The organism is Micromonospora sp. NPDC051227, from assembly GCF_044455385.1.
In the GTDB taxonomy this organism is placed as follows: Bacteria; Actinomycetota; Actinomycetes; order Mycobacteriales; family Micromonosporaceae; genus Micromonospora.
Window position 1 is genome coordinate 1 of record NZ_JBITET010000019.1, and the last position, 56,569, is coordinate 56,569.

Here is a 56,569-nt window from a genome sequence, read left to right on the forward strand (position 1 = left end):
AGCGAGTCATGATCGTTGGCGTCGCCGAGGTGACCCAGGTTCTCCAGCTTCGACTCCTGCAGGCTCGTCGCGATCGAGATCACCGCGGCCCGCTCCGGCAGGCCGGCCTTCTTCGTGGCGGCGATGATCGCCTTCACGTTGGCCGTCTGCTCGTCGTTGAGGCTGATGTGGGACTGCTCGCCCTGGGTGCCGTGCGGGATCAGCTTGCTGGTGTCGGGCTTGTCGGCCTGCACCGCTACCGCGACCGGCTTGGTGTCGACCGGGTTGGCCACGTGGGCGATCGGGCCGGCGAAGACACCACCGGCGAACGCGAGCCCAGCAACAGACAGGACACTCTTACGCATGATCGTGTTCATGGGGGTAGCTCCTTCGGGGGTAGGACACCCGACCGCCAATGGGGGCGGCGGCAGGGTGTGAGCACCTCGTCCGGCGCTGCACAAACAAGGGGATAAGTTCGGGGGGGTGACGCCCGTGTCGGGCGTCGGGTCGGCGACCTGGCGAGCGGGGGGCTCGTGGCGCCGGGTCCCTGTGTAACGACCGGGGGGCCGGGGTCATTCCGGGGTGGCTCAACCCGCCGGCACCCTCGTGGCGGTGCCCGTCGGTCGGTCGTGGGGACTGTAACGACCGGGTGGAGGCTGGCATTCCAACCTGCGCGACCAGCCCTCAGGGGTCGGCGGCGGGTCGGTGGTACTGCGATCGTCAGGGTATGTAACGACCCCGGCCCGGCCATGATTCCGGCCCACCGGTGCGTCCGGTCACCACGCAAAACGACCACCACCGGGCAATCCACCCAAACAGCCTCGGGCTCACAGCGCCGAACCGGCCCTCACCCGGGATGATCCACTCGGGTTTCACGGAAGTCGGGGCATCCCGGACGGCTGGACACCGCGACATCATGAAACCCGAGTCGATCACGACTGAAGCGACAGCCGCACAACACCCAATGCCGGCAAAAGTTCAGCACCGGTCGGCCTGGCGACCGGCGGGAAGGATGGACGGCGGCGACCGGACGGTAGGGGCGTTATTGGACTGTCAGGCGGGAGCGCACCTTTGCGGCGCACGCGTCCAGAGCTGTCTGCGCGTCCAGCCCGAGGCTTTCGATGGCCACCAACGCGGTGAAGGCGACGTCGGCCAACTCCGCCGCGACGTCCTCGCGGGTGTGGGTGACACCCTTGCGCGGATTCTGCCCGAGCAGACCGATCCAGGCAGCCGAGGCCTCCCCCGCCTCCTCGGTGAGCTTGAGGATGCGGCAGGTCAGCTCGGTCTGCCCGGTGCCGTTCGCCGCGTCCAGCCAGCCACGCGACGCTCGGGCCGCCTCCCAGATCGACTCGTCCACGACGACCAGTCAACCCGATCGACCCACCGGCCCGAACGACCGGGTACGGCCGGTCAATCGTGTTGACCGGCGGATCAGCGAACCCATTGACACTGGTCGACGGCGGTTCTAGGTTCAGGACGCTACCGGCCGGTAGGCAACCGTCCCGCTGGTCGCCCCTCGGGCGACAACCGTCCGATGGGGAGCATCGATGCTGTCCACACCCGTTCGTACCCTCCGCCGCCTGCTCGCCGCGGCTGCGACGCTGACCCTCGCGGTCGGGCTGGCCGGTGCCGCGCCGGCCAGCGCCACCGGTCGCGACGCGAGGGGCGGCGAGCCGCTGCCCGGCTACACCATCGAGAATCCGCCGTTGGCGCCGCTGGTAGTGGGCGGCAAGCCGACGACGGTACGCCAGGGCGTGCACCGCCACGCCGGGTACATCATCGAGGTCCCCGCCCGGTGGAACGGTGACCTGGTGTTGTGGGCGCACGGCTACCGCGGCCAGGGCACGGTGCTCTCACCGGAACCGCCGGCGTTCGGGTTGCGCCAGCGCCTGCTGGAGCAGGGATACGCGTGGGCGTCGTCCTCGTACGACCGGAACGGCTTCGACATCCGCTCCGGGGTGCTGGGGACGAAGGATCTCGCCGACCACTTCGGGCGGACGGTCCGCCGGCCGCAGCACACCTACGTCGCCGGGGTGTCGATGGGTGGGTACGTCATTGGTCGTTCACTTGAGCAGTACCCCGGCTTCTACGACGGCGCGTTGCCGATGTGCGGTGTGCTCGGTGATCAGACGCTGCTCGACTTCTACCTGGACTACAACCTGGTCGCGCAGGCGCTCGCCGGAGTACCGGCCTATCCCACGCCGGCTGACTATCTGACCAACGCGGTGCCCCGCATCCAGGTGGCGCTCGGCCTGGCCGGGCTGACCCCCACCGGGCCGGACACCACCACCGAGCGGGGCAAGCAGCTGCGGGCGATCACGGTGAACCGTTCGGGCGGGCCGCGTCCGGGAGCCGACGCCGCGTTCGCGGTCTGGAAGGACTTCCTCTTCTCGATCAGCGTGCCCACCGGGAGCGGCAACTCCCCTGCCCAGCGGCCCGGTCAGCTGTCCACCAACCTGCTCACCCGCTACACCCCGAACAGCCCGGTGACCGTCAACGCGACAGTGCAGCGGGTCGCCCCGGAGAACCTGCGGCAGCGGCTCCTGCCGACGCTGACCGAGGTGCCGCGGATCGCCGGCCGCCCGACCGCGCCGGTGCTCAGCCTGCACGGTCTCGGCGACCTGTTCGTACCGTTCAGCATGGAGCAGGCGTACGCCACCGACGTGGCGCGGCACGGCCGCAGCAGGCTGGTGGTTCAGCGGGCGATCCGGGCCACGCAGCACTGCGAGTTCACCCCGACGGAGGCCGGCGCCGCCTGGGACGACCTGGTGTCCTGGGTACGCACCGGCAAGCGCCCGGCCGGTGACACCGTGACCGATCCGGCGGTGGTGGCCCGTCCCGACTACGGCTGCCGGTTCAGCGACCGGGACGCGTACGCGGCCGGGGTCGGTACCCGTCGCCTCTACCCGGCCTGCTGAGGAGGCACGCGGACACGAAGAACCGGCCGGCTCCCGTCGAAGGGAGCCGGCCGGTCTCGTGTGCGGGTGTCAGTGTCACCAGAGCTGCTGGACGATGTCCGCCGCCTGCTCCTCCCACTGCGCGTACGCGTACGGGAAGGCGGAGACCTGCACGGTCTGCGCGGCGGTGGTCAGCGGGAGGTCCTGCCAGCCGCCGACGTTCTTGAGTGCGGTGAAGAACGCCGTGGCGGCGTACTCCGGGTCGGTGATCTGGTCGGGCGTGCCCCAACCGGACGACGGACGCTGCTGGAACAGGCCCTGCGAGTCGTGGTCGTTGTACGCGCCGAGGTGGCCGAGGTTGTACAGCTTCGACTCCTGCAGCGAGGTGGCGATGCCGATCACCGCGCCCCGGTCACCGACGCCGGTCTTCTTGGCGGCGTCGACGATGGTCCGGGCGTTGGCCAGCTGCGCGTCGTCGAGCGGTACGCGCGACTGCGCGCCCTCGATGCCGTGCGGGATCAGCTGGGCGCGGCTCGGCTTGCCCGCCGGCGGCTTGCCGGTGGCGGAGCCGGTGGTCAGACCCGACTCGACGGGCTGCTCATCCTGGCGTGCGGAGGTGGCGGCCTTGCCGGTGGCGAGGTCGATGGCGGCGACGGCGCCCTGGTGCGGTCCGGAGGTGACCGGGGCGGCGGCTGCGGTCGGCGCGAGCGCCAAACCGCCGAGGGCGGCAACACCCGCCACGCTCAGCGCGGTCTTGCGGTACGAGTCCTTAGCGATGGCGGGGAGCCATCGAGTGAAGTCGGCCTTCACGATGGTTGCCCTTTCGATCGTGCGAAGCGCTCCGGGGTGAACGCTCCTCGGGAGATGACCGCGGAAAGGGTTTGGGCTCCGGCGGTACAGGGGACACAACCGGGTTCACCTGTCGGGCATTCCGGAATTGCCCGATGCTCGGCCCGGTGCGGTCCCGGTCACGCGCAGAGTCGGACATGGCGGCCCTGCGGACATCAGGCCAGACAGCCGTGACGGATGGTGTTTTCGGAGCCCGGGGGCAATGTGCGAACGCCAGCCTTTGCTCTGCTTACCAATACGCACCGGCCACGTTTCGTGACCACGGTGAGAGACCTCCGTGGCTGGCGGAAAAGGCATATTCGCAGCTCACGGACGTGGTGCATATAGGTAAGCAGAGCAAAGGGGCAATGCAAGGCGATGGGGCGGCAGGCAGCTAGCGGTTTGTCGCTACCGTGAGTGGGCCTCTAGGCCAGCACGGTGGGTGGCGTTGCCGTGCGGCTCGCCCTAGCGGGCGAGAACGTGCCAGGGCCTGTTTGAGGTGCCGGAGCGTCTCGACGACCGGGCCCCGGTCCGCCCACCGCCGACTCAGTTGTCGCCGTCACCTCTGGGCTCCGCATCCCGCGTTCCGACACCCTCGTCCGTAGTGAGGAGTTCCTGGAAGATGGTGATCTGGAGCCCGGCGGGGGCGTCCAGGCGGGAGTTGAGTGACTGCCACGGCGTACGCGTCGGCGGCGCGATCTCGCTCGCACCGGCGGCCACCAGCCGGGCGGTCGTCGCCTCCGTGTCGTCCACCTCGAAGGCCACCCGGATCCGCGGCGCGACCTGCCGACCCACCTCGACCTCGTCGATCAGGCGTTTCTGTGCGGGGTTGGCGATCTCCAGGGTGGCGCGGCCGGCTTCCAGGATCACCACCCGCGCATCGCCCTCGCCGCTGAACGCCGCCTCCTCCGGCAGGCCCAGCGCGTCGCGGAAGAACGCGACGGCGGCCTCGTGGTCGGTGGCCTCCACCACAAGGCGCAGTTGACGGACAGTGGGGGCGGGGGCGGGGGCGGGCGAGTCGGCAGGGGCGGGCGAGTCGGCGGCCATGAGCGGGATCCTAGCGTCGTGGCAGGGCTGGGCAGGGCTAGGTTGGAACCGTCCAGGAGGGAGCGACGATGGTCGAGGCAGTGAGTGACGACTCGTACCTGCTGCGCCCGGTCGGCCGGGTCGCCTCGTGCTGGGCGCGGCCGACGAACGCTGAGCCCGTCGACCGCACCAAACGCCAGCAGATTGTCGACCAACGCGCGCGCGTCAGCAGACCGACTCGTCAGCCCGACCTGAGACGCCCGCAGGGGTCAGTGGCCGCGGTCCAGCCACTCCTGCAGGTGTGGAGCCTCCGCGCCGATCGTCGTGTCGTCGCCGTGGCCGGTGTGCACGACCGTCTCCGCGGGAAGGGTCAGCAGGCGGGTGCGGATCGACCGGACGATGGTGTCGAAGTCGCTGTACGAGCGGCCCGTCGCGCCCGGGCCACCGGCGAAGAGCGTGTCGCCGGTGAACACCGCGCCCAGCTCCGGCGCGTGGAAGCTGCACGCCCCGGGGCTGTGCCCGGGGGTGTGCAGCACCTGCAGCGTGGTGCCGCCCACATCGATGCTCTGCCCGTCGTGCAGCTCGCCGTTGGGCGGCAGGTGCGGGTGGACCATGTCCCAGAGGACCCGGTCGGCCGCGTGCAGCAGCACCGGCGCGCCGGTGGCCTCGGCCAGTTCGGGCGCCACCCGGACATGATCGTCGTGGGCGTGGGTGGCCAGGATCGCCCGGACCTGCCGGTCGCCCACCAGGGCGAGGATCGCCGCCACGTCGTGCGGCGCGTCCAGCACGACGCACTCGCTGTCGTCACCGATCACCCAGACGTTGTTGTCCACGTCGAAGGTCTGCCCGTCCAGGGAGAACGTGCCCGAGGTGACCGCGTGGTCGACGCGGGCGGTCACGGGAACACCACCACCGAGCGGAGCACGTCGCCGTGGTGCATCCGGTCGAAGGCGTTCTCGACCTGGTCGAGCGCGATCTCCTCGGTGACGAACGCGTCCAGGTCGAGCCGGCCCTGCAGGTACAGCTCGGTGAGCATCGGGAAGTCCCGGCTGGGCAGGCAGTCGCCGTACCAACTGGACTTGAGGGCGCCGCCACGTCCGAAGACGTCCAGCAGCGGCAGCTCGATCTGCATCTGCGGGGTCGGTACGCCGACCAGCACCACCGTGCCGGCCAGGTCGCGAGCGTAGAACGCCTGCTTCCACGTCTCCGGTCGGCCCACCGCGTCGATCACCACGTCGGCGCCGAAGCCGCCGGTGGCGGCACGGATCGCCTCGACCGGGTCGGTCTCGGAGGCGTTCACTGTGTGCGTGGCGCCGAACTTGCGGGCCCAGTCGAGCTTGCGGCTGTCGGTGTCCACCGCGACGATCGTGGTGGCGCCGGCGAGGACCGCACCGGCGACCGCCGCGTCCCCGACGCCGCCGCAGCCGATCACCGCAACCGAGTCGCCCCGGGTGACGTTTCCGGTGTTCATCGCCGCACCCAGCCCGGCCATCACCCCGCAGCCCAGCAGACCCACGGCGGCGGGTCGGGCCGCCGGGTCGACCTTGGTGCACTGCCCGGCGTGCACCAGGGTCTTCTCCGCGAACGCGCCGATGCCCAGCGCCGGGGCGAGTTCGGTGCCGTCGGTGAGGGTCATCCGCTGGGTGGCGTTGTGGGTGTTGAAGCAGTACCAGGGCCGACCCCGACGGCAGGCGCGGCAGACCCCGCAGACCGCCCGCCAGTTGAGCACCACGAAGTCGCCCGGGGCGACGTCGGTGACGCCCTCGCCGACCTGCTCCACGATGCCCGCCGCCTCGTGACCCAGCAGGAACGGGTAGTCGTCGTTGATGCCACCCTCGCGGTAGTGCAGGTCGGTATGGCAGACACCGCACGACTGAATCCGGACGATCGCCTCACCGGGCCCGGGATCGGGCACCACGATGGTGGTGACCTCGACCGGCGCGCCCTTGCTGCGGGAGATGACTCCCCGGACTTCCTGGCTCACTTCGCCTCCTGCTGGTGGTCTGCGGCGGGGCCGGGTGCCGGGGTGGGCGGGTGTGCCGCGGGCTCGGCGGTGGGCCCCCGGCGAACCTACCGCGACCACCACGGCCAGCCCACCCGGCCCGGCGGGTTATCGCGGGCGGTGCGGGGTACGCGGGCCGCATTCGACAACGGCCGACGGGAGTGACAATGAAATCCGCGCACCTGCCACTACGGGTCAGTATCGGCGCGTACTTTCTCAACTCGGGTCTGGGTAAGCGCACCCTGGAGGGCACCGCCGCGGAGGGCTTGCACGGGATGGCGGTCGCCGCCATGCCCCAGCTCGGTCAGTTGGAGCCGGCGCGCTTCGCCAAGCTGCTGTCGTACTCGGAGATCGCCCTGGGGGCCGCGCTGATCGCGCCGTTCGTCCCGGCGCCCCTGGTCGGGCTCGGCCTGACCGCGTTCGGCGCGGGCCTGATGCAGCTGTACCTGAAGACGCCGGGGATGCGCGAACCCGGCAGCATCCGCCCGACCCAGCAGGGCGCGGGGTTGGCCAAGGACGTCTGGCTGGTCGGCGCGGGGCTGACCCTGGTGCTGGAGGGGCTGACCCACGGCCGTCGGCTCGGTTGACCGGCGGCGGCCTGAGGAGGTGCGGTGAGCCAGCCTCGGTCGGTGCGGCCGTTCTACCGGCCGATGCGGCCACGTCGTCGCGACGAGCCGCACCGCTCGGCCACGCCGCTGGAACTCTTCTTCGACCTGTGCTTCGTGGTGGCCGTGTCGCAGGCCGCCACCAACCTGCACCACGCCGTCTCCGAGAATCAGCTTGGCCACGCGTTGAGCAGGTACCTGCTGGTCTTCTTCGCGATCTGGTGGTCGTGGATGAACTTCACCTGGTTCGCCTCGGCCTACGACACCGACGACGACCTCTACCGGATCGCGACGCTGGTCCAGATCGCCGGGGCGTTGATCATCGCCGCCGGAGTGCCCCGGGCGTTCACCGACGGCGATTTCACCGTCATCACGTACGGCTACGTGGTGATGCGGATCGCGCTCGTGGTGCAGTGGTGCCGGGCCGCCGCCGGGGACCCGGCGCACCGCCGGGCGGCCCGGCGGTACGCGGTAGGCGTAACCGTCGTCCAGCTCGGTTGGTTGCTCCGGCTGGCCCTACCGCAGGGCTGGAGTACCGCGGTGTTGCTGCTGCTGGTCGTGGCCGACCTGCTGGTGCCGGCGGTGGCCGAGCGGCCGGGGATGACTCCCTGGCATCCGCGACACATCACCGAACGGTACGGGCTGTTCACCCTGATCGTGCTCGGTGACGTGGTGCTGGCCACGTCGGTGGCCATCCAGACCGGAGTGGACGCCGGCGACCGTCGCCTCTGGTCGCTGGCGGCGGCGGCCACCGTGATCGTGTTCGCCCTGTGGTGGCTCTACTTCGACCGGCCGATCGAGGCGCCCGACCGGCTGCCGTACTCCCTGGTCTGGGGCTATGGCCACTACCTGATCTTCGCGGCGGTCGCCGCGGTCGGGGCGGGCCTGAACGTGTCGGTGGACCACGAACGGCACCTCGCCCACACCTCGGGCAGGGTCGCCGGGTACGCGGTGGCCGTCCCGATCGCCGTCTTCCTGCTCACCGTCTGGGTGCTGCACGTACGCCGGCAGCAGCACGGCGCGGTCGTTGTCGCCTTCCCGGTCGTAGCGCTGCTGGCGCTGCTCGCGCCGCTCGGCCCGGCCCCGGTGTACGCGCTCGCGGCGCTGCTGGTCGCTCTGGTGGCGTTGACCGTGCTGTTGCGCCGCCGCGACGTGGGCCCGAACGCGACGGTGGCCTGACTGCGGTCGCGCCGGCGAAGTCGAACCTCTGCACGATCCTGCTCCTCTGCTGGTGGTTACCGACGCTCGGACGCGACGGAAAGTCGGGTGCGGTCGGGCACGGTCACCTCGCCGGCCCGCGAGAACCGCACACCCTCGTCGGTGAGCCGGCCGTGCCGCATCAGCAACACGTCGCGGGCGTAGTTCTGGTGCAGCCGCCACGGCGTGGTCGCACCCTGCTTGGGCAGCGTGTCGACGGCGCGCAGCACGTAGCCCGAGCGCAGGTCGATCAGTGGCACCCGTTCGACGTCGGGCGGTGGGAGCGGGGTGACGACCTGCTGGCCGGTGCGGTCCAGGTGCCGCAGCAGTCGGCAGACGTAGCCGGCGACCAGGTCGGCCTTGAGCGTCCACGACGCGTTGGTGTAGCCGAGGGTCAGCGCGAAGTTCGGCACGCCGGAGAGCATCATGCCCTTGTAGGCCACGGTGTTGGGCAGGTCGACGTCGACGCCGTCCACCCGCAGCGCCAGGCCACCGAGGGCGAGCAGGTTGAGCCCGGTCGCGGTGACCACGATGTCGGCGGGCACCTCCGCGCCGGAGGCCAGCCGGACACCGTTCGCGGTGAAGGTGTCGATGGTGTCGGTGACCACCGACGCGGTGCCGTCGCGCACCGCCGTGAACAGGTCACCGTCGGGCGCCACGCAGAGCCGCTGGTCCCAGGGGTCGTAGCGGGGCGAGAAGTGCCTGTCGACGTCGTACCCCACCGGGAGCAGGCCCCGCGCGGCCCGGCGCAGCACCCGCTTCACCAGGCCGGGCGCACGCCGGCTGAGCTGGAAGTTGACGGTGGACAGCAGCACGTTCTTCCAGCGCACCACCGGATACGCGGCCTTCGCCGGCAGCCAACGCCGCAACGCGTCGGCCAGGCGGTCGCGGGCGGGCAGCGCCAGAATGTACGTCGGTGAGCGCTGGAGCATGGTCACGTGAGCGGCCCGCTGCGCCATCGCCGGCACCAGGGTGACCGCTGTGGCCCCGCTACCGATCACCACCACCCGCTTGCCGGTGTGGTCGAGGTCGTCGGGCCAGTGCTGCGGGTGCACCAGCCGCCCGGCGTACGCGTCGACACCTGGCAGGGGCGGAGTGTAACCCTCGTCGTAGCGGTAGTAGCCGGTGCAGGCAAAGAGGAACGAGCAGGTCAGCACCACGGTTTCGGCGGTGTCGGTGCGCTGGGCGTGCACCGTCCAGCGGGCGGTGCCGCTGTCCCACTCGGCGCGGAGCACCCGGTGACGGAAGCGGATGTGCCGCGACACGTCGTACTCCCGGGCGGTTTCCCGCACGTACTCCCGGATGGTCGTGCCGTCGGCGATGGCCTTCGGCGCGGTCCACGGCTTGAACGAGTAGCCGAGGGTGAACATGTCCGAGTCGGAGCGGATGCCCGGGTAGCGGAACAGGTCCCAGGTGCCGCCTATGGCGTCGCGCGCCTCCAGCACCGCGTACGTCTTGTCGGGGCAGTCACGACGAAGGTGGCAGGCGGCGCCGATGCCGGACAGGCCAGCGCCGATGATCAGCACGTCGACGTGGTAGGAGGCCATCGCGTTCCTCCATCCGGGGCGGTGATCGGACCCTAACACCGCACCCGAACGGCGGAAAGTTGTCGCGAGAGCCCTAGGACGCTCGGGTGAAGGTCATGATCCAGTTGGTCTCCCAGGTCTGCTCGCCGTCGACCGAGAACGCCTGCTCCCAGCGGGAGGTGGTCGCGCTGATGTCGGACCAGATGAACCGGCACCGGACCGGGCGCCCCTCGTGCTGGTCGTCGGCGTAGAAGCGGCCGACCCCGTCGACGAAGCGGCCCACCATCGGCGGCTGCCCCAGCACCCCGACGTCGCTGCTCATCCAGTAGATCGACCACTCCTGCCGGGCCGGGTCGAAGATCCGGATCGTGGCGCCAGCGGAGCCCTTGGTCGGGAACGTGATCTCGTCGAAGTGACCGCCGCCGGCGAAGAAGCCGTGCGCCACCGACACCCCGGGGAACTCCTCCCACTCGTCGGACCCGACCAGCCGCTTGCGCAGCCGGCGGTTGACGACGTTCCAGGTGCCCACAAAGAAGTCGAAGTCGCCCATCAGCGGCCCACCGGCCCTTCCGCTCGCGTGTCACGCAGATAACTGATCAGATTCGGACTCTCCGGCAGGAGCATGTGCCGGACCCAGGCGGCCCGCTCGTGTTCCAGAACCGCCAACTCCCAGACGCAGCCCACCGCCGGGCGACGTAGGTGGACGAAGTGTGCCGGGTCGTCGTCGGGACAGTCCAGCGCCGGCTGCCCGGCCGCGGCGACGCGGACCTCCACCGCGTTGTCCCACACCCAGGTGTACGCCAGCAGATAGGCGCCGGTGTCCGCGCCCCGGTGCAGCACCACCCACCCGGCGGCCGGGGTGCCGTCGTCGACGACGTCGGCCAGCAGGTCGGGCAGCAGGTCGTACGCGGCCTTCTCCACCTCGGGTTCGATCGGTCGCTCCGGCTGGTCTATGTGGTAGCGCTTGAGTTGCCGGCCGTCGATCAGCACTGGTCCGGGCGTTCGTAATTCCTTGTCGCGAAATGCCATGCCGGGACGGTAGGACGGGTCCCCTGACAACTAGTGTCAGTGAAGTGCGGGCTTCTCGACTTCTCTCCGTCCTGCTGCTGCTCCAGTCGCACGGGCGGTTGACCGCCGCGCAGCTCGCCGAGCGGCTGGCCGTCTCCCCCCGCACCATCTACCGGGACGTCGAGTCGCTGCACGCCGCTGGCATCCCGCTCTACGGCGAGGCCGGGCACGCCGGCGGCTACCAACTGGTCGACGGCTGGCGGACCCGACTGACCGGGCTGACCGCCGAGGAGGCCGACCGGCTGTTCCTCGCCGGGCTGCCCGGCCCCGCCGACGAGTTGGGCTACGGCGACGTGGTGGCGGCGCTGCAACTCAAGCTGCACGCCGCGCTCCCCGCGCCGCTGCGCGACCGGGCGGCCCGACTGCAACAACGCTTCCACCTGGACACTCCCGGGTGGTACGCCGACGGCGACGCTTCCCCCGAGCTGGCCCGCACGGCCGAGGCGGTCTGGCGGCAGCACCGCGTCGAGGTGCGCTACCGCGGCTGGAACGGCGAGGTGACCCGGGTCCTGGAGCCGTACGGCCTGGTGCTCAAGGGCGGCCGTTGGTATGTGGTGGCCGACCAGCCCGGCCGGGGCGCGCCGGCGACCTACCGGGTCAACCAGATCCTCGCATTGACCCCACTGGCGCAGGAGTTCGCCCGTCCCGCCGACTTCGACCTGCCGTCCTGGTGGCGGGCGCATGTCGTGCAGTTCCGGGCCCGGCTGCACCGCGACGAGGCCCACGTCCGGCTCTCCCCCGCCGGGCGGGAGCGGTTGCGCGAGGTCGGCAGCGACCCGGTGGTGACAGCGATGGACAGCAGCGCCGGGCCACCGGACGCGCGGGGCTGGGTGACCGCGGTGCTGCCCATCGAGTCGCTCACCCACGCCCACGGTGAGCTGCTGCGCCTCGGTGCCGACGTCGAGGTGCTGACCCCGGTGGCGCTGCGCGAACGGCTGGCCGCCACCGCCGCCGGGCTCGCCGCGCTCTACTCCCCCACCTGAACAGCCCCGACCGTCTCCACAGTGGAAGGGTCGGAGGCGTCGATTGTCGTCACGGTGTGCCACCCTGGGACGGTCATCAATGGTCACCGGAGGTGAGGGTCACGTTACGGCTACGCGCACTTGTCGCCGTCCCCGGCACCGGGCCGGTGACCCTGGACGTTCCCGCCGGCACGCTCGCCGCCCTGGTGGCGCCGCCCCGGTTCGGCACGGCGGTCGCCCGGGTGCTGGCCGGGCTGGCCCCGCCGGTGACCGGTCGCGTCCTCGTCGGCGACCGGGACGTCACCAGCCTGCCGCCGCCCCGCCGGCAGATCGGCTACGTGCCCGCCGGTGGCGCGCTGCTGCCGCAGCTCACCGTGCGGCGCAACATCGAGTACGGCCAGCGCAAACGCGAACGGGTGCACGAGGTGGCGAACGACTGGACGGCCACAGTGGTCGACCGGCTGGAGTTGGCGCTCTCCCTCGCTCTGCTGCCGCACCAGATCTCCGACGCCCAGCGCTTCCGGGTGGCGCTCGCCCGAGCGGCGGCCTGCCTGCCCGAGGTGCTGGTGGTCGACCTGCCGGCCGGTTCGGCGGGCGACAGCCGCCTCGGTGATCTGATGCCTCGTCTCTCGCCGCCGGACGCCCCGGGGGTGGCGGTGCTGGTCTGCACCGCCGACCCGGCGACCCTGGCCGAGATACCGGTGCGGCACGAGCTGGTCACCGAGCCGAGCGAGGCGACACGATGAGGCCGGCCGCCCGGGTGAGTCGCCGTACGCTGCTGCGCGCCGCCGCCGCGGGCACCACCGCCCTGGCCGCCGGCTGCTCCGGCGGAACCCGGTCGGTGCAGGTCGCGGTGGTCTGGAGCACCAGCGAGCTGGACCGGTTCCGCGAGGTCGTCGCCGGCTACCCCGCCCAGGTGCAGGTGATCAGCGCCGGCAACGACATCGACGCGTTCCTGCGTGCCCGACACCTCGCCGGCACCAGCCCGGACGTGGCGATCCTGCCGCGCCCCGGTCTGGTCACCGAGTACGCCCAGCGCGGCTGGCTGAGCCCGGTGCGCGCGTCCACCGAATACGCCGTACCGGCCGGGTTGGGCGAGCTGCTGACGGCCGAGGGCCGGCGCTACGGCGTCTGGGTCAAGGCGGCGCACAAGTCGCTGGTCTGGCACCTGCCCTCGATGCTGCCGGTGCAGCCGGCCAACTGGGACGCGCTGGTCCGGCAGACTCAGGAGCTCGGCGCGCTCGCCCGGCGCGGCGGCGGGCCGGCGCCCCTGGCCATCGGCGCCGCGGACGGCTGGGTGCTCACCGACTGGTTCGAGAACGTGCTGGCCGACGTGGCACCCGAGAGCTACAACGCCCTGGCCCGGCCGGACGCCGACTGGCAGGGCAGACCGGTGCGTGACGCCCTGGACCGGCTCGCCGGGCTCTGGAGCATCAACGGGGCGTTCGTCGGCGGCGGCCGTCGTGCCCTGCTCACCCAGTACGAGGAGTCGGTGATCCAGGTGGTGCACACGAAGCGGGCGGTGATGCTCGTCGGAGCCGACTTCACCGCCGACGTCGCCGACCCGTTCCAGCGTGGCCCGGAGGCGCCTGTCACGTTCCGGTTCCCGGGCGCCCGGCCGGGCGGCGGCCCCCTGATCGTCGGCGGGGACGCGGCCGTGGCGTTCGCCGACGCCCGGGGTGGAGTCGAGCTTGTCGAGTGGCTCACCAGGGCCGACTCGTTCCAGCCGTGGCTGCGCGACGGAGGCTACCTCTCGCCCAACACCAACGTCGCGATCGGCAGCTACCGGGACCGCGTCAGCCAGGGTCTCGCCGAGGAGATGCGGGCACCCGGCACCCTGCGTTTCGACCTCTCCGACCAGTTGCCCGGCGCGTTCACCGGCTCGGACGGTGTCGGCATCTGGCGGATCATGCAGGGCTTCTTCGCCGACGTCACCGACGGGGTCCGCGCCAGCGAGGCGATCCGCCGGACCACCGGCCTGCTCGCCGCAGCGGCCCGCAGCGCGGGGGGCGGCCGATGAGCCAGGTGCGGGTCCTCGGCGAGCTGGCGGTCCTCGACGACGTCGGTCCAGCCCGGCGGGGTCGGGCCTATCCGGCGGCGGGGGCCACGTCGGCCCTGCTGCTGCCGGCCGCGGTGCTGCTCGGCGGGCTGGTGCTGTGGCCGGTGCTGCGGACCATGCACGCCAGCGTCACCACCGACGGTCGCTGGGTCGGCGCGGCGCACTTCCGGACCGCGCTCGCCGCCCCGGGCACCGGCGCGGTGGTCGGCCGGACGGTGCTCTGGGCCCTGCTGGTGCCGGCGGTGGTGACGGCACTGGGCTATCTGCTCGCCGCCGCTTCCCGCCGCTCCCAGGAGGGCGGCCTGGTCCGGTTGATCCTCCTGGTGCCGGTGGCGTTGCCGCTGGTCGTCACCGGTGTCACCTTCCGGCTGATGTACGACCCGGACCCGAGCCGCGGGCTGGCCACCCTGGTCGCGACCCGCCTGACCGGCCGCTCGGTCGAGGACGCGCCGCAGCTGCTCGGGCCGGGAATGGTCACCGTCGCGTTGATGTCGGCGTTCGTCTGGGCCTGGGTCGGGTTGGCGGTGCTGGTCTTCCGATCCGCGCTGGACGCGGTGCCGCCGAGTCTCGCCGACGCGGTCCGCGCCTACGGCGGTACGCGTCGCCACGTCCTGTGGGACGCGCAGTGGCGACCACTGCTGCTGCGGACCACAGCGGTGGTCTTCGCGCTGGTGGCGGTCGGCACCAGCCGCACCTTCGACCTGATCCTGGTGATGACCCCCGGTTCGGTGCGCGACGAGGCCTCGGTGCTCGCCCTGCGGATCTGGCAGACCTCCGGGGGCACCACCACCGGCGACGGCGCGGCGCTCGGCGTGGTGTGGCTGGTGGCGGTCATCGGCGGGATCATGGTGGCCGCGCTCTTCGTCCGACAGGCCTGGCCCCCGCCGCGCGTCGAGGCGGCACCGGAGCCCGCACCGGTCGCCCCGCCCCGGCGGGTGATTCGGCTGCTCGCGGCGGGTGCCGCGATCGCCTGGCTGGTGCCGCTGGCGGTGCTGGTCGCCACGTCGGCGCATGGCAGGGTGGACGCTGCCGCACGCGGCTGGTGGTCCGCCCCGCCGAATGGTGAGTCCTACCGCAACCTGGTCACCGGCACGGAGCTGTGGCGCACGCTGGGCTTCACCCTGCTGCTGGCCACCGCGGTGACCGCCACGGTGCTGGTGGTCGCGCTGCTGGCCGCGTACCCGTTGGCCTGGTTGACCGGGCCGGCCGCGCAGGCCACCGGGCTGCTGCTGCTGGCGGCCAGCGTCGTGCCGATCCAGGTCATCGCCGGGCCGGTCAACGAGGTGCTGGGCCTGGTGCTCTCCTCCGGCACGGCCCAGGGCCTGGCCCTGGTGCACATCGCGCTGGGCGTGCCGTTCGCGGTGCTGGTGCTGCGCAACGCGTTCGCCGACCTTCCCGTGGAGCAGGTCCGCGACGCCCGGTTGGGTGGGCGTCGGTGGTGGCACACCCTGCGCCGGTTGGCCCGGCACAACCTGTCGGCGGTGGTGGCGGTCTCCGTGCTGGAGTTCGTCCAGGTCTGGAACGACCTGGTGGTGGGGCGGCTGTTCGGCGGGCCGGGGTCGTCGCCGCTCGGGCCGTTCCTGGCCGAGCAGACCCGCAGCTTCGTGAGCAACAGTGGGGCGTTGGCTGCCAGCTCGGTGCTCGCCTCGGTGCTGCCGGTGGTGCTGGTGGTCCTCTCGCGGCGGCACCTGGTCGCCGGGCTCGTCTCCGGGGGTGTGCGGTGACCGGGCCGGGTGGTTCGCGTGGCGGCTCGCGCTGGCCGGCGCTGATCGCGATCGGCGGCGTGGTCGGCAGCGTCCTCGCCAACGTGGCCAGCAACCTGGCCGGCAATGTCCTCTCTGAGCTGGCCGCCAGCGTGCTCGGGCCGGTGACCATCGTCCTGGCCTCCGGCGGCGTCGTCGGCTACGTGGTATACGAGGTGCGCCGCCGCCGGGCTGGCCGGGAGGTCGACCCCGAGCCGACGGAGGTGCTCACCATCCCCGCCGCCGGGGCGCCCAACCTGCCCTACACGGCCGAGTTCACCGGTCGTGAGGAGCACGTCGACGCGCTGGTCGGTCTGCTCACCCGGGAGCACGCGGTGGCGGTTCTGGGCCGACGCGCGGTGGGCACCTCCGCGTGCGCGGTACAGGCCGCGAACGAGTGTCGGGAGGATTTCCCCGACGGGCAGTACTACCTGGACCTGCGGCGGCGCGGCCGTCCCCGCTCGGCCCGGCAGGTGCTCACCGCGCTGGCCCGGATCCTGGGCACCGCCCCACCGACCTCAGGCCGGCCGGACGCGCTCGCCGCCGCCGCCGACGCGCTGCGCGGTCAGCTCGACGGTCGCAAGATCGTGCTGGTGCTGGACAACGTGGACCGTCCCGAACAGGTTCGGCCACTGTTGCCGCCCACCGCGCGTACCTGCCGTTTACTACTCGCCGGTGGTCCGGCGCTGGTCGGTCTCGAGGGTGTGGTCGCGCACTGGATCGCCGAACCGGGCACGTCCGAGGCGGTGGAGCTGTTCGCGACGGCGGGTGGGGCCGCGCCGGCCGCCCGGGTCCGTCGCGCCGACCCGCGCACAGATCCGGCGGTACGCGAGATCGTCGACCTGTGCGGGCGGCAACCGCGTACCGTCCGCGCGCTCGGTTACCGGACCGCTCAGCACGGCTGGCGGCACTCCGACGTGCTGGACGCGCTGCGCCGCGCGGTGCAGACGCCACCGCACCAGCGGCTCGCCGTCTCACCGGCGGCCCGCCTGGTCACCGAACGGGACATCGCGTACCGGGTGTTGCCCCGCCAGGCCCGACGGTTGTACCGGCTGATGTCGCTGGTCCCCGCCCCGGTGGACCGGCCCACCATCGCCGCGCTGGCCGGACGACACCCCGAGCTGGTGACCGCACTGCTCGACCGGTTGGCGGCGGCGGCGTTCGTGGTCGGCGCGCCCGGCGACCGGTACGAGATCCGCCCCCTGCTGGCCGGCAGCGCCCGACTGCACCTGCGGGACGCGGATCCGGTCCGGGCCCGGGTCGCCGCGCAGGCCCGACTGACCCGGCACCTGGCCCGGCGGGCCGAACGGCACGCGGCCAACCTGGCGGTGCTCGGCTCCCCCGGGGACCGGGAGTGGTCGCTGCCGCTGGACGACGACCCGTACGGCTGGTTCGACCTGCACCAGGAGCTGCTGCTGGCGGTGGTGCGGGTGCCGGCCGGCGCGAAGGAGACACTGCCCCGCCGGGTCCGTCGGTGGTGGTTCCGGTTGGCCGTGGCGCTGTGTGGGTGGCTGGCGTACGCGGACCGGCTCGACGAGTGGGAGCAGGTCTGCCGCACCGTGCTGGCCACCCCGACCGCCGACGACCGTCCGGAGATCGCCGGGTGGGCGCACAACGAGCTGGGGGTGCTGCGTCGACGTCGGCACGACCCGCAGGGGGCGGCGGCCGCGCTCACCCTCGCGGTCAACGAGCGGGGGCGGCGGGGCAACGCCCAGGCGCGGATGAACCTCGGCCTGGCCCTGCTCGACCTGGGGCAGCTCGACGACGCGGTGGAACACCTGGAGATGTCCCGCCGACACCGCTCCGGCGCCGACCGGGCCGGGCACGCCCTCACCGACCTGGGCCTGGGCGCGGCCCAACTGGCCCGGGGCGAACCGGACACCGCGCACCACCACCTGGTGCGGGCGGCCAACACGTTCCGGTCGGTGGGCGACGCGCGCGGGTACGCGGCGGCGCTGACGAACCTGGTGCTGGTGCACGCGGCGCTCGGCGAGCACCTTGACGCCGCCCAGGCGTGGCGGGCCGCACTGCGCGAGTACGAGTCTGTCAACGACCCGACCAGCCGGGCGACGGCGCTGCTCAACGCCGGGGCGACGCTGCTGAGCAGCACCCCGGGGCAGGCGCGGACGGCGTACGAGCTGCTGGCCGAGAGCCGCCGGCTGCGCGAGGAGACCCGGCCGACCGCCGGGCTGGCGCGTACCCTGCTCTACCTGGGTGACGCCTGCGCCGCGCTGGGCGACCGGGCCGACGCGCGGCGGCACTGGGCGGACGCGGCGGCGGTGGCCGAGGAGGTCGCCGACGCCCAGGGGTTGGCCGCCGCCGACGCCCGACTAGGGCAGGCCCTGAAGGACGACGCCGACAGCCGGGTGACGTAGGTCGCTCGGGTTGGTCGGTGGCGTGGCTCTGGGAGACTCTGTGATCGTGGACGCGCTCTCGGTACGGGGACTCAGTCGCAACTTCGGCAACCTGGTCGTGCTCGACGAGGTGACCTTCACGCTCCCGGCGGGCCGGATCGCTGTGGTGCTGGGCCCGAATGGCAGCGGCAAGACGACTCTGCTGCGCTGTGTCGTCGGCGCTGACCGGCCCGACGCGGGTGAGGTGCTGGTGCAGGGCCGCCGGGCCGACGAGACCGATCCTCAGGTGCGTGCGCTGGTGGCGGCCGCCCTGGACGACATCGATTTCTTCCCCGACCTGTCGGTGGTCGAGCACCTGGAGTTGGTCGCGTACGCCCACGGGGGTGACGCCGAGCCGGTCGAGGAGGTCCTCGCCGAGTTGGGTCTGGAGCCGGCCCGCGACCAACTGCCGGTGACGCTGTCCAGCGGGCAGCGCCGTCGCCTGGCGCTGGCGTCCTGTTTCGTCCGGCCCCGCCGGGTGCTGATCCTGGACGAGCCCGAGCAGCGGCTGGACGTCCGCGGGCGACAGTGGCTCGCCGACCGACTCCTCCGGGAACGGGCGGCGGGCACGGCCGTGCTGTTGGCCTCGCACGACCCGGAGCTGATCGACGCGGTGGTCGACGAGCGCATCGAGATCGGCAAGTGACCGCGGCACCGGCCACGATCGCCGACACGCCGGTCGGGGTGCCGACCGCCCGGCAGGTGCGAACGCACCTGCGCAAGGCCCGCAGCCGGCACCACGACCATTCCCTCGGTGACGTGCTCGGCGACGCGTACGTCATGGTCCTGTTCGTGGGCATGTACGGCTGGTTCGCGATCAGCGCCAGCCGCGACCTGCTGGACTCCCCCACTGTGGGGCAGGCCGAGCCGGGCGTGCGGTGGTGGCTGGCGGTCGCCGCGCTGCTGGCCGGCGCGGGGCTCGCCTGGCGTGGTCTGCGCGCGCTCGGCCCGCTGCTGGTCACCCCTGCGACGCAGAGTTGGGCGACCAGCGCGCCCATCGACCGGCGGGCCTGGCTGGTGCCGCGTTTCGTCCTGTTACTGCTGGGCGCGGCGGCCGGCACCGCAGCGCTCGCAGTGGCCGTGGCGGCGCTCGGTGGGGTCAGCGAACCGTCCGCCCTGGGCTGGGCGGCGGCGGCCGGCGCGGGGTGGGGGGCGGCTGCGCTGGCGCTCAGCGTCGTCGCTCAGGGCAGCCGGTCGGGGCGACGCTGGTCGACAGTGGTCGGGGCGGCGCCGATGGTGGCGGCCGCCGTGATCACCGTCCTTGTGGTGCTCGTCGGTCGCCTCGGCGACGGGCTGCCCCGGCCGGCGACGACACCGACCGTCGCGTTGTTCGCCGTCGCGGTGCCCCTCGCGGGCGTGGGCATGATCCTCGCGGTACGCGCATTGCCCCGGGTCGACCGGGCCACCCTGACCACCGGCGCGCAGTTCGCCAACGCCGCCGCCACGGCCACGATCCTGCTGGATCCGAGCCTGCTCGCCGGCCTGGTGGAGAGCCGCCGCTGGCGCCGGATCGGCCGGGTTCGCAGCCGCCGGTTCCGACCCGGCCCCGGCTGGTGGGCGCTGCTCCAGGCCGACGTACGCCGGTTGCGCCGTCATCCGAGCGCCGTGCTGATCTGGGCGGCGCTGATCGGGGTGCAGTACGCTGCCGCGCTCGCCCTGCCCGGGTTGGCCGGGGCCGCGCAGGTGGTGTTCGCGTACCTCGCCGCCAACCGGCTGACCGGCGGTCTGCGGTCGGTCAGCCGCTCACCCGGGCTGCGCCGGGCGCTCGGCGGCAGTGACAACCTGTTGCGCGGGATCCACGTGGTGGTGCCGGCTGTCGGCGCGGGCGTGTGGTGGTTGCTGACCCTGCCGACCGTCGACCCGGGGCCGGCCTGGCTGGCGCCGACGCTGGCGCTGGGGGTGGTGGCCGCCGCGTTCCGGGCCGGCACCCGCCCGCCGATCGACTACGGCGGCGCGACGGTCAACACACCGTTCGGGATGATCCCGGTCGATCTGATGCGTCAGGGGTCACGGGGGCCGGCGCTGCTCGCCATACTGGTCCTCGTCCAGCTGTTCCTGGGCTGAGCCGGCTCATCCGCCCGGTCGGCCCGGGGGCCTGATCACGGCACCAGACCCGGCGGTGTGTTCGGAGCGCTGTCGTTTCCGTCCAAGACAGCGCCGCGACCGCGATCTAGCGTGGACCCGGCAGCCCGCTCCGAACATGAGGAGACACACAATGCGCGACCTGGTCTATACCGGTTTCATGTCGCTTGACGGCGTCGTGGACTCGCCCGGCGGCGGGCCGGGTGAGGAGCACCGCAGCGGCGGTTGGGTGTTCAAGGACCTCGAGTTCGTCCCGGAGGCCTGGTCGCTGAAGGGCGAGGAACTCGCTGACACGACGGCGTTGATGTTCGGCCGTCGCAGCTACGAGGCGTTCGCGCCGGTCTGGCCCGGTTCGGAGGACCACGCCGACTACAAGGAGCTGCCCAAGTACGTGGTGTCGAGCACGCTGTCCGACGACGCGCTCGTCGACGGTGGGGGCCGACGACGATCCTGCGCTCGACCGGGGACGTCGCCGCGCTCAAGCAGGGCGAGGGCGGGGCGATCTTCATCCACGGGAGCGCGGAGCTGGCCCGGCGGCTGTCCGATGAGGGGCTGATCGACCAGTACAACCTGCTCGTCTTCCCCGTGCTGCTCGGTGCCGGCAAGAGCCTGTTCGGCCGGGCCGACCGCGACAAGCACATGCTGACGCTGCGGGAGTCGGAGAGCTACAAGAACGGGATCCTCAAGGTGGTCTACGACGTCAAGCGCTGATCCAGGGCGAGTGCGATGGCGCCGCCGGTGCCCTCGCGTAGCTGCCGGACGGTGCGTCCGAGGTAGCAGCGCAGTGCCCGGGCCAGGTGCGGCTCGTCGAAGTAGTCGAGCTTGGCGACCACGTCGGCGGCCGCGTCGCCGGTGGCCAGCAGCTCCGCCGCCGCGCGGGCCCGCTCGATCTGCCGGACCGCGCCGCGCGTCAGCCCGGTCGCGGCGCGGAACCGGCGTTCGACCGTACGCGCCGAGACGGCCGGACGGTGGCCCCGCAGCAGCTCGGCGACGAGCAGGTCACGGACCACGGTCCCGGCCCGGACGAGGCTGTCGACCAGGGCCTCGGCGTCGTCGGGGCCGGGCGTCTCCCAGCGCGTGCCGTCCAGCCGGAACGTCCGGCGCGTGGTGTCGGGAAGCTCGATGCCACCGTCGACCAGCGTCGCCGTGGCCACGGCCCGCAGCGAGGTGCCCACGGCGAACTCGATGCCGGTGAAAGTCGCGCCCTCCGGCACCGGCGCCGCGCCGGTCCGGGTCTCGGGACCGGTGATGCTCGCGTACGTCCGGCCAGCCTGCTCCCAGAACACCAGGCCCCAACGCACCCCTGCCACGGACGTCATCGTGGTGACCTGCTCGCTCGTGCAGGTCCACACGGTGTCGACCCATGGCGATTCGGACCCGCGCGTCTCGAACCGCAGTCCCACGGGCGAAGGATACGCCGGCGAGCACGGTGGACCGGAACAAGCTCTAGCCGGAGCCGAGTGCGGCGGCGACAGCGGCGACGCCGTCCTCGATCTCGGTGGGCGTACGGGCCGCGTAGCCGAGCACGAGGCCGGGCCGGTACGGCCGCTGGCAGTGCCAGGACAGCGGTTGCACCTTCACCCCGCGCGCCAGCGTCGCCGCCGCCAGCTCGGTGTCGACCACTGTGTCGTCCAGCGTGATCATCAGATGCAGGCCGGCGGCGGCGCCGTGCACCGTCGCCGACGGCAACGCGCGGGCCAGCGCGGTGATCATGGCGTCCCGCCGGCGGATGTGTCGCCGGCGCAGCAGCCGCAGATGCCGCTCGAAGGCACCGGAGGTCATCAACTCCGCCAGCACCAGTTGCGGTAGCACGGCGTTGCCCAGGTCGGCGTTGCGCTTGGCGGCCACCACGGCCTCGCGCAGCCGCGCCGGCACGAGCAGCCAGCCGACCCGCAGCGCGGGGGCGAGCAGTTTGGAGACGCTGCCGGCGTAGCAGACCTGCTCGGGCAGCAGACCACGCAGCGCCGGCACCGGAGAGCGGTCGTAGCGGTGCTCGGCGTCGTAGTCGTCCTCGATGATCAGACCGCCGGCCCGCGCCCAGGCGACGAGTTGGCGCCGGCGGTCACCGTCGAGCACCACGCCGGTCGGGAACTGGTGCGCGGGGGTGAGCATCACGGCCGGTACGCCGCTGGCGGTCAGCTCGTCGATTCGCAGCCCGGCGTCGTCGACGCTGATCGGCGGGGTGTCCATCCGCCAGTTGTTCAGGTGCTGGCGCACCCCGAGCGAGCCCGGGTCCTCGACGGCCACCCGGTCGACGCCGGCAGCGGTGAGCGCCTGGGCGAGCAGCCCGAGCGCCTGGGAGACGCCGGCCACGATGACCACCTCGGCGGGGTCGACGCTGATGCCACGGTTACGGGCCAGCCAGGCGGCGACGGCCTGTCGCAGCTCGGGCGTGCCACAGGGGTCGCCGTAGCCGAGGTCGGCCGCGGCGAGGCGGCGCAGCACGCTCCGTTCGGCGCGCAGCCAGTCCGTGCGGGGAAAGGCGGCCAAATCGGGTACGCCGGGCGTCAGGTCGATGGTCGCGTGCGCCGCGCGTACCGCGTCGAAGATGTCGGTGCCCGGTGCCGGCGGGAAGGTCGTGACCGGTGCCGGCGCGGCGGCCGGGGTGGGCGTGGACGCGGCCGGCGCGGCGACGACGACCGTGCCGGCCCGGCCCCGACCGGCGATGTGCCCCTCCTCGGTCAGGCGCTGGTACGCCTCGGTGACCACGCCCCGGGAGACACCGAGGTCGGCGGCGAGCACCCGGGTCGGGGGCAGCCGGTCACCGACCGGTACCAGTCCTTCGGCGATGGCCTGCCGCAGCCGGTCGGTCAGCCAGGCGGCGCGCCCGCCCGGCGGCGCGTCGGTGATGGTCAGGTGCAGGAAGTCGGACCCGGCCGATATGGACCTCTCGGATGCAGTCACTTTGGCTCTGCCCACCGGACCATTGTGGCAGCAGAGTGAGCAGGAGCCAGACCTGCCAACTCCGTCGGAGGACGATAGTGACCATCCCGTTCCTGATCACCACGCTGATCGTGGTGGTCACCCCCGGCACCGGGGTGATCTTCACGCTCTCCGCCGGCCTGTCGCGGGGTGCGCGGGCCGGGGTGCTGGCCGCATTCGCCTGCACGCTGGGGACGTTGCCGCATCTGCTCGCCGCGATGACCGGGCTGGCCGCGCTGATGCAGACCAGCGCCGTGGCGTTCGAGACCGTCCGCTACCTCGGCGTCGGCTATCTGCTCTACCTGGCCTGGTCCATGGCGCGGGACCGCGAGGCCTTCGCGGTGACCACCGACGCCCCACCCCGCTCGGCGATCCGGGTGATCGTCTCCGGGGTGCTGGTCAACCTGCTCAACCCGAAGCCGACGATGTTCTTCGTCGCGTTCCTGCCGCAGTTCGTGGACACCACGGCACCGGGCTCGACCCGGGCGATGCTCGGCTGCGGCGCGGTGTTCATGCTGCTCACCTTCGTGGTGTTCAGCGGCTACGGCATCTTCGCGGCCCGGGTACGCGACCGGGTGCTGACCCGACCCCGGGTCACCGACTGGCTGCGCCGATCCGCCGCCGGCACGTTCGTCGCGCTCGGCGTGACCCTCGCCCTCACCGAACGATAGGACCACAGTGCAGTTCGAACATTCTCCGCGGCTTCGCGACGCGTACCCAGACCTGGTCGCCGGTGTGGTGCAGGCCGCCGGGATCACCGCCACCGCCGATGTGGCGGCACGCACGGCCGCTCATCTCGCCGAGGCGCGGCGGCGGTTGGCCGGCGGGGCCGAGAGCGGGTTCCCGGAGATCCAGGCGTGGCGGCGGGCATACGCGGCGATGGGGCTGCGGCCCACCAGGTACCGGTGCGCCGCCGAGGCGCTGCTGCGTCGGCTGCGCCTGGACGGCGAACTGCCCCGGGTGCACCCGCTCGTCGACCTCTGCAACGCCATCTCGGCCGCGTACGCCATCCCGGTCGCGGCGCTCGACCTGGACCGGGTCGACGGCGACCTGGTGGTCCGGCCCGCACACGGCGACGAGGCGTACCTGAGTTTCGCGGGCGACACCGAGCATCCCGAGCCGGACGAGGTGACCTTCGTCGACTCCGCCGGGCGGGCACACGCCCGACGGTGGACGAACCGGCAGAGCGGCTGGTCGGCCGTGCGGGCGGACACCTCGTCGGTGCTGATCGTCGCCGAGGCGCTGCACCCGGGTGGCGGGCCGGCCGTGACCCGACTGGTCGCCGACCTCGTGACGGACCTGACCGAGGGGTGGTCCGCTCCGACGGCCGCCGCGGTGCTCACCGCCGCCGCGCCCCGTTTCCGCACCCCGACGACGGATGACGACCGGAGTCAGGCGGTGTCGCCGGGCAGCAGCTGACGGTAGCCGGGGATCGTCTCGGCGAACCAACCCGCGACACTGGCCAGACCGCGGTCGTTGAGCTGCGCGTCGTGGATCGGGTACGCCGCCGCCGCGCCCACGACGCCGGCGAACCGGATCGCCTCGTCGAGGCGCAGCCAGGACCCCTGGGCCGGGACGAGCAGGGTGCGCACCGGCTCGTCCGGCACGTACAGGGCGTCGCCCGGGTGGTAGAGCTCGCCGCCGATCAGGTAGCCGAGGTTCGGGCAGTCGGGCTGCCCCTCGTGGATCGCGGCGTGCCGGCCACCGTGCGCGCTGACGGGGATGCCGGCCGCCGTGAACCGCTCGCCCGCACGCACCCGGGTCACCGTCAGCGGGGCGAGATCCGGCAGGCGGGCACCCTCCGGCGCGTACACGGGGACACCGAGACCGGCGAGCCGCAACACGTCTATGTGGTCGGTGTGCTCGTGGGTGACCAGGACGGCGTCCGCGCCGACCAGCGCCCGCGGCTCACTCCACGTCCCCGGGTCGACGACCAGCACCCCACCGTCGTGCTCGACGCGGACACAGGCGTGCGTGAATCGGGTGATCCGCATCAGGCGACGGTACGCCGGCGGCAGATGGGTCGTGGTCCTCGTGGCGGTTGGGCCGGCCCTGCCGGGGTAGTGCGGCAACATGCCACAGCGATACGAGAACTACCCCAGGATCGCCGTCGTCACCGGTGCGGACTCCGGCATCGGCAAGGCCTGCGCGGTGGCGCTGGCCGAGGCCGGCTTCGAGATCGGCATCACCTGGTACGGCGACCCCGACGGCGCGGAGCGGACCGCCACCGAGGTCCGCGCGACCGGGCGGCACTGCGAGGCCGCCGAAGTGGACCTGACCCGACTGCCGGACGCGGCGGCGGTGGTGGACGAGTTGGCCGACCGGCTGGGCGGCATCGGTGTGCTGGTCAACAACGCCGGCATCGGGGCCTCGACGCCGTTCGTCGACACCGGGTGGGAGCAGTGGCGCGAGGTGCTCGCCGTCGACCTGGACGCGCCGTTCCTGTGTGCCCAGCGGGCCGCGAGACGGATGCGGGCCACCGGCGCCGGCGGACGGATCATCAACATCACCAGCGTGCACGAGCACGCGCCCCGGGTGGGCTCCGCCGCGTACTGCGCCGCCAAGGGTGGGCTCGGGCTGCTGACCCGGGTGATGGCCCAGGAGTTGGCCCCAGACGGGATCACCGTCAACGCCGTCGCCCCGGGCGAGATCGCCACGCCGATGACCGGTCAGGAGGATGTCGACCCGTTCACCCAGGAACGGCCCGGAGTGCCGGTGGGGCGGCCCGGCGACGCCCGGGAGGTGGCCGCCGTGGTCGCGTTGCTCGCCTCCCCCGCCGCCAGCTACGTCACCGGCGCGTCCTGGCCGGTCGACGGGGGCATGTTGCTGATGGGTCCCCAGGCCACGGCGTTGACGAACGATGACTGGCGATCGGTCTGAGCGGCGCTGGCGGGCGCCGTCAGCGCATCGGCGCGACCGAAGCCCGGACGATGTACGCGAACCGCACACCGAACGCCACCACCGCGACCAGCGCGCGGGACGTCTGCAACGCGTAGTGCTCGGTGGTCAGAACGGTGAGAAGCGCCTGCTCCCGTTCGCCCTCGCCCACCCCGCGACCCTCCGTGGTCGCACGACTCCGTTACCGTCACCCTATGAGCGGTGGAGCGGGTCCGAGCGGCGAACCAGCCGCCCGGAGAACGGGACAGCGCCCAGCAAAGCGGGCACGTATCCTCCGAACTCCGGTGATCAGCAAGCGGCGGTGGGGCCGACCGACGGCGGAAGGGGACCGGATGCCCGGGTGGGCTGGTCGGGGCGGGCGGCAACGACGGGCCTTCGTCGTCGGTGGGGCACTCTTCGCGATCGCCGTCGTCATGTTGCTGGCCGCCTGGCGCAGCACCGGTTTCCTCAGCGACCTGCTGCTCAACCTCGGGGCCAGCGTGGTCCTCGCGGCCATCTCGTACGTCATCTTCGACCCGTTGTTCGAGGAGGCCCGCCGGGCGCGGGTGCAGGAGCACCTCAGCTTCGACCAGCAGGCGTTCGTGACACGGCTGCACCGCTCCGGGCGTCGGGTGCGCATCCTCGACACCTGGACGATCCTGCTGGAGCAACGGCACCGGGAGGACACCCTGAGCGCGGTGCGAGCGGCGCTGGCCAACGGCGCCCAGGTGCAGTTGCTCCTGCTCGACCCCGACTGCACCGCCGCCCAGCAACGCTCCGAGGAGCTGGAACGGCAACGGGTGGACGTGCCCCGGCAGATCCGCACCAACCTGCGCCACCTGGCCGCGTTCGCCGAGGCGCTCGACCCGCGGCTGCGCCACCGCCTACAGGTCCGGCTCTACGACGCGTCCCCGTCGATCCAGCTCTACCAGTGGGACGGGCGGGCGCTGATCTCGTTCTTCCCGATCGGGAAGTTGTCGTTCAACGTGCCGCAGCTCGAGGTGGACATGGACAGCCCGTGGGGCGGGTTCGTGCACGCCCGGTTCGAGGAGCTGTGGGAGCACGAGCAGGCCACCCTCGACCTGGAGCGGTACTGGTCGGTCACGGTCACGCTGCGCCACGACGAGTCGGACGTGGTCGAGGTACGCGTGCCGTTCGTGACGGTGGACGGGCAGCACTACGTCGACTGCCGGGGGTTCCGGGTGACCGGGCCGCTGACGGTGCGAGCCGTGCTGCCGCCCCGCGCGCCCGGGGCGGCGCCCGGCGTGTTCGCGCTGGCCGAGCCCACCGACGGAGACCGCACGCCGGTCGCCGTGGTGAAACGGCACTTCGACCAGAAGTACGGGCACGACGACGGCGAGCGGGACGTCCGCCGACTGGTGCCGCCACCGGGCGATGCCCGTACCCCGGCGCCCCGCCCCGCGACGGCCGGTGACACACACGCACGGTGACCCCGGACCGACCCGTGGGTTCGGCACAGGAAACAATGGTGGTCCACCCTGATCGACAGGAGGACCGTCGGCGTGTCGCACCACAGCGCACCGCCGTCCGGGGCGGCGCAGCTGCGCGCCGACTGCGGACGCTGCTTCGGGCTGTGCTGCGTGGTGCCCGCCTTCGCCGCGTCGGCGGACTTCGCCATCGACAAGCCGGCCGGCTCGCCCTGCCCCAACCTACGCCCCGACCACCGCTGCGGCATCCACACCGAGCTGCGGCAGCGCGGCTTTCCCGGCTGCACGGTGTTCGACTGCTTCGGGGCCGGGCAGCAGGTCGCCCAGGTAACCTTCGGCGGGCGGGACTGGCGGGACGCGCCGGAGACGTTACCGGCGATGGCGGAGGCGTTCGCGGTGCTGCGACCGCTGCACGAACTGCTCTGGTACCTCACCGAGGCGGTGGCGCTGCGCCCACCGGCCGACCTGCGCGCCGAGCTGGAACGCGCCCGCGCCGAGACGCTGACGCTCACCGAGGGTGACCCGGCGCAACTTCGCGCGGTGCACATCGCCGACCACCGGAACCGGATCAACCCGCTGCTGTCGCGGGCCAGCGACGCGGCCCGCGCCCCCGGCGGCGCCGACCGGCGGGGCGCGCACCTGCTCGGGGTGGACCTGCGCCGCGTCGACCTCCGCCGGGCCAACCTGCGCGGGGCGCTGCTCATCGGCGCCGACCTGCGCGGAGCGGACCTCGGCCTGGCCGACGTCACCGGCGCGGACCTGCGCGGGGCCGACCTGCGGGGCGCGGACCTGCGGCGAACCCTCTTCCTGCACCAGACCCAACTGGACGCCGCCCGGGGTGACACCCACACGGGGCTACCGCAGACGCTCACCCGGCCGGCACACTGGACGGCGCTGCCGCTCACCCCGGTCCGTCAGCCGGCCCGCTCCCTCGCCCGTCGGGGCCGCCGCCGCTAGGAACGGCCCCGATCCAGTTGGCCGCGGGCCGAGACGGTCGGCTCGGCGGTCACCGCCGGCGGGTCAGGTTTCGGCCCGGACGACGCGGGGTAGCCAGCGCCGACGCGAACCGGCATCGACGGGGGGCACGGCGTGGGCTACCGAAATCGCCAAGGTGAGCAGCCGGGCGACCCGCAGCACAGCGAGGACGAGGCCGGCCAGGCGCCACTGGTGCAGGTCGAGACGGACACCGAGGTCCCCGCACCGGCGGACACCGACGTCCGGCCGGACATCGTGACCGAGCCCGACAACTCGGGCGTCGCCGGTGGCTCGTCGGGCAGCAGCGGCGGCGGGTCGAGCATGCCGGGGCACCCCGACGCGACCCGCTGATCCGGGCTCAGCGGCTCGTCAGCGCGCCCCGAGCCTCGGTCATGCCCTTGTTGGCGAGCCCGTCGGCCCGCTCGTTCTCGGGGTGGCCGTTGTGCCCCTTGACCCACAGCCAGGTGACCTCGTGCCGTTCGCAGGCCGCCTCCAGCCGCTGCCACAGGTCGGCGTTCTTCACCGGCTGCTTCGCGGCGGTCCGCCAACCGTTGCGCTTCCACGACGCCAGCCAACTGGTGATGCCGTTGCGCACGTACGTGCTGTCGGTGTGCAGCTCCACGGTGACCGGCCGGTTCAGGCTCTCCAACGCCTGGATGGCCGCCATCAGCTCCATCCGGTTGTTGGTGGTGGGCGTGGCCTCACCGCCGCACAGCTCCCGCTCGTGATCGCCGTAGCGCAGCAACGCACCCCAACCACCCGGACCGGGGTTGCCACTGCACGCCCCGTCGGTCCAGATCTGCACGCCCCTGCCGGCCGCCGCGTCCACCATGCCCGGCAACCTACCGGGCGCGGACGTCGTCCTCCCCGCTCGGGGGGCCGGCGCGCCGCGCCGTCGGCGCCGAACCCACCACCGCTGGTGGGATGGCCGGCGCGGGCCGGGTGGGGCGCAGCCGGTCGCGGACCCGCTGTACCGCGTCGCCGGCGGTCGCGGCGATCATCGGCACCAGCCGGGTCGAATTCATGATCGCGACCTCCTCGGCCGCAGTGGTGCCACCGTCGAGGAAACGCAGCACCCGCTCGGCCGGGTTGCGGTCGAAGAGCCGGTCGAAGAACTCGGGACCGCCCACCCCGCCCCTGTCCAGCGCCCGCAGCGCCACCGCGTCCATCCAGCGGTGCCGGCTCGGGTACGCCGGCGCGGGCACCGGCGGGCGTCCCGCGGCGAGGGCGCGGGCCACCTGGTCGGCCTGGCGGTACATGGCGGAGAAGGTGAAGCCGGTGGAGGGGCGGGTCGCGCCACCGGCCGTGCCGAGCCGCACCACGCGGGGGGTGGGCCGGGCCGGGAACGGCGCGTCGGTCATCGGGATCACTCCGTTCTCCACCTCGCGCACCCGCAGCCCGGTCGGATCCAGCCCGAGCAGATCCCGGTAGCCGGCCAGCGCCGCGTCGTAGCCTGCGTCGGTGAGCAGGTCCGGCGAGAACTCGGTGTACTCGACCAGGGCGTATCGGTCGCTGACCGGCAGCACGTACCCGAAGGAGACGCCCCGGGGCGGCTGCGGGGTACGGAAGTCCATCAGCACCGCCCGGGTCGGGTCGAACACCGGCCGGTCCGCCTCCAGCCACCACCCCCGGAAGTGCTGCAACCAGGTGGTTCGTCCCGCTCGCGCCGGTGGGCGGGGGCGGGAGTCGAGCACCCAGCCCGCCCGTACGCTGCGCCCGTCGCCGGTGACAACCAGCACCCGGGAGCCGTCGTCGCGCACCGTCTCGGCGGGCGCGACGATCCGGGTGGCGTCGAGGCGCCGTTCGGCGTCGGCAGCCCGGTCGTAGACCGGGCCGGAGCGGAGCATGGCGTACCGCAGCGGGGTGAGGTCCAGGACGCGGCGTCGCGCCGCCGTCGCCACCTCGACCTGCTGCCAGCTCGCGCTGAGCAACGGGTCCAGGTCGCTGTCGGGGTGGCCCCAGAACGCCCAGGTGCGGTCCTGACCGCGTCGGCGCACCGGGTCGACGATGGCGATCCGTAGATCCCGGACGCCGTGCCGGTCCAGTGCGGCGACCAGCAACGACGCCGCACCGCCGCCGCCGAGCAGCGCGAGGTCGACGTCGAGCGGCGCGGAGTCGGTCACCCGCACCACGCTGCCACACGGCCCGGCCCGCACGCGCGCCGCCACCAGAGGAGGGGGCAGCGCTCAGGCCACCGGGGCGGGCGACCCGACCGGTGGCGGGTCGGCGAACGCCTGCGCCACCGCCGCCCGGTTGAAGACCCGCCAGGTCGGGTTGACAGGCAACTTTCTGGTTGCCTATGTTGACAGGCAACCGATTGGTTGCCTGTCCCGGGGAGGGTCGATGGACGACGCGTTTCGGGCACTGGCCGACCCCAGCCGGCGTCGACTGCTGGACCGGCTCAACGAGCGCAACGGCCAGACCCTGCGGGAGCTGTGCGACGGGCTGGCCGGCACCCGACAGGCCGTCAGCAAGCACCTCACGGTGCTGGAGGCGGCCGATCTCGTCACGACCGTGCGGCGCGGCCGGGAGAAGCTGCACTACCTCAACGCCGCCCCGATCAACGCCATCGCCGACCGGTGGCTCAGCCGCTACGACCGCGAGCGCGCTGCCACCCTGGCCGACCTGACCACCGCATTGGAGCGACAACCCATGGAGAGTCCGACCTTCGTCTACACCACCTACGTCACCACCACCGCGCGGCGACTGTGGTCCGCGCTCACCGAACAGGCGTTCACCCGTCGCTACTGGGGTGGAGTCGCGCTGGTTTCGGACTGGCAGGTCGGGTCACCCGTGCTGTGGCAGGACGCGCCGGACGGCGAGCCGCGCGACCTCGGCCAGCGGGTGCTCGTCGCCGAGCCGTACCGTCGCCTCTCCTACAGCTGGCACGGCTTCCAGGCCGAGCACGCCGCGCACTTCGGCTGGTCCGCCGAGGAGCTGGCCGCCCGGCTCGGTGAGCGCCGGTCGAAGGTGACCTTCGAGATCGAGCCGCACAGCGGGTCGACCGTCCGGCTGACCGTCATCCACGAGGACTTCTCCCCCGACAGCGAGATGCACCGGGCGATCAGCGGCCAACTCGACGGCAGCGGCGGCTGGCCGGAGCTGCTGGCCAGCCTCAAGACCCTCCTGGAGACCGGCGAGCCGATGCCCGACCCGACCCCGAACCAGGCTCGCTGACCCGAGCGCGCATCCGACGCGCGGCCGGCGGCGGATCGTGCCGCCCGGGCGGTGCATTTCCGCCGTCTTCGGCAATACCTCGCCATCGACCCAGCGACGACAGCCCGACCGGATGGACATCGATCGGAGCACCGGTGCCGGTCGGGCCGTCCGGGCCTTTCCGCAGCTCTCCCCGCCTTCGGGTGGACACGTGACGGCAACGAGGATTTCTCATTTTCACCTGATCGAGGACCCAACCCACCTAGTGTTGGGCACACCGGTGCTAGTCACGGAGTTGGCCACCCGAACGACGTCCCACGCAGTCAGCGGACGAAAAGTGAGGGAAGACGCGTATGAAGGTCTCAACAGCACTCTGCTCGGCGGCGCTCGGCGTGGGCCTCGGCACGCTCCTGCTGCCGGGCGCCGCACTGGCCGACACCACTGTGTCACCGGCCACCACTCCGGTCGGTGGGACCGTCGTGCTCACCGCGACGACCTGCAACCCGAAGTCGGGTGACGCCCTCTTCCGGGTCACCGGCCCCAACCGCGACCAGAACGTCCGATCCACCACGGCCGCCGCCGGCGGCGGACTGAGCGCCGAGCTCTTCACCGCCGGGTTCACCCTGGGCACGTACACGGTGGCGGCGACCTGCGGCGACGGCAGCTCGGCCGGCACCGCCACCTTCGCCGTCACCCCGATCGGCGGCGCGCCGGCCGGCTCCGGCGGCGACAACCGTGACACCGGCGCTCTCGCCGCCGGCGGCACGCTGCTCGGCACCGCCCTCGCCGGCGCGGTGATCCTGATCCGCCGGCGCCGTCCGGTGTCCACTGTCGCCTGATCGGCGACCGTTCCATCCCTGAGACGGGTGCCCGCGCCGGTGACACCGGTGCGGGCACCCCGACGATCCGGCACGGAGGTGCACACGTGTGGTGGCGGCGGACCCTACCGGCAGTGGTCGCCCTGCTCGGCGTGACCGGGCTCGGGCTGATCACCGTCGGCCTCACCGCCGACCCGGCGCGGCCACCACGACCGTCGGCCGACGCGCCGACGCGCACCCACCCCGCACCGGACCTGGCCCCGCTGCCACCTGCCGCGCCGGTCCGGGTGCAGATCCCCGCCATCGACGTACGCGCCGACATCGTCCCCGTCGGCGCCGACGCCGCCGGGATGCTGGAGGTGCCGCCGCTGGACCGGCCCACCCTCGCCGGCTGGTACCGGCACGGGGTCAGCCCGGGTGAGACCGGCAACGCCGTCCTGGTGGGACACGTCGACGCACCGTCCGGTCCGGCGGTCTTCTTCGACCTCGGTCGGCTCCGCGCCGGGCAGCAGGTACAGGTCACCCGCGCCGACGCACGGGTCGCCACGTTCACGGTGGACGACGTCCGGGCGTACCCCAAGGAGCACTTCCCCACCACGCTGGTCTACGGCCCGGCGGACGCCGCCGGTCTGCGCCTGATCACCTGCGGCGGCCGGTTCGACGCCGCCACCGGCAACTACGTTGACAACGTCGTCGTCTTCGCCACCCGCACCGCCTGAACCGAGCAGCCCGCCCGGCCACCCGCGCGACTGAGCCCCCGCCCCGCTGTCGGGAGCCGGACCCTGCTCGGCAGAATGCGGTGGCACCATCCCTGATCGGGACGGTGCGCCGGCGACGGGGAGGGCACGCGGTGGATCAGCGACCGGTACGGGACCGGGCCGGTCAAGGCGTACGCGCCCTGGCCCGTCGACTGCTCGGACGGGTCGAGGACGACTCCCCCACCCCCCGTCGGTCCAACCCGGACGCCGTGGTCGACTGCGCCGTCTACGTCAACGGCCGCCGGGAGCCCGGCCAGCCGCACTACGCCGACGCGTACGCCCGGGCACGGCACGGACGCGACGCCTTCGTCTGGCTGGGACTGCACGATCCCGGCCCGGCGGTGCTCGCCGCGGTCGGCCAGACCTTCGGCCTCGACGAGCTGACCGTCGAACAGGCGCTCGCCGACGGGCACCGGCCCACCGTGCAGCGCCACGGGCCGGTCACGCTGCTGGTCCTTCGCACCGCCGGGTACGTGGAGCACGACGAGCTGACCGACACCTCCGAGGTGATCGACACCGGGGACGTCATGGTGCTGCTCGGTGACCGCTTCGCCATCACGGTGCGGCACGGCGCCGCCGGGGCGCTGCGCAGCGTCCGCGCCGACATCGAGCGCCGCCCCACGCTGCTGGCCGCCGGACCGTGGGCGGTGGCGTACGCGGTCTGCGCCCGCATGGTCGACTCCTACCTGGAGGTGGCCGGGCACGTGGAACGGGACCTGGAACGGGTCGAGGAGGCGGTGTTCGCCCGCGAACGCAACGCCGACATCCAGCACATCTACCAGCTCAAACGGGAGGTGGTGGAGTTCAAGCGGGCCGTCCTGCCGTTGCAGGCGCCGATGCGTACGCTGCTCGAACCCGACGGCCCACCGCGCGCGCTGCACCGCTGGTTCGTCGACGTCGACGGCCGGCTGAGCCGGGCGGTGGACCGGGTGGCCGCGTACGACGACCTGCTCACCTCGATCGTCCAGTCGCGCCTGGCGCAGCTTGCCGTCGAGCAGAACAACGACATGCGCAAGATCGCCGCCTGGGCGGCCATCGCGGCCACCCAGACCGGCATCGCCGGCATCTACGGCATGAACTTCAACCACATGCCCGAGCTGGCCTGGCGCTACGGCTACGCCGGGGCCCTCACTCTGATGGCGGCGGCGGCCCTGTTCCTGCACCGGCTGTTCCGCCGCTCCGGCTGGCTGTGAGCCCCCGCCGACGGGCTGCTCAGCGGCGCGCGGAGAGGAAGGCGCGGATGCGGTCGCGGGGTTTGTCGGTCAGCTCGGGGCCGTGGGTGAAGGCCGCGAGGTCGTAATCCAACTCGCCGAGGACGTGCGCGGTCTCCCGGGTCATCTGGAAGTCGCTGCACAGCCACTTCATCGGCCACCGGACGCCGAGCACGTTGAACAACGCGTCCCCGGTGATCAGCAGGCGGGTCGGCTCGTGCAGCAGCGACACATGCCCGGGCGAGTGCCCTGGGGTGTGCACCACCCGCAGGCCACCACCGACGTCGAGCAGGTCCCCGTCGGCCAACGGCTGCGCCACCTCGACCGCCGGAAACCGGCCGCTGTTGAGCCGGGCGAAGAGCCGCCCGCCGGTCACTGTCGGGTCGCTGACCGGCGCGCGACCCGCCTCCGCGTACGGCAGGTCGGCGGCGTGCGCCGCGACCGGGGCGCCGGTGCGGCGGGCCAACTCCGCCGCGCCGCCGGCGTGATCGGGGTGCGCGTGGGTGAGCACGATCCGGATGACGTCCGCCGGCACCTTGCCGATCGCGGCGAGCCCGCGCACGATCCGGGCCGGCGCCTTGGCCAGCCCGCAGTCGACAAGCGTGACGCTGCCGTCGTCGTCGACGAAGGCGTAGGAGTTGACGGCCGCGCGACCCACAGTGGGGATCCGCCAGACGTTCGGGGCCAGTGGTACCGCAGGGGCTCGCGTCATGTCGCGAGTCTAGGAAGGATCGTCAATTGTCGTTGTTCGACCGGCCGGCGGTCCGCCTGAGCTGACGAGGGCTAACCTCGCGCGGGTGATGTGGCAGCGGTACGTGGCGATCGGCGACAGCGAGGGCGGGTGCGGCAGGATGGCGACGTGAGTAAGGGTGCGGGACGTCGGCGGGCGAACGCGACGACGGGACGGGTGTGCCCGTGCGGCTCCGGCCGGGCGTACCCGGACTGCTGCGCCCCGGCGCACGGGGGCGACGCCCCGGCGACGGCCGAGGCCCTGATGCGCTCCCGGTTCAGCGCCTTCGCCCTCGGCGACTCCGGTTACCTGCTGCGCAGCTGGCACTCCTCGACCCGGCCCGCCTCCCTGGAGCTCGACCCGGGGCAGCGGTGGATCCGACTGGAGATCGTGGAGACCGAGCGCGGCGGCCTGCTCGACACCGCCGGCACTGTGACCTTCCACGCCCACTACCGGGACGCCGGCCGGTCCGGCACGTTGACCGAACACAGCCGGTTCATCCGCGAGGACGGCCGGTGGGTCTACCTCGACGGTGACCAACCCTGACGGCAGTTTGGGCGTAGGATGACGTCGGCGTAGTCCTGCGCCGCACCTCCCTCCCGGCGCTCACGCCGCCGGCAACGCGGCGGCAAAGGGGGCCCGGAGCCCTCGGGACGTGGTGCCACATGCCCCACTCCGGCGGGGTCGGCGGGAGCGTGAGTCCCGGTGACCGTGCCGTTGACCGGGAGCATGTGATGACCACCCAGAGATCGTTCAAGGCCCGGGTCCGAGCCCGGATGGAGAAGACCGGCGAGAGTTACACCACCGCCCGCCGGCACCTGATCAGTCGGGCCGCCGAGCCGGCGTCCACCGCCGCCTCCCCGCCGGCACCTACCGAACCGACCGCCACGGCTGCCGCGGCGCAGACCGAGCGGATCGCCGACGACCTGATCCGCGCCCGGACCGGCCGCGGCTGGGCCGAGTGGTTCGCCCTGCTCGACGCCGCGTCCGCCACCGGGTGGACGCACACCCGCATCGCCCGTCACCTGGCCACCGAACACGAGGTGCCCGGCTGGTGGGCACAGACCGTCACCGTCGGGTACGAGCAGGCCCGCGGCCTGCGCGCGTCCGCACCGCCACCGCGCCGCGCAGCTTCCGGGCCGACTGGGCCGGTGGCCCCACCCGGGTCGTCGTCGGCATCGACGCTGTCGGCGAGTCGAAGGCCCGGGTCAGCGTCCTGCACGAGAAGCTGACCGGGGCCGAGCAGGCCGCGGAACTGAAGGCGTACTGGCGGGACCGGCTCGCCGCACTGAAGGCACTGCTCGAAACGGACGGAGACCACCGATGACCATGACCTTCATCAACCTGCCGGTGCGCGACCTGACCACCGCCACCGAGTTCTACCGCGCGATCGGCTTCACCAGCGACCAGGCCGAGCCGGACGGCGACAGCATGGTGCTCACCGTCTCCGACACCACCCGGCTGGTGCTGCACCTCCGCTCGGGCTTCGAGGCGTACACCGGGGTCGCCACGACGGACACGGCGACCAGCCGGGAGGTCATCGTCGGGCTGTCGGCGTCGAGCCGAGGGCAGGTCGACGAATTGGTCGACCAGGCGGCGGTCGCCGGCGGGGAGTCGCTCGGGCCGGGAATGGCCAACGGGCCGATGTACATGCGCGGCTTCCGGGACCTCGACGGCCACCAGTGGTCGTTCCTCCACATGGCCGGCTGACCGTGCCGCTCGGCGGCGGCCGAAGAAGGCCGCCGCCGGGCCCCGGTCAGTCCGGGCCGCCGGTCACCGCCGCGACGACGTCGGTGGACACGGTCGTCCGGCGCCGGCGGGTCAGCAGCACCAGAGCCACCACGAGGTACGCCCCGGCGGTCAGCGCGAACGCCACCGCGTTGCCGGCCGCCGTGGCGAGCAGACCGTAGCCGGCGTACGTCACGATGATCAGCACGTCGGTGGCCATCCCGGCCAGGGAGGTGACGGTGGCGCGGCTGGTGCCGGTGATCCGGGCCTGGAGCCGCGCGTCGGCCAGCACGGTGGCCAACTGCGCGGCGCCGAAGGCCACCGCGAGCAGCACGAACCCCGCCGGATGCCGGAGCAGGGCACCCGCTGCCAGCGCGACGCCGACCAGCCCCAGCAGCGCGGCGTAGCCTCGGCTGCCCAGCCGCTCCCCCGCCGGCGCGAGCAGCCCGCCGACGGTCACTCCGGCCCAGAGCAGCAGGAGCAGCAGGGGTACGGCCTGCACCGTGACCCCGGTGTCCAGGGCGAGCAGCGGGGTGTACTCGTCCAGAGCACCCCAGTCGGCGGCGACCACGGCCACCAGCAGCACGGCCGCCCGTACCGGCGGACGGGTGCGGACCTGCGACACTCCGGCCCGCAGCGTGTCCCACCACCCCAGGTCACCATCGTCGTCCGGGCTCGCGGGCGGGGCGGTGTCCGGCTCGTCCTGCCGGGATGGTGCGGCGTCCACCGGCCGGGCGGCCATCGCCGGCTCGGCGACCGGAACGCGTACGGCGGCGGGCGCGCGGTGTTCCGGGAACCGGGTGGCGACGATCGCGGCGAGCAGGCAGGCGAGCACGCTGGCCGCGCCGACCACCGGGTACCCGCCGACTGCGAACACCGGGCCGGCGAGCACTCCGGAGACCACCACGCCGAGCACGCCCGCCGTCCGCGCCCGCCCGAGCACCCGGGCGTACCGGCCGACAGCGCCGAGCCGGTCCAGTTCGGTCCAGACCAACGCCTCCAGCGCACCGGAGACCAGTGCGCCACCGGCGCCCCAGAGCAGGAAACCGACAGCGAAGGCCGGGTACGACGGCAGCAGCACCCAGAGCGCGAAACCGGCGGCGGCCACCAGCGGGGCGAGGCACAGCAGCAGCCGGCGGGACAGCACGTCGGCCCAGGCGCCGGAGGGCACCTCGAACAGGATGCCGGCGGCGGACCAGATGACGAAGAGCGACGCGATCTGCCCCACCGACAGCCCGGCGTCGGCGAAGAACACCACGTACAGCGGGTAGAGCAGGACGAGGTCACTGAGGAACGCGTACCCGTACAGGGTCGCCGTCAGCCGACGGACCGCCGGCTCGGGCACGCGCGAAGCGATGGGGGTCATGGGGCCTTCCCGTGGGAGTGGAGACGGACACCGGACGTGCGGTGCCCGTGGTGGCCCACGGGATCGGCCAACGCTGCTGGATCAATGTCGCCAGGTCATGCCCGCGATGCTAGACAACCGGCGCGGCCGCGGCCAGCGCTTTCGGCGTGCCGGGCAGCGCGAACCGTGCCGGGCGAGCGAACCGTGCCGGGCGAGCGAGGCGTGGCGGACAACGAGAGGCGCGGGGCCGGATCAGATCGATCCCGCCCCGCGTCGTACCGCTGGTGTCAGCGCCGGTCGACCGGCGGAATGACAGTGGTGGTCTCACTGTCGTCGCTGGTGCGCTGCCCGGGCACCGCGCGATCGGTGCCGCCCGTTACCACCTGGGTGGCGTCGGGGTCGACGCCGGTGCCCACCGCCTGCGTGACGTCCGAATCGGCCGAGCCGCTGACCACCTGGGTCGTGTCGTCGGTCGCGGAGGGCCGGGCCGGCGTCGTATCGCCGTCGAGGGCACCGCGACCGACCGCCTGGGTGGCGTCGGAGCTGACCGGAAAGTGGACGACCTGGGTGGCCTCCGGGTCGGTGGGCCGGGTCACCACCTGGGTGGCGTCGGCGTCGGCCGGCCGGGGCACCACCTGGGTGGCCTCCGCGCCGCTGGTGGTGGCCGACCGGCGGGCCAGCTCGGCCTCGGCGTCGCGGCGACCGGCCCGGTACGCCTGGGCGTGCTCGGCGATGAGCTGCGACTCCTGCTCGGCGCGGGTCAGCCACGACTCCCAACGACTCTGCATTGGACGGATCAGCCCGCCGCCGACACCGACGACGAGGATGCCGCCGATCGTGGCCAGCACGGCGATCAGCACGGGAGTGGTGACCGCGGTGGCCACGCCGATCTGGTTCAGTGCCGCGATGACGCCGAGGCCGAGGATGAACACCGAGGCGATGGTGGCGAGCACCCGGCCGTACGACAGACCGCCGAGCGCGCCGCTGATGATGTCCTTGACCGCGTTGGCGATGGCGGCGGCGACCACGACGATGACGATCGCGACGAAGGCCCGGGGCAGCCACGAGATCACCGCGCCGAGCAGGTCGGAGATCGGGTTCGGGCCCCAGATGCCGAAGGCGAGCTGGAGGGTGAACAGCAGCACCGCGTAGTAGACGAGTTTCGCGACGATGTCGCTGGCGTCGTACCGGGAGCGGCTCAACGCACGGCGGATGCCGCCGCGTTCGACGGCGCGGTCGAAGCCGACCCGTTCGAGGACCTTCTCCACGATCTTCAGTACGGCCTTGGCGATCAGCCATCCGGCCACCAGGATCGCCAGGAAGGCGACGGCCTTGGGCAGGAAGAGCATCACCGAGCGGAGAGCGTCGCCCACCGCGTCGCTGACGTTGTCACTCATCTGGTCATTCCTTAAGTGGGGCAGCCGGAACGGTCAGCCCCGGACCTACCCCCGACCCGACGCGCGGAAACGCCGACCGGGCAGGGCCGCCCTCATGACCGGGCGTTGGTGAGCGAACAGCACGCGGCCGCGGATGTGGAGTGCCCCGAACCCGCCCTCGCCGTCGAGGATCTGTACGTGGTGATGAGGTGTGCGTGTTGCGGTGTTACCTGTCCTCGGTGCTGGGCTGCGTCGTGCGTGGGGAGTCGAACCCCGCGCTGCCCACCGCGCGCCAAGAAGGGTGCCGGGATTACAGCCCGGCCCTGTGTGTACACGCCTCCACGACGGCTACCTGCTCCACATCGCTGCTGGAGTCACTCAGTCCAGCAGGTCAGCCTCCCAGTTGGTGCGCTGAATCCGCACCTCGAGCTCGCGGAGCTGCCCGGCGAGCCCGTCGGCGCGTTCCCGAAGCTCGGCGACCGGCAACGCGGCGAGCATCTTCAGCTCGGAGCGGAGCTGCCGGGTCAGGTGACCACGCCCGCTACCGGCGGCGGCGTCGGCGGCCGCCGTGACGGCCGCGTGCCGCAGTCGCAGGACGTCCCGCCGGGCCAACGCGTCGGTGAGCGTGCCGAGGTCGTCGACCGGCACCGTGGCGTTGGTCCGGTTGATTCGCCGGATCAGCGTCTCCAGGTTGTCGAGGACCTGGTCCAACTCGGTCAGGAGCACCGCGGCGTCCTCCGGAGGCAGCTCGCCCTCCTGGTACCGGGCGCTGCCGTTGATCCGGGCCCGCAGCTGCTCGACCCGTCGTGCCGCCTCGGCGCGTTCGGTCAGCGCCTCACCAAGTTTCATCTTCCACCCCCGAGTCAGCGGCCAGGTTAGCCGAACGTTGATCTTTTGTCCGACCAGTTTTCCGGCCGCCCGTCAGGGGTGGGCGCCCTCTAGCGCGCGGACGAGTCTTGGCAATATTCTCCGGAGTACGTGCGGCCACTGGAGCTACTTTTCATCCCCCCGCCGTGGGCCGCAGGAGGAGATGCAATGCACGTCGACCATTCCGAAGTGGATCGCCGGACGCTGCTGCGGGCCGGTCTCGGCGCCGCAACGGTCGCCGTCGTCGGGAGCGAACTCGCCTTCCCGGGCGCGGCGCAGGCCGCGCCGGGCACCGACCTGGACTGGATCATCAGCTGTGACGAGTGGGCCGCCCGCCCACCGAAGGACCCGCTGTCGGTGAGCGCCATCGCCACCAACAAGATCATCGTGCACCACATGGCGTTCCCGAACGTCACCGACTACTCCCGCGAGCAGGCGGTCAAGCTGGCCCACGACTGCCAGGACCTGCACATGGACGGCAACGGCTGGTCGGACACCGGCCAGCACTTCACTGTGAGCCGCGGCGGGTACGTGCTGGAGGGCCGCCGGGGCAGCCTGGAGCGTCTGGAAGCCGGCGACCGACAGATGATCTCGGCGCACTGTCCGGGTGAGAACGGCCGGGCCATCGGCATCGAGAACGAGGGCACCTACGTCACCGAGACGCCACCCGAGGCGTTGACCGACTCGCTGGTCAAGCTCTGCGTCGCGATCTGCCGGCAGTACGGGCTGCACGCGCACGACATCTTCGGCCACTGGGACTTCCGCACCACCCAGTGCCCGGGTGCGGCCTTCTATCGGCAGTTCCCCGAGCTACGGCGGCGGGTGCACGCCGCCCTGGGCACCAAGCTCGGTGACGTGCCGGCGCGCCGCTGGCCGGACCTGTGGCGTTTCGTCAACTCCCCCTCGGTCCGGGTGGTGCAGCACCTGCTCGCCTACCGGGGCTACCCGGTGACCGTCAGCGGCACGTTCGACGCCGGCACCGTCGCGGCCGTGCAGGACTGGCAGGCCCGCAACGGCATCGCTGTGGACGTGGACGCCACACTCACCACGCCGACCTGGGAGACGCTGGCGCCGGAGCTGGACCAGCACGCCGCCGGAGCGCCGGTCACGGCCGTGCAGGAAATCCTCGCCACCAAGGGGTACGCGGTCACCGTCACCGGGGCGTACGACCACGCCACCCGGAGGGCGGTGCAGGACCTTCAGGCGCTGCACGGTCTGCCCCGCAACGGCAAGCTCAGCACGAGCACGTGGTGCACGGTCGTCGGCGGATCGGTCCGCGAGTCGTTCCGGCACCGCTGAGCGCGTGGGGGCGGTGCGGGGCGCACCCGCACCGCCACCAGCCCGGCTCACCGGTTTGATCCGCCGCCCGGGCGGAAAGAGTCCCGGGCATGACCTGGGCCCGTCGAGCCGTACCCGCTGTCGCCGCCGCCGTCGCGGCCCTCGCCGCGCGGGACCTGATCCAGCGCGACCACGCGCTGCTGCGCAACTTTCCGGTCCTCGGCCGGGCCCGCTACCTGTTGGAGACGATCGGGCCGGAGCTACGGCAGTACATCGTGGCCGGCAACAACGAGGAGCGGCCGTTCACCCGCGACCAGCGCCGCTGGGTGTACGCGTCGGCCAAGCAGGAGAACAACTACTTCGGTTTCGGCACTGACAACGACATCGAGTACACCGCCGGATACCCGATCATCAAGCACCGCACGTTCGGCCGTGCCGTGCCGCCGTCGTCACCGACCGCCGGACACGACGTGCGGTTGCCCTGCGCGAAGGTGCTCGGCGCGGCACGGAGACGCGCCCGGGCGTTCCGACCGGAGTCTGTCGTCAACATCTCCGGGATGAGCTTCGGCTCGCTCTCCGGCAACGCCATCACCGCGCTCAACAAGGGGGCGGCGCTCGCCGGCTGCCTGCAGAACACCGGCGAGGGCGGCCTGTCGCCATACCACCGCAACGGCGGTGAGCTGGTCTTCCAGCTCGGCACCGCATACTTCGGCTGCCGCGACGAGCACGGCCGGTTCAGTCTCGACCGGCTGAAGGACCTGGTTGCCGGCGCACCGGTGCGGGCACTGGAGATCAAGCTGAGCCAGGGCGCCAAGCCGAGTCTCGGCGGGCTGCTGCCCGGGGCGAAGGTGTCCGCCGAGATCGCCGCCACCCGGGGCATCCCGGCCGGTCAGGACTGCGTCAGCCCGTCCCGGCACGCCGAGTTCTCCGACTGCGACAGCCTGCTCGACTGGGTGGAGTTGCTGGCCGCCGAGACGGGCCTGCCGGTCGGCATCAAGTCGGCGGTCGGTGACCTGGGCTTCTGGCAGGAGTTGGCCACCCTGATGCGGGACACCGGCCGAGGTGTGGACTTCGTGACGATCGACGGCGGCGAGGGCGGCACCGGGGCCGCACCACTGATCTTCACCGATTCGGTGTCGCTCCCGTTCCAGCAGGGCTTCTCCCGGGTGTACAAGATCTTCGCCGAGCACGATCTGCACGAACAGGTGGTCTTCGTCGGCGGTGGCAAGCTCGGCCTGCCGGACAACGGCATCGTGGCGTTCGCGCTCGGCTGCGACATGGTCAACGTCGGGCGGGAGGCGATGCTGGCGATCGGCTGCATCCAGGCGCAGAAGTGCCACACCGACACCTGCCCCACCGGCGTCGCCACCCAGAACACGTGGCTCGCCCGGGGCCTGGACCCGACGTTGAAGTCGGTCCGGGCGGCCAACTACCTGCGGACGCTGCGCCGCGACCTGACCAAGGTCGCCGAGGCCTGCGGCGTCGAACACCCCGGCCTGATCGGCACCGACGCCGTGGAGATCCTGGACGGCCGCACCGGCTCCACCCCACTGCACCAGGTGTACGGCTACCGACCGGAATGGGGACTGCCCTCGCCCGCCGACCAGGCGGAGATCATCCGGCTGATGGTCCCGGAGGCACCACAGGGCGGCAGCGCCCCGCCCTCCGCCACCGCCGTCGGCTGAGATCGCGCCCGGGCTCCCACCTGCTGGCCTCCGACCGGGCCGGGCGCCGCTACGGATAACGCGTGGAGCCGCTGCCGAGGGCACCCGTATGGTGGCGCGGTGCTGATCAGACGCGAGACACCCGCCGACGTCGACGTCATTCGGGCGGTGCACTCCGCAGCCTTCGCCAAGGCCGACGGCGGTGACGGCGTACCGGTCGAGGCGACCCTCGTCGACGCGCTGCGCGCCGACGAGGGCTGGCTGCCCGCGTACTCCCTGGTGGCGACCGATTCGGACGGCCAGGTGGTGGGGCACGTGGTGGCCACCCGCGGCCGGGTGGGTGGTGCGCCGGTGGCGTTGGGCCTGGGGCCGCTGGGCGTGCTGCCCGCCTGGCAGCGACGCGGGGTCGGCAGTGCGTTGATGCACGCGGTGCTCGGCGCGGCCGACGCGCGGGACGAACCGCTGGTGGTCCTGCTCGGGCACCCCGACTACTACCCGCGCTTCGGGTTCCGGCCAGCCGTCGAGCTGGGCGTCACCCCGCCGCAGCCGTGGGGGCCGCAGTACTTCATGGCTCGACCGTTGCACGCGTGGTGCGAGTCGATCCGGGGCGAGTTCCGCTACGCCGGCCCGTTCGACGACCTGTGAACAGACCCGCTGTCCGTCGGCGGCGCGCCACCGACCTGGACGGCTGCGTCGCGGCGCTCGCCGAGGTTCACCGGGTCGACGGGTACCCGCTGAACTGGCCCGCCGACCCGCACCGCTGGCTGCGCGAGCCGCACCCGGCGCGAGCCTGGGTCGCCGTCGACGCCGACGCGGCCGTTGTCGGACACGTCGCGGTGCATCGGATCCCCGATCAGGTGGACGGGCCGCCCGGCCGGCCGACGGCCGAGGTGGCTCGTCTCTTCGTGGTGCCGAAAGCCCGTGGGTTGGCGCTGGGCAGCGCGCTGCTGGACCGGGCCCGCCAGTGGGCGGACAAACGCGCAACGGACCTGGTGCTGGAGTTGGCCGCCGGTGGCACCGCGGCCGCCGCGCTGTACGAGCGCGCAGGATGGCGGTGCGTCGGCACCAGCACGGCACCATGGGCCGCTCCCGACGGCAGCCCGGTGTCGCTGCGCCACTACACCCTGCGTCACCGCGCGCCGGGCTCCGACGTCGCACCGGCCAGCACCGCCAGGCGACGGGCGAGCCGGCCTGCGGCCTCGCGCAGCTCGGGAGGCTCCAGCACCTCCATCTCGTGATCCAGGCGGGCGAGGTGCGCGGCGAGCCAGTCCAGGTTGTCGCCGCCGAAGACCAGCACGGACCATCCGTCGCGGTCGTCCTCGACCCGCCCCACCTGTGGTGGGATCACCTCCCGCAACCCCTCCGGTGGGGCGTGCACCCGCACCCGGGCGAGGTAGCGGTACGGTGCCCCGGTCACGGCCCGCTGCACGAAGGCGACCGGATCCGGGTGCTCGCGCGCCGGGAAACGCCAGGTCGTCGCCACCGCAGCCCGCATCCGATCCAGCCGGAACGTCCGCCAGTCGGCGCGGTCGACATCCCAGGCCATCAGATACCAGCGGCGGCCGGTCGTGACCATCCGGATCGGCTCGACCGTCCGTTCCCGCTCGCCAGCGGCCCGGCCGGGATAGTGGAATCGAACGCGTACGGAGTCCCGACAGGCCCGGGCGAGTGTCACCAGCAGCTCCGCGTCGATCTCGGCGACCGGGCCGATGAGGGTGTCGGTGGAGCCGTGCACCGCCCGTACCTCGGCGCGGAGCCGCGACGGCATCACCTGGTCGAGCTTCGCGAGTGCCCGCAGCGCCGCCTCGCTCGCCCCGGCGATCGTGCCACCGGAGGCGAGCCGCAGAGACACCGCCGCGGCGATCGCCTCCTCGTCGTCGAGAAGCAACGGCGGCAGTCGGGTGCCCGCACCGAGTTGGTACCCACCGCCAACGCCCGACACCGCGCGCACCGGGTAGCCGAGCGTCCGCAGACGCTGCACGTCGCGGCGCACGCACCGGCCGGTGACCCCCAGCTCGGCGGCGAGTTCGGCGGCCGTCCAGGACAGTCGTCGTTGCAGCAGCGCCAGCAGGCGCAGCACCCGCTCGGTCGTCGCCTCGACTGTCACCCGTCGATCGTTGCACGGATAGCGGAACAGCCCTGTCCGCTATCCGCGAGAGGCTCGGATCATGACCGACCAGAACAGGAAGCAGGGATCCGCCGTGACCCGCGACGTCCAGATCACGTTCGACTGCGCCGACCCGGCGGGGTTGGCCACGTTCTGGGCCGAGGCGCTCGGTTACCAGGTGCAGGCACCACCCGGAGACTTCGAGTCGTGGGACCAGGCGCTAGAGGCGATGGGTGTGCCGCCGGAGAACCGCAACGACGCGTCGGCGGTGGTCGACCCCGAGGGCACGCGACCACGGCTGTTCTTTCAGCGGGTGCCGGAGCACAAGCAGGTGAAGAACCGCGTCCACCTCGACGTACGCGCGGCCCCTGGGCTGGAGGGTGACGAGCGGATGGCGGCCCTGGAGGCCGAAGCCGAACGGCTCGTCTCGCATGGCGCCCGGCGGCTCAGTCGGCACGAGCCCACTCCCCCGTTGGGTGCCGGTCATCTCATCATGGCCGACCCCGAGGGCAACGAATTCTGCCTCGACTGATCGGGCGTTCGCCCAGCTCACTGCCGCACTCGCCGGACGCCATGCGAACATGTGTACGTGTCGTCCGGCACCAGCATCCTGCACGCCGACCTGGACGCGTTCTACGCGTCGGTCGAGCAGCGCGACGACCCGCGCCTGCGTGGGCGGCCGGTGATCGTCGGTGGCGGCGTGGTGCTCGCCGCCAGCTACGAGGCGAAGGCGCGGGGCGTCCGCAGCGCGATGGGCGGCCAGCAGGCGCGAAGGCTGTGCCCGGACGCGATCGTCGTGCCGCCTCGGATGTCGGCGTACACGGCAGCGAGCCGCGCGGTCTTCGAGATCTTCCGGCAGACCACACCGCTGGTCGAGGGGCTCTCCATCGACGAGGCGTTCCTCGACGTGGGTGGTCTGCGGCGGCTGGTCGGGCCACCTGCCGAGATCGCCGAACGACTGCGCCGGGAGGTCCGCGACCAGGTCCACCTGCCGATCACGGTGGGGGTGGCCCGCACGAAGTTCCTGGCCAAGGTGGCCAGCGGCGTGGCGAAACCGGACGGCCTGCTGGTGGTCGCACCGGACGCCGAGCTGGCGTTCCTGCACCCGCTGCCTGTGGAACGGCTCTGGGGCGTCGGCCCGGTCACGGCCGCCAAGCTGCGCGAACGCCGGATCCGTACCGTCGGGGAGGTGGCCCGCCTCGGTGAGGCGGCGCTGGTGTCGCTGCTCGGTGCGGGCGCCGGCCGGCACCTGCACTCGCTGGCGCACAATCGCGACCCCCGCGCGGTGCAGGTGGGGCGGCGGCGCGGTTCTATGGGCGCGCAGCACGCGCTGAGTCGCACCCCGCACGCCTCGACGGAACTGGACGCCATCCTCGCCGGCCTGGTCGACCGGGTCAGCCGGCGGATGCGGACGGCCGGGCGGTCCGGCCGCACAGTGGTGTTGCGGCTGCGCTTCGGCGACTACACCCGGGCGACCCGCTCGCACACGGTGGGTAAGGCGACGGCGGACACGACGCCACTGCTCGCCGCCGCGCGTGCGCTGCTACGCACCGCGCTGCCCGAGATCGATCGGCGTGGCATCACCCTGATCGGTGTCTCAGTGGGCAACCTCGACGACAACCCGGTCCAGCCTGAGCTGCCGTTCCAGCCGGACCCCGGGTCCCATCTGGACGCTGCGGTCGACGCGGTCCGCGACCGGTTCGGATCAGCGGCGCTCACGCGGGCGGTGTTGCTCGGCCGGGAGCCGGGCGTGGAGATGCCACTTCTGCCGGACTGACCGATAAGCGTGCGGCGTCCACGGCCGAGCTGCGATCAGAGACACATCACAGCAGGTCGGCGGTTTAGCCGGCGGCTGACGGGTGACCCTTGGGGGGTACAGCCTGACGAGGGGGGCCCACCATGTCCGACGACACCAGCAACCGACCGAGTCGCACCGCCGAGCGTCCGCACGACGTGACCGACCCGCTGCTGTGGCAGTTGGCGATCGACGTGCTGAGCGCACACGAGCCGGACGACGAGGGGCAGTGCCGCAACCTCCAGTGCGCCGGGCAGTCCTGGCCGTGCGCGGCCCGCACCGGCGCCGAGCACTCGCTGAGGCTGGCCCGCAGCACACCCGACTCGGTCAAGAGGACCACCGACGGCGACGACAGTGACGACGTGGGCGCGGGCCGTCCCGGGGAGCCCGCGGTGCCAGCCTCCCCTGGGGCTGGAACGCTGGCCCGGCAGCGTCGCATCGAGGGCCGAAGGCGTCCGCCTCGGCGGCGTGACGGCGGCCCCGCACGAGGCACGGGCACCCGGGCTGACAGCACGACACACACGAACGCTCGGCCGGTGACCCGGCCGAGCGTTCGTGTGTCATCCGTCAGAGGCTGAGCCGCTGACCCGGAAAGATCAGACCCGGGTCTGCTCCGACCAACTGCCGGTTGTCCTCGTACAGGGCCTGCCAGCCGCCGGCCACCCGCTGGTCGGCAGCGATCTCGGACAGGGTGTCGCCCGACTTGACCAGGTACGTCTGGCCGCCCGCCACCGGCGCGGTGCGCTGGTGGTCACGGGTCGCCGGCTGCTCGGCACGCGACGACCGCTCCTGCGGCCTGGTGGGCTTCGCGGTCGACGTCGTCGACTTCTCGGTGGATCTGGTCGACGGCTTCGCGGTGGGCTTGGTCGCGGAGCCACCCTTCTTGCCGCAGGTCGGCCACGCGCCGATGCCCTGCCCGTCGAGCACCTTCTCGGCAATGGCGATCTGCTCGCCACGGCTGGCCAGGTCGGCGCGGGCGGCGTACTTCTTGCCGCCGTAACCGGCCCAGGTGCTCTGCGAGAACTGAAGCCCGCCGTAGTACCCGTTACCAGTGTTGATCTTCCAGTTGCCGCCGGACTCGCACTTGGCGATCGCGTCCCAGTTGACGGCGGCCTGCGCCGGGGCGGCCGGCCCGAAGAGGGCGACGGCGCCGGTGACCGCGCCAACGGCAAGGGTGCCGACGGCGACGCGGCGGGTGGTGACCCGTCGATGACGGGGGGTGTAGACAGACGTCATGTGAGCTTCCTCCACGCCGGCGAGGTGAGCTGTCGGGTTCGGGCCGAGGAGCCCGGCCGCGCGGTGGCGGCTTCACCCCGAGGTGACATGCACCGAGGAACGTGTGGGTCCCCCGCTCCTGCCCGGGTGACTGGGTTCCGACGACCGGGGGCAGGATTTGGCGTTGCCGGCCGTGGTGTCCGCAATGGCGAACCCGACCGACGTTAGGCACGGTCGGTGACGGTCGCCCACCCCCTGTGAACTTCTTCACCGGGCCACGCGGGGCGGGTCCCGCAGCGGTTGCGGGCGATCGACGTCTGTGCAGTGACCATCGTGGACCGTTTCCGATCAGGTCGGCACAGCAGGCGTGGCGAACACGGCCACGGCCCGGCCTGACAGTTCGATTCAGGCGGTCGCCTGATATCTGCGGAGCGCAGCTTCGGCGAGCTGGTCCAGGTATCTGTCACCACCGGGTTTGTTGCCCTCCTCCTGAATGACCACCAGAGTGGTTCCGATCCGGACGAGGACGCTGTCGCATTCCAGCGTGTCAGCACCGTACGTCGCGCTGCACCTGACGCGAAGACTGTCATCGCCCAACCGCGGCCCTGGTGCCACTGCGAAGCGACGGCTACCGCCCTGGCTGGACGACGCGACGGTGGGACAACGGCCGATCAAGGTTCGCAGGTCGGCCATTGCTCGTCGTGCACCGTCATCGGCGTATGTCCTGAGGACTTCGGTCCCCACCCACAGGTCATCCGGGCCCGCGTCATAGCTGAGGGTGGCCGCGGCCATCGCTGACGGAGTCCCGGTCAACCGCCTCGCTGACAACAGCGGGGTCATGCTGCCCGAGCAGGCGTCTGAGCGTTGCGGCCGAGCCTGTCGCCTGCGCCGCGGAGGGGATCGCTTCGCCCGCTGACCGATCCGCTGTACGAGCCGGTGAGGAACCGCACGCGGTCACCGTACAGACGGCCACCACAGCAGCTGACGTACGCAGCACCATCCTGAGCACCGACGGACTCCACCCTCTCGTGCGGGACGCGTCACGCTAGCAGCGGGCGAGCGATCCCCCTACGCCTACAGCGTGCGGGCCAGCCGGTCGGCGAGCGTCCGGGTGAAGCGGGCCGGGTCGGTCAGCTCACCGCCCTCGGCGAGCACCGCCAGGCCGTAGAGCAGCTCGGCGGTCTCGGTCAGGGTGGCGGTGTCGCTGCCCTGCTCGTGGGCCTTGCGCAGCCCGGACACCAGCGGGTGACCAGGGTTGATCTCCAGGATCCGCTTGGTCGTGGGGATCTCGTGCCCCATCGCCCGGTACATCTTCTCCAGGGTCGGAGTGAGGTCGTGGGCGTCGCCGACGACGCAGGCCGGTGAGGTGGTCAGCCGCGACGACAGGCGGACCTCCCGGACGCTGTCGGTGAGGGTGGTCCCCAGCCAGTCGAGCAGCCCGGCGAACTCCTGTCGCTGCTGCTCGCGCTCGGCCTCGGCCTGCTGCTTCTCCTCGTCGGTGTCCAGGTCGATCTCGCCCTTGGCGATCGAGCGCAGTGGCCGGCCGTCGTACGTGCCGACCCGCTCGACCCACACCTCGTCGACCTGGTCGGTGAGGAGCAGCACCTCGTGCCCCTTGGCCCGGAACGCCTCCAGGTGCGGGGAGTTCTCGATGGCGGCCCGGGACTCGCCGGTGGCGTACCAGATGTCGCTCTGGCCGTCCTTCATCCGCGACACGTAGCCGGCCAGGTCGGTGGGCTCGGCCGGGTCGTTGGTGGAGGCCACCGACAGGATGTCCAGCAGGGTGTCCCGGTTGTCGGTGTCGTCGATCAGCCCTTCCTTGACCACCGCGCCGAACTCGGTCCAGAAGGTGCGGTAGCGCTCGGCGTGGTTGGCCTTGAGGTCCTTGACCGTGGCGAGGACCTTCTTGACCAGGCGGCGACGGACGATCTGGATCTGCCGGTCCTGCTGGAGGATCTCCCGGGAGATGTTCAGCGACAGGTCGTGCGCATCGACCACGCCCTTGACGAAGCGCAGGTAGGTCGGGACCAGCGCCTCGCAGTCGTCCATGATGAAGACGCGCTTGACGTAGAGCTGGACGCCACGGCGGCCCTGCGGGGAGAACAGGTCCAGTGGGGCGTGGCTGGGCAGGAAGAGCAGCGCCTCGTACTCGAAGGTGCCCTCACCCTTCATGTGCACGACCTCGAGCGGGTCGGCCCAGTCGTGGCTGACGTGCTTGTAGAACTCGTTGTACTCGGCGGCGTCGACCTCGTCGCGGGGCCGCGCCCAGAGTGCCTTCATCGAGTTGAGGGTCTGCACCTCGCGGGTGGCGGCCTCACCGTCGGCGCCAGGGCGTTCGACGCTCATCCGGATCGGCCAGGCAATGAAGTCGGAGTAGCGCTTGACGATTTCGCGGACGGTCCACTCGGCGGTGTAGTCGTGCAGGTTGTCCTCGGTGTCGGCCGGCTTGAGGTGCAGCGTCACAGTGGTGCCCTGCGGCGCCTCGTCGACCGCCTCGATCGAGTAGGTGCCCTCGCCGGTGGACTCCCAGCGGGTGCCGCCGGTCTCGCCGGCCTTGCGGGTCAGCAGGGTGACCCGGTCGGCGACCATGAACGCGGCGTAGAAACCGACGCCGAACTGGCCGATGAGATCCTGCTTGGCGTGGGCGTCGGCGGATTCGCGCAGTTGGCGCAGCAGCTCCGCGGTGCCCGACTTGGCGATCGTGCCGATCAGCTGGACAACCTCGTCGCGGGTCATCCCGATGCCGTTGTCGCGCACGGTGAGGGTGCGGGCGTCGCTGTCGATCTCCAGGGCGACGTGCAGGTCGTCGGTGTCGGCGACGAGGTCCTTGTCGACGAGCGTGGCCAGCCGGAGCTTGTCCAGTGCGTCGGACGCGTTCGAGATGAGCTCCCGCAGGAAGACGTCCTTGTTCGAATAGATCGAGTGGACCACCAACTGGAGGAGCTGACGCGCCTCGGCCTGGAATTCCAACGTTTCGGCCTGGTTGCTCACACCGTCTCCCATCTCGGCTCGTGCGAAGGTTCGCGGAAAGGATACGAGTCGTCACCGGTCGGGGTGTGGGCGCGTCCGGGTCGTATTCCCGATTCGGCCGGCCACCCCCGTGACATAGCTGACTTTGATGGGCAGAAGTCAGGTCGGATAGCGTGACCGCCATGAAGATCGCTGAAAGCACCGCCCTCGTCACCGGCGCCAACCGTGGCCTCGGCCGGCATCTGGCCGCCGAACTCCTCGCCCGGGGGGCCACCGTCTACGCCGGCGCCCGCAACCCCGACAGCGTCGATCTACCCGGCGTGACGCCAGTCCGCCTCGACATCACCGACCCCGCCTCGGTTGCCGCCGCCGCCGAGCTGGCCGGCGGCGTCAACCTGCTGATCAACAACGCGGGCATCGACACCCGGACCGACCTCCTTGACGGCGACCTGGACCTCATCCGGCTGGAGCTGGAGACCCACTACATCGGCACCCTGTCGACGATCCGGGCGTTCGCGCCGGTCATCGCCGGCAACGGCGGCGGAACGGTCCTCAACGTGCTCTCCGTGCTCTCCTGGTTCGGCTCCCCGATCCACCCGGCCTACAGCGTCGCCAAGTCCGCCGAGTGGGCGATGACCAACGTGCTGCGCGTCCAACTCGCCGGCCGGGGCGTTCGGGTCGCCGGCCTGCACGTCGGCTACCTGGACACCGACATGGCCGCCGACGTCACCGGCCCGAAGTCCGACCCGGCGTCGATCGCCCGCATCGGCGTGGACGGCATCGAGGCCGACGCGTACGAGATTCTCGCCGACGACCTCAGCCGCCAGGTGCAGGCCGGGCTGGCCGGCGGCGTCGCCGCTCTCTATCCGCAGCTCCCCTGACCCACGACGCGACGGGCCGCCACCGGAGAGACCCGGTGGCGGCCCTTTCTCGGGTACGCGGTCAGCTCGCCTGCAACGTCACGTCATCGATCACGAAGGTGGTCTGCAACGACGAGTCCTCGGTGCCGGTGAACCGCAGCGTCACCGTCTGCCCGGCGAAGCCGGCCACGTTGAGGCTGCGCTGCACGTAACCGGTCGCGGCGTTGAGGTTCGAGTACGTTGCCAGCGTGGTCGAACCCGCCTGCACGGTGAGCCGGTCGTACGCCGTGGAGCTGGTGGTCTCGGCGGTGTCGATGTGCAGCCAGAACGACAGCGTGTACGTGGAGCAGCCGGCCGGCAGGGTCACCGACTGCGACAGGCTCTCGGTGCGGGTAGTGCCGAACCCGTTGAGCCACGCCTTGTACGACCCGGTCCGGGCCGGCTGGCCGCTGGCGTTGGTGATCACGCCGGAGGACGCGGTCCACGGCGTGCTGCCGCTCTCGAAGCCACCGTTTCCGATCACCTGGCCGCCGGTGCAGGCCGGGGTGCCGCCGCCCACGGCGAGCTGCCACAGCGCGTACGCGACCCCGTCGGCCGCCCGGTTAAGCACTGTGGCGCTGACGTTGGCTGTGGTGTCGCAGGACCGGTGGTAGCACGGGTCGTACGCGGAGTTGGCGGTGCCGCCCCACTTGGCGGCCTGGGCGCTGGTCTTGCGGGCGCTGGCGCCGGCGGCGTAACCCGAGGTGGGGATGCCGGCCTGTTGGAAGTAGTAGTCGTCGGAGCGGCCCTGGCCCTCGACGTTCTCCTCCGGTTGCAGGCCCAACGAGTCCCAGTACGCCTTCAGCGGCGCCGCCGTGGTCGAGGTGACCCGGTTGATGAAGTAGCCACCGTTGGTCGAGCCGACCATGTCGAAGTTGTAGTAACCCTTGATGTGGCCGCGCTGGGTGGCGCTGAGCGAGTTGACGTAGAACCGGGAGCCGTTGAGCCCCTGCTCCTCGTCGGTCCACCAGGCGAACCGCACCCGTTTGGTCATGGTCGGGTTCTGCGCGGCCAGGACCAGGGCGTTCTCCAGCAGTGTCGACGAGCCGGTGGCGTTGTCGTTGATGCCCGGACCGGCCGAGACGCCGTCCAGGTGCGCGCCGAACATGACCACCTGGTCGGCCGGGCCGCCGGGCCACTCGGCGATGAGGTTGTTCGAGGGGTACCGGCAGCTGGAGCAGTACTGCTCGCTGACGGTGTAGCCGGCCGACTGGAGCCTGGTCTTGACGTAGTTGAGCGAGGCGGTGTAGCCGGCGGAGCCGGCCCGTCGGTTGCCACCGTTGTTGGTGGCGATGGCGTTGAACTGGGTCAGGTGCGCCTGGACGTTGGTGATGGAGATGTCCGGCGCGGCCAACGCGGCGGCGGACGCGGCGATCGGCCGGGTCACCGTCGTGGCGGTCGGAGGTGACGCGGTCGCCGGTTGGGCGGCCAGCGACACCGTCATCCCGGCGAACACGGCGAGCGCGATTCCCGCGCTCAGCGTTCTGCCTCTCATGGGGGCTCCTCGGGGTTGGAGAGAGATACCCGAGACACTGACAGATATCTATTTCCCGAGCATCGGTCGTTCGTCCCGAACCGCCGCCGGTTCGACGGTGGGTACCGGCGTCGGCACAGGTGAGTAGAGGTGTCAGGATGGGTAGGTAACGCGGCAGGGGGCGTCGGGCCCGGAACGGGGGCTTGCGATGGGGTCGGATCGAGCGTGACGCGACCCAGCACTGACCTGTTCGTCGGCGGCGGCGACACCGGGCGGTTGATGGCACAGCTGGACTGGGCCGGCACCCCGCTGGGCCCGGTCGGCGGATGGCCGCAGAGCCTGCGCGCCGCCGTCCGGATGGTGCTCTCCTCCCGGTATCCCATGCTGCTGCTCTGGGGCGAGAGCTACTCCCAGCTCTACAACGACGCGTACTCGGCGCTGATCGGCGACAAGCACCCCGCCGCGCTCGGCGACGACGTCCGGGTGACGCTGGCCGAGGGCTGGCACGTGCTCGCCCCGCTGATCGAGGAGGCCATGGCGACCGGGGTGGCCAGCTGGGTCCCCGCGCTGCAACTGCTGCTGGAGCGGGCCGGCTACCGCGAGGAGGCGTACTTCAGCGTCTCGCACGCCCCGGCCCGCGACGACGACGGCCGCACGGTCGGCGTACTGACCGTGTGCAGCGAGGTCACCCAGCAGGTGGTCGGCGAACGTCGGCTCCGTCTCCTGCGCGACCTGTCCGTGCTCGGCGACGGACGAACCGTCGACGTCGACGCCACCGGCGCTCGGCTGATCGACGTGATCGACGGCCACCCCTTGGACGTGCCGTTCGCCGCCATCTACCTGCGCGACGGCACAGCGCTGCGCCGGGTCGCCTGCACCGGCGGCGACCAGGGGCACGCTCGGGCCCTGCCGGACGCCGTCGAGCTGACCGACCCGGGCCCGCCCGCGTACGCCTGGGGGCTGACGGACGCCGCCGAGGGCCGGGCGACCCAGGTGACCGACGTCGCCAACCGGCTGCCGCTGCCCGCCGGCCCGTGGAACGACCCGGTCCGTACCGCGCTGGCGCTGCCGCTGCCCTCCGCCGACGAGGATCAGCCGCTCGGCGTCCTGCTCGCCGGAGTCAGCCCCAGCCGAGGGCTCGACGAGGCGTACCGCTCCTTCCACCAACTGCTCGCCCAGCAGATCTCCGTGGCGTTGCGCAACGCCCAGGAGTACGAGGAGGAGCGGCGCCGGATCGAGGCGATGGCGGAACTGGACCGGGTCAAGACCGACTTCTTCGCCAACGTCAGCCACGAGTTCCGCACCCCGTTGACCCTCATCCTCGGCCCGCTGACCGACGCCCTCACCGACGCCACCGCGCCGTTGGCGGCGGTGCAACGGGAGCGGGTGGAGACCGGCTGGCGTAACGCCACCCGACTGTTGACGCTGGTCAACAGCCTGCTCACCTTCTCCAGCCTGGAAGCCGGGCGGGCCCGCAGCGACGCCCGGGTGGTCGACCTGGCCGCGCTGACCGCCGAGCTCGCCGGGGTGTTCCGGGCCGCCGTCGAGCGGGCCGGGCTGACTCTCGAGGTGAGCTGCCCACCGCTGCCCCGGCCGGTCGCGGTCGACCCGGTCAACTGGGAACGCATCGTCACGAACCTGCTCTCCAACGCGCTGAAGTACACGTTCATCGGCCGCATCCGGGTCACCCTCGACGCCGACGACGAGGAGGTGCGTCTCACCGTCGCGGACACCGGCATCGGCATCGCGGAACGGGACCTCCCGAAACTCTTCGAACGCTTCCACCGGGTGCGGGGCGCGCGCTCGCGCAGTCACGAGGGCACGGGCATCGGCCTGGCCCTGGTACACGAGTTGGCCCGGCTGGAGGGCGGCGACGTGCGTGTGACCAGCCAGGTGGGCGTCGGCAGCAGGTTCACCGTGACGCTGCCCTGGTCGGCGGCGCACCGCACCGCTGTCACCGGGCCGGCGGTGGACGGGCGGGGTGACGCGGCCCGCGCCGCCGTCGAGGAGGCGATGGGCTGGCTCACCGAACCGGACGCGCTGACGGAGCCCGATCCCGCGTCCCGGCCGGCCACGGACGAGCTGGCCGGGGCCCGGATCCTGCTCGCCGACGACAACGCCGACATGCGGGCGTACCTCACCCGGCTGCTCACCGGGCAGGGCTGGCGGGTGCGGGCGGTCACCGACGGCCGACAGGCCCTCGACGAGATCCACAGTGACCTGCCCGACCTGGTCCTGACCGACGTGATGATGCCGGTGCTGGACGGTTTCGACCTGGTGCGCCGGCTACGCGCCGACCCGACGACCCGGACGCTGCCGGTGCTGGTGCTCTCCGCCCGTGCCGGCGGGGAGGCCAGCGTGGAGGGCCTGAGCCTGGGCGCCGACGACTACCTGGTCAAACCGTTCGCCGCGGCCGAGTTGATCGCCCGGATCCGGGCCAGCATCCGCCGCGCCCGCGACCGCACCCCGGCCGCGGTGATCGGCGGCGACCCGACGACGGTCGCTGCCCCGGCGCCGTCGGCCCGACCCGCCCCGGTCGGCCCCGTTCCGCCGACCCCGGTGGTCGAACCCGTCCGCGACGCGTCCGTGG

54 protein-coding genes, 2 pseudogenes and 1 riboswitch (1 of these 57 cut by a window edge) are annotated in these 56,569 nt (G+C 72.4%); of the genes and pseudogenes, 33 read left to right on the forward strand and 23 right to left on the reverse strand.

Annotated elements, in window-relative coordinates; genetic code table 11:
- Window positions 1–356 (reverse strand): annotated as a pseudogene (locus ACIA47_RS30105) (hypothetical protein); the annotation flags it as partial.
- 665 nt (window positions 357–1,021) lie between these two features.
- Entirely contained in the window at window positions 1,022–1,336 is a 315-nt protein-coding gene (locus tag ACIA47_RS30110; protein ID WP_203117348.1) for a MazG-like family protein, read from the reverse strand.
- 190 nt (window positions 1,337–1,526) lie between these two features.
- On the opposite strand from ACIA47_RS30110, the gene ACIA47_RS30115 reads away from it, so the two are divergent.
- Window positions 1,527–2,897: a hypothetical protein gene (locus ACIA47_RS30115; protein ID WP_203117351.1), complete on the forward strand. Its 1,371-nt coding sequence runs from the start codon at window positions 1,527–1,529 to the stop codon at window positions 2,895–2,897.
- A gap of 75 nt (window positions 2,898–2,972) precedes the next feature.
- Here the strand turns inward: ACIA47_RS30115 and ACIA47_RS30120 are convergent, their stop codons facing one another.
- The 4 genes from ACIA47_RS30120 to ACIA47_RS30135 all read right to left on the reverse strand — a co-directional run bounded on the left by ACIA47_RS30120 (window position 2,973) and on the right by ACIA47_RS30135 (window position 6,714).
- Window positions 2,973–3,686, reverse strand: a complete 714-nt coding sequence (locus tag ACIA47_RS30120) for a hypothetical protein (protein WP_396711646.1) — start codon at window positions 3,684–3,686, stop codon at window positions 2,973–2,975.
- A gap of 564 nt (window positions 3,687–4,250) precedes the next feature.
- Window positions 4,251–4,751 (reverse strand): VOC family protein, encoded by a 501-nt coding sequence (locus ACIA47_RS30125; RefSeq protein ID WP_396711647.1) that lies wholly within the window; start codon window positions 4,749–4,751, stop codon window positions 4,251–4,253.
- Window positions 4,752–4,999: 248 nt separating this feature from the next.
- Window positions 5,000–5,629 (reverse strand): MBL fold metallo-hydrolase, encoded by a 630-nt coding sequence (locus ACIA47_RS30130; RefSeq protein ID WP_396711648.1) that lies wholly within the window; start codon window positions 5,627–5,629, stop codon window positions 5,000–5,002.
- A complete protein-coding gene (locus ACIA47_RS30135; protein WP_203117359.1) occupies window positions 5,626–6,714 on the reverse strand; it encodes an S-(hydroxymethyl)mycothiol dehydrogenase in 1,089 nt (362 codons plus the stop codon). The genes ACIA47_RS30130 and ACIA47_RS30135 overlap by 4 nt, the downstream gene beginning before the upstream one ends.
- Before the next feature lie 185 nt (window positions 6,715–6,899).
- Here ACIA47_RS30135 and ACIA47_RS30140 point away from each other — a divergent pair, with 185 nt between their 5' ends.
- Both ACIA47_RS30140 and ACIA47_RS30145 read left to right on the forward strand, forming a co-directional pair.
- Window positions 6,900–7,319, forward strand: coding sequence for a hypothetical protein (locus tag ACIA47_RS30140; RefSeq protein ID WP_396711649.1), 420 nt, complete (start codon window positions 6,900–6,902; stop codon window positions 7,317–7,319).
- 24 nt (window positions 7,320–7,343) lie between these two features.
- Window positions 7,344–8,516: a low temperature requirement protein A gene (locus ACIA47_RS30145; protein ID WP_203117362.1), complete on the forward strand. Its 1,173-nt coding sequence runs from the start codon at window positions 7,344–7,346 to the stop codon at window positions 8,514–8,516.
- Window positions 8,517–8,572: 56 nt separating this feature from the next.
- Here the strand turns inward: ACIA47_RS30145 and ACIA47_RS30150 are convergent, their stop codons facing one another.
- From ACIA47_RS30150 to ACIA47_RS30160, 3 genes are all read right to left on the reverse strand, one after another.
- Entirely contained in the window at window positions 8,573–10,081 is a 1,509-nt protein-coding gene (locus tag ACIA47_RS30150; protein ID WP_396711650.1) for a flavin-containing monooxygenase, read from the reverse strand.
- Window positions 10,082–10,154: 73 nt separating this feature from the next.
- Window positions 10,155–10,610, reverse strand: a complete 456-nt coding sequence (locus ACIA47_RS30155) for a hypothetical protein (protein ID WP_396711651.1) — start codon at window positions 10,608–10,610, stop codon at window positions 10,155–10,157.
- Window positions 10,610–11,089: a hypothetical protein gene (locus ACIA47_RS30160; protein ID WP_396711652.1), complete on the reverse strand. Its 480-nt coding sequence runs from the start codon at window positions 11,087–11,089 to the stop codon at window positions 10,610–10,612. Before ACIA47_RS30160 ends, ACIA47_RS30155 begins: the two co-directional genes overlap by 1 nt.
- A gap of 44 nt (window positions 11,090–11,133) precedes the next feature.
- Between ACIA47_RS30160 and ACIA47_RS30165 the strand changes: the two genes are divergently transcribed.
- From ACIA47_RS30165 to ACIA47_RS30200, 8 genes and pseudogenes are all read left to right on the forward strand, one after another.
- Entirely contained in the window at window positions 11,134–12,111 is a 978-nt protein-coding gene (locus ACIA47_RS30165) for a WYL domain-containing protein (protein WP_203117385.1), read from the forward strand.
- A gap of 92 nt (window positions 12,112–12,203) precedes the next feature.
- A complete protein-coding gene (locus ACIA47_RS30170) occupies window positions 12,204–12,836 on the forward strand; it encodes an ATP-binding cassette domain-containing protein (RefSeq protein ID WP_203117401.1) in 633 nt (210 codons plus the stop codon).
- Window positions 12,833–14,110 (forward strand): hypothetical protein, encoded by a 1,278-nt coding sequence (locus ACIA47_RS30175; RefSeq protein ID WP_396711653.1) that lies wholly within the window; start codon window positions 12,833–12,835, stop codon window positions 14,108–14,110. Before ACIA47_RS30170 ends, ACIA47_RS30175 begins: the two co-directional genes overlap by 4 nt.
- On the forward strand, window positions 14,107–15,873 hold the full coding sequence (locus tag ACIA47_RS30180) for a hypothetical protein (RefSeq protein ID WP_396711654.1): 1,767 nt from the start codon (window positions 14,107–14,109) through the stop codon (window positions 15,871–15,873). The genes ACIA47_RS30175 and ACIA47_RS30180 overlap by 4 nt, the downstream gene beginning before the upstream one ends.
- The gene (locus tag ACIA47_RS30185; RefSeq protein ID WP_396711655.1) at window positions 15,870–18,266 is read left to right on the forward strand and encodes a hypothetical protein; all 2,397 of its coding nucleotides are present in this window, start codon (window positions 15,870–15,872) and stop codon (window positions 18,264–18,266) included. Before ACIA47_RS30180 ends, ACIA47_RS30185 begins: the two co-directional genes overlap by 4 nt.
- A gap of 40 nt (window positions 18,267–18,306) precedes the next feature.
- Window positions 18,307–18,930 carry an ABC transporter ATP-binding protein gene (locus tag ACIA47_RS30190; RefSeq protein WP_203117429.1) on the forward strand — a complete coding sequence of 208 codons (624 nt, stop codon included), beginning with the start codon at window positions 18,307–18,309 and terminating at the stop codon, window positions 18,928–18,930.
- Window positions 18,927–20,348, forward strand: coding sequence for a DUF6297 family protein (locus ACIA47_RS30195; protein WP_396711656.1), 1,422 nt, complete (start codon window positions 18,927–18,929; stop codon window positions 20,346–20,348). The genes ACIA47_RS30190 and ACIA47_RS30195 overlap by 4 nt, the downstream gene beginning before the upstream one ends.
- A 151-nt stretch (window positions 20,349–20,499) precedes the next feature.
- Window positions 20,500–21,077 (forward strand): annotated as a pseudogene (locus ACIA47_RS30200) (dihydrofolate reductase family protein).
- Here the strand turns inward: ACIA47_RS30200 and ACIA47_RS30205 are convergent.
- Both ACIA47_RS30205 and ACIA47_RS30210 read right to left on the reverse strand, forming a co-directional pair.
- Window positions 21,059–21,769, reverse strand: a complete 711-nt coding sequence (locus tag ACIA47_RS30205; RefSeq protein WP_396711657.1) for a helix-turn-helix domain-containing protein — start codon at window positions 21,767–21,769, stop codon at window positions 21,059–21,061. The pseudogene ACIA47_RS30200 and the gene ACIA47_RS30205 overlap by 19 nt on opposite strands.
- A 43-nt stretch (window positions 21,770–21,812) precedes the next feature.
- A complete protein-coding gene (locus ACIA47_RS30210) occupies window positions 21,813–23,270 on the reverse strand; it encodes a PLP-dependent aminotransferase family protein (protein ID WP_396711658.1) in 1,458 nt (485 codons plus the stop codon).
- A gap of 77 nt (window positions 23,271–23,347) precedes the next feature.
- Here ACIA47_RS30210 and ACIA47_RS30215 point away from each other — a divergent pair, with 77 nt between their 5' ends.
- Together ACIA47_RS30215 and ACIA47_RS30220 are read left to right on the forward strand one after the other, a co-directional pair.
- Window positions 23,348–23,959 (forward strand): LysE family translocator, encoded by a 612-nt coding sequence (locus ACIA47_RS30215; RefSeq protein WP_396711659.1) that lies wholly within the window; start codon window positions 23,348–23,350, stop codon window positions 23,957–23,959.
- Between the two features lie 7 nt (window positions 23,960–23,966).
- Window positions 23,967–24,707, forward strand: coding sequence for a B3/4 domain-containing protein (locus ACIA47_RS30220; RefSeq protein WP_396711660.1), 741 nt, complete (start codon window positions 23,967–23,969; stop codon window positions 24,705–24,707).
- On the opposite strand, the gene ACIA47_RS30225 is transcribed toward ACIA47_RS30220, so the two are convergent.
- Window positions 24,680–25,282 (reverse strand): MBL fold metallo-hydrolase, encoded by a 603-nt coding sequence (locus ACIA47_RS30225; protein WP_203117452.1) that lies wholly within the window; start codon window positions 25,280–25,282, stop codon window positions 24,680–24,682. The two genes, ACIA47_RS30220 and ACIA47_RS30225, sit on opposite strands and share 28 nt — an antisense overlap.
- A 79-nt stretch (window positions 25,283–25,361) precedes the next feature.
- Between ACIA47_RS30225 and ACIA47_RS30230 the strand changes: the two genes are divergently transcribed.
- On the forward strand, window positions 25,362–26,168 hold the full coding sequence (locus ACIA47_RS30230) for an SDR family oxidoreductase (protein WP_396711661.1): 807 nt from the start codon (window positions 25,362–25,364) through the stop codon (window positions 26,166–26,168).
- A gap of 19 nt (window positions 26,169–26,187) precedes the next feature.
- On the opposite strand, the gene ACIA47_RS30235 is transcribed toward ACIA47_RS30230, so the two are convergent.
- Window positions 26,188–26,337, reverse strand: coding sequence for a hypothetical protein (locus ACIA47_RS30235; protein ID WP_203117458.1), 150 nt, complete (start codon window positions 26,335–26,337; stop codon window positions 26,188–26,190).
- Between the two features lie 181 nt (window positions 26,338–26,518).
- On the opposite strand from ACIA47_RS30235, the gene ACIA47_RS30240 reads away from it, so the two are divergent.
- The 3 genes from ACIA47_RS30240 to ACIA47_RS30250 all read left to right on the forward strand — a co-directional run bounded on the left by ACIA47_RS30240 (window position 26,519) and on the right by ACIA47_RS30250 (window position 28,939).
- Window positions 26,519–27,616 (forward strand): DUF5919 domain-containing protein, encoded by a 1,098-nt coding sequence (locus tag ACIA47_RS30240; protein WP_396711662.1) that lies wholly within the window; start codon window positions 26,519–26,521, stop codon window positions 27,614–27,616.
- 72 nt (window positions 27,617–27,688) lie between these two features.
- Complete coding sequence (locus ACIA47_RS30245) at window positions 27,689–28,570, forward strand: pentapeptide repeat-containing protein (RefSeq protein WP_396711663.1); 882 nt, start codon at window positions 27,689–27,691, stop codon at window positions 28,568–28,570.
- Window positions 28,571–28,702: 132 nt separating this feature from the next.
- Window positions 28,703–28,939, forward strand: coding sequence for a preprotein translocase YidC (locus tag ACIA47_RS30250; protein WP_203117470.1), 237 nt, complete (start codon window positions 28,703–28,705; stop codon window positions 28,937–28,939).
- Window positions 28,940–28,946: 7 nt separating this feature from the next.
- On the opposite strand, the gene rnhA is transcribed toward ACIA47_RS30250, so the two are convergent.
- Together rnhA and ACIA47_RS30260 are read right to left on the reverse strand one after the other, a co-directional pair.
- Complete coding sequence (rnhA, locus tag ACIA47_RS30255) at window positions 28,947–29,420, reverse strand: ribonuclease HI (protein WP_091406604.1); 474 nt, start codon at window positions 29,418–29,420, stop codon at window positions 28,947–28,949.
- 10 nt (window positions 29,421–29,430) lie between these two features.
- Complete coding sequence (locus ACIA47_RS30260) at window positions 29,431–30,711, reverse strand: lycopene cyclase family protein (RefSeq protein ID WP_396711664.1); 1,281 nt, start codon at window positions 30,709–30,711, stop codon at window positions 29,431–29,433.
- Window positions 30,712–30,931: 220 nt separating this feature from the next.
- On the opposite strand from ACIA47_RS30260, the gene ACIA47_RS30265 reads away from it, so the two are divergent.
- The 4 genes from ACIA47_RS30265 to ACIA47_RS30280 all read left to right on the forward strand — a co-directional run bounded on the left by ACIA47_RS30265 (window position 30,932) and on the right by ACIA47_RS30280 (window position 34,513).
- The gene (locus ACIA47_RS30265; RefSeq protein ID WP_396711666.1) at window positions 30,932–31,765 is read left to right on the forward strand and encodes an ArsR/SmtB family transcription factor; all 834 of its coding nucleotides are present in this window, start codon (window positions 30,932–30,934) and stop codon (window positions 31,763–31,765) included.
- Between the two features lie 332 nt (window positions 31,766–32,097).
- Window positions 32,098–32,583, forward strand: a complete 486-nt coding sequence (locus tag ACIA47_RS30270; protein WP_091406610.1) for a hypothetical protein — start codon at window positions 32,098–32,100, stop codon at window positions 32,581–32,583.
- Between the two features lie 113 nt (window positions 32,584–32,696).
- Window positions 32,697–33,281, forward strand: coding sequence for a class F sortase (locus tag ACIA47_RS30275; RefSeq protein WP_396711668.1), 585 nt, complete (start codon window positions 32,697–32,699; stop codon window positions 33,279–33,281).
- A 131-nt stretch (window positions 33,282–33,412) separates the two neighbouring features.
- Window positions 33,413–34,513, forward strand: coding sequence for a magnesium and cobalt transport protein CorA (locus tag ACIA47_RS30280; protein ID WP_203117488.1), 1,101 nt, complete (start codon window positions 33,413–33,415; stop codon window positions 34,511–34,513).
- 19 nt (window positions 34,514–34,532) lie between these two features.
- On the opposite strand, the gene ACIA47_RS30285 is transcribed toward ACIA47_RS30280, so the two are convergent.
- On the reverse strand, window positions 34,533–35,243 hold the full coding sequence (locus ACIA47_RS30285) for an MBL fold metallo-hydrolase (protein ID WP_396711670.1): 711 nt from the start codon (window positions 35,241–35,243) through the stop codon (window positions 34,533–34,535).
- Window positions 35,244–35,390: 147 nt separating this feature from the next.
- Between ACIA47_RS30285 and ACIA47_RS30290 the strand changes: the two genes are divergently transcribed.
- The 3 genes from ACIA47_RS30290 (at window position 35,391) to ACIA47_RS30300 (ending at window position 36,971) form a co-directional block, all read left to right on the forward strand.
- Entirely contained in the window at window positions 35,391–35,807 is a 417-nt protein-coding gene (locus ACIA47_RS30290) for a YchJ family metal-binding protein (protein ID WP_203117539.1), read from the forward strand.
- A gap of 188 nt (window positions 35,808–35,995) precedes the next feature.
- Window positions 35,996–36,493: a DUF4287 domain-containing protein gene (locus tag ACIA47_RS30295; RefSeq protein ID WP_203117542.1), complete on the forward strand. Its 498-nt coding sequence runs from the start codon at window positions 35,996–35,998 to the stop codon at window positions 36,491–36,493.
- 91 nt (window positions 36,494–36,584) lie between these two features.
- Window positions 36,585–36,971 carry a VOC family protein gene (locus ACIA47_RS30300; RefSeq protein WP_203117545.1) on the forward strand — a complete coding sequence of 129 codons (387 nt, stop codon included), beginning with the start codon at window positions 36,585–36,587 and terminating at the stop codon, window positions 36,969–36,971.
- Window positions 36,972–37,017: 46 nt separating this feature from the next.
- Here ACIA47_RS30300 and ACIA47_RS30305 read toward each other — a convergent pair whose 3' ends face one another.
- From ACIA47_RS30305 to ACIA47_RS30315, 3 genes are all read right to left on the reverse strand, one after another.
- Window positions 37,018–38,355, reverse strand: coding sequence for an MFS transporter (locus ACIA47_RS30305; protein ID WP_396711673.1), 1,338 nt, complete (start codon window positions 38,353–38,355; stop codon window positions 37,018–37,020).
- Between the two features lie 266 nt (window positions 38,356–38,621).
- Complete coding sequence (locus tag ACIA47_RS30310) at window positions 38,622–39,731, reverse strand: hypothetical protein (RefSeq protein WP_396711675.1); 1,110 nt, start codon at window positions 39,729–39,731, stop codon at window positions 38,622–38,624.
- Between the two features lie 357 nt (window positions 39,732–40,088).
- Window positions 40,089–40,559 carry a DIP1984 family protein gene (locus ACIA47_RS30315; RefSeq protein WP_203117563.1) on the reverse strand — a complete coding sequence of 157 codons (471 nt, stop codon included), beginning with the start codon at window positions 40,557–40,559 and terminating at the stop codon, window positions 40,089–40,091.
- Window positions 40,560–40,745: 186 nt separating this feature from the next.
- Here ACIA47_RS30315 and ACIA47_RS30320 point away from each other — a divergent pair, with 186 nt between their 5' ends.
- The 4 genes from ACIA47_RS30320 to ACIA47_RS30335 all read left to right on the forward strand — a co-directional run bounded on the left by ACIA47_RS30320 (window position 40,746) and on the right by ACIA47_RS30335 (window position 44,757).
- Window positions 40,746–41,876 (forward strand): peptidoglycan-binding protein, encoded by a 1,131-nt coding sequence (locus ACIA47_RS30320; RefSeq protein ID WP_396711678.1) that lies wholly within the window; start codon window positions 40,746–40,748, stop codon window positions 41,874–41,876.
- 89 nt (window positions 41,877–41,965) lie between these two features.
- The gene (locus ACIA47_RS30325) at window positions 41,966–43,540 is read left to right on the forward strand and encodes a glutamate synthase-related protein (RefSeq protein WP_396711680.1); all 1,575 of its coding nucleotides are present in this window, start codon (window positions 41,966–41,968) and stop codon (window positions 43,538–43,540) included.
- 99 nt (window positions 43,541–43,639) lie between these two features.
- A complete protein-coding gene (locus tag ACIA47_RS30330; protein ID WP_396711682.1) occupies window positions 43,640–44,164 on the forward strand; it encodes a GNAT family N-acetyltransferase in 525 nt (174 codons plus the stop codon).
- Entirely contained in the window at window positions 44,161–44,757 is a 597-nt protein-coding gene (locus tag ACIA47_RS30335) for a GNAT family N-acetyltransferase (protein ID WP_091406635.1), read from the forward strand. The genes ACIA47_RS30330 and ACIA47_RS30335 overlap by 4 nt, the downstream gene beginning before the upstream one ends.
- Here the strand turns inward: ACIA47_RS30335 and ACIA47_RS30340 are convergent.
- Complete coding sequence (locus tag ACIA47_RS30340) at window positions 44,649–45,626, reverse strand: YafY family protein (RefSeq protein ID WP_203117575.1); 978 nt, start codon at window positions 45,624–45,626, stop codon at window positions 44,649–44,651. The genes ACIA47_RS30335 and ACIA47_RS30340 overlap by 109 nt on opposite strands.
- A 61-nt stretch (window positions 45,627–45,687) precedes the next feature.
- Here ACIA47_RS30340 and ACIA47_RS30345 point away from each other — a divergent pair, with 61 nt between their 5' ends.
- The 3 genes from ACIA47_RS30345 to ACIA47_RS30355 all read left to right on the forward strand — a co-directional run bounded on the left by ACIA47_RS30345 (window position 45,688) and on the right by ACIA47_RS30355 (window position 47,999).
- Window positions 45,688–46,158, forward strand: a complete 471-nt coding sequence (locus ACIA47_RS30345; protein ID WP_203117578.1) for a VOC family protein — start codon at window positions 45,688–45,690, stop codon at window positions 46,156–46,158.
- A 57-nt stretch (window positions 46,159–46,215) separates the two neighbouring features.
- Window positions 46,216–47,403: a DNA polymerase IV gene (dinB, locus tag ACIA47_RS30350; protein ID WP_396711686.1), complete on the forward strand. Its 1,188-nt coding sequence runs from the start codon at window positions 46,216–46,218 to the stop codon at window positions 47,401–47,403.
- Window positions 47,404–47,525: 122 nt separating this feature from the next.
- Complete coding sequence (locus ACIA47_RS30355; protein WP_396711688.1) at window positions 47,526–47,999, forward strand: hypothetical protein; 474 nt, start codon at window positions 47,526–47,528, stop codon at window positions 47,997–47,999.
- Here ACIA47_RS30355 and ACIA47_RS30360 read toward each other — a convergent pair.
- Together ACIA47_RS30360 and htpG are read right to left on the reverse strand one after the other, a co-directional pair.
- Entirely contained in the window at window positions 47,989–48,657 is a 669-nt protein-coding gene (locus tag ACIA47_RS30360) for a transglycosylase family protein (RefSeq protein ID WP_203117598.1), read from the reverse strand. The genes ACIA47_RS30355 and ACIA47_RS30360 overlap by 11 nt on opposite strands.
- A riboswitch (cyclic di-AMP (ydaO/yuaA leader) is annotated at window positions 48,657–48,830 on the reverse strand. (Overlaps the previous gene by 1 nt.)
- An 880-nt stretch (window positions 48,831–49,710) precedes the next feature.
- Complete coding sequence (gene htpG, locus ACIA47_RS30365; protein WP_203117603.1) at window positions 49,711–51,639, reverse strand: molecular chaperone HtpG; 1,929 nt, start codon at window positions 51,637–51,639, stop codon at window positions 49,711–49,713.
- Window positions 51,640–51,788: 149 nt separating this feature from the next.
- On the opposite strand from htpG, the gene ACIA47_RS30370 reads away from it, so the two are divergent.
- Window positions 51,789–52,487: an SDR family oxidoreductase gene (locus ACIA47_RS30370; protein WP_203117606.1), complete on the forward strand. Its 699-nt coding sequence runs from the start codon at window positions 51,789–51,791 to the stop codon at window positions 52,485–52,487.
- Between the two features lie 61 nt (window positions 52,488–52,548).
- Here ACIA47_RS30370 and ACIA47_RS30375 read toward each other — a convergent pair whose 3' ends face one another.
- Window positions 52,549–54,000, reverse strand: coding sequence for a M28 family peptidase (locus tag ACIA47_RS30375; protein ID WP_396711690.1), 1,452 nt, complete (start codon window positions 53,998–54,000; stop codon window positions 52,549–52,551).
- Between the two features lie 204 nt (window positions 54,001–54,204).
- Between ACIA47_RS30375 and ACIA47_RS30380 the strand changes: the two genes are divergently transcribed.
- A protein-coding gene (locus ACIA47_RS30380) for an ATP-binding protein (protein ID WP_396711692.1) crosses the window boundary here: on the forward strand, window positions 54,205–56,569 show its 5' portion. 410 nt of this gene lie beyond the right edge of the window; only the first 2,365 of its 2,775 coding nucleotides appear in the window; the start codon lies at window positions 54,205–54,207; its stop codon lies off the right edge, out of view.

Coding starts and splice junctions, on each gene's coding strand:
- ACIA47_RS30325 (WP_396711680.1), top strand. CDS start 41,966: ATGACCTGGGCCCGTCGAGCCGTACCCGCTGTCGCCGCCGCCGTCGCG.
- ACIA47_RS30345 (WP_203117578.1), top strand. CDS start 45,688: ATGACCGACCAGAACAGGAAGCAGGGATCCGCCGTGACCCGCGACGTC.
- ACIA47_RS30150 (WP_396711650.1), bottom strand. CDS start 10,081: ATGGCCTCCTACCACGTCGACGTGCTGATCATCGGCGCTGGCCTGTCC.
- ACIA47_RS30355 (WP_396711688.1), top strand. CDS start 47,526: ATGTCCGACGACACCAGCAACCGACCGAGTCGCACCGCCGAGCGTCCG.
- ACIA47_RS30230 (WP_396711661.1), top strand. CDS start 25,362: ATGCCACAGCGATACGAGAACTACCCCAGGATCGCCGTCGTCACCGGT.
- ACIA47_RS30225 (WP_203117452.1), bottom strand. CDS start 25,282: ATGCGGATCACCCGATTCACGCACGCCTGTGTCCGCGTCGAGCACGAC.
- ACIA47_RS30175 (WP_396711653.1), top strand. CDS start 12,833: ATGAGGCCGGCCGCCCGGGTGAGTCGCCGTACGCTGCTGCGCGCCGCC.
- ACIA47_RS30155 (WP_396711651.1), bottom strand. CDS start 10,610: ATGGGCGACTTCGACTTCTTTGTGGGCACCTGGAACGTCGTCAACCGC.
- ACIA47_RS30370 (WP_203117606.1), top strand. CDS start 51,789: ATGAAGATCGCTGAAAGCACCGCCCTCGTCACCGGCGCCAACCGTGGC.
- ACIA47_RS30270 (WP_091406610.1), top strand. CDS start 32,098: ATGAAGGTCTCAACAGCACTCTGCTCGGCGGCGCTCGGCGTGGGCCTC.
- ACIA47_RS30300 (WP_203117545.1), top strand. CDS start 36,585: ATGACCATGACCTTCATCAACCTGCCGGTGCGCGACCTGACCACCGCC.
- ACIA47_RS30320 (WP_396711678.1), top strand. CDS start 40,746: ATGCACGTCGACCATTCCGAAGTGGATCGCCGGACGCTGCTGCGGGCC.
- ACIA47_RS30375 (WP_396711690.1), bottom strand. CDS start 54,000: ATGAGAGGCAGAACGCTGAGCGCGGGAATCGCGCTCGCCGTGTTCGCC.
- ACIA47_RS30360 (WP_203117598.1), bottom strand. CDS start 48,657: ATGACGTCTGTCTACACCCCCCGTCATCGACGGGTCACCACCCGCCGC.
- ACIA47_RS30115 (WP_203117351.1), top strand. CDS start 1,527: ATGCTGTCCACACCCGTTCGTACCCTCCGCCGCCTGCTCGCCGCGGCT.
- ACIA47_RS30160 (WP_396711652.1), bottom strand. CDS start 11,089: ATGGCATTTCGCGACAAGGAATTACGAACGCCCGGACCAGTGCTGATC.
- ACIA47_RS30305 (WP_396711673.1), bottom strand. CDS start 38,355: ATGACCCCCATCGCTTCGCGCGTGCCCGAGCCGGCGGTCCGTCGGCTG.
- rnhA (WP_091406604.1), bottom strand. CDS start 29,420: ATGGTGGACGCGGCGGCCGGCAGGGGCGTGCAGATCTGGACCGACGGG.
- ACIA47_RS30295 (WP_203117542.1), top strand. CDS start 35,996: ATGACCACCCAGAGATCGTTCAAGGCCCGGGTCCGAGCCCGGATGGAG.
- ACIA47_RS30125 (WP_396711647.1), bottom strand. CDS start 4,751: ATGGCCGCCGACTCGCCCGCCCCTGCCGACTCGCCCGCCCCCGCCCCC.
- ACIA47_RS30285 (WP_396711670.1), bottom strand. CDS start 35,243: ATGACGCGAGCCCCTGCGGTACCACTGGCCCCGAACGTCTGGCGGATC.
- ACIA47_RS30180 (WP_396711654.1), top strand. CDS start 14,107: ATGAGCCAGGTGCGGGTCCTCGGCGAGCTGGCGGTCCTCGACGACGTC.
- ACIA47_RS30265 (WP_396711666.1), top strand. CDS start 30,932: ATGGACGACGCGTTTCGGGCACTGGCCGACCCCAGCCGGCGTCGACTG.
- ACIA47_RS30315 (WP_203117563.1), bottom strand. CDS start 40,559: ATGAAACTTGGTGAGGCGCTGACCGAACGCGCCGAGGCGGCACGACGG.
- htpG (WP_203117603.1), bottom strand. CDS start 51,639: ATGGGAGACGGTGTGAGCAACCAGGCCGAAACGTTGGAATTCCAGGCC.
- ACIA47_RS30140 (WP_396711649.1), top strand. CDS start 6,900: ATGAAATCCGCGCACCTGCCACTACGGGTCAGTATCGGCGCGTACTTT.
- ACIA47_RS30240 (WP_396711662.1), top strand. CDS start 26,519: ATGCCCGGGTGGGCTGGTCGGGGCGGGCGGCAACGACGGGCCTTCGTC.
- ACIA47_RS30310 (WP_396711675.1), bottom strand. CDS start 39,731: ATGAGTGACAACGTCAGCGACGCGGTGGGCGACGCTCTCCGCTCGGTG.